Origin of the sequence: Sphingopyxis soli, assembly GCF_018682675.1 — a bacterium.
Taxonomy (GTDB): Bacteria; Pseudomonadota; Alphaproteobacteria; order Sphingomonadales; family Sphingomonadaceae; genus Sphingopyxis; species Sphingopyxis soli.
In genome coordinates this window covers 1-47,449 of sequence record NZ_JAFMTR010000089.1, presented here as the reverse complement: position 1 = coordinate 47,449, position 47,449 = coordinate 1, and the positions used below count along the sequence as shown (strand labels likewise).

Annotated in this window: 46 protein-coding genes and 1 riboswitch; of the genes, 20 read left to right on the top strand and 26 right to left on the bottom strand. The window is 67.6% G+C overall.

The genetic code is table 11. The features are described from left to right. Positions 1 to 59: 59 nt before the first annotated feature. Complete coding sequence (locus J1N50_RS13885; protein WP_215354513.1) at positions 60 to 1,472, bottom strand: methyltransferase family protein; 1,413 nt, start codon at positions 1,470 to 1,472, stop codon at positions 60 to 62. Between the two features lie 240 nt (positions 1,473 to 1,712). On the opposite strand from J1N50_RS13885, the gene J1N50_RS13880 reads away from it, so the two are divergent. Both J1N50_RS13880 and J1N50_RS13875 read left to right on the top strand, forming a co-directional pair. Continuing rightward, positions 1,713 to 2,924, top strand: a complete 1,212-nt coding sequence (locus tag J1N50_RS13880) for a M23 family metallopeptidase (RefSeq protein ID WP_246553512.1) — start codon at positions 1,713 to 1,715, stop codon at positions 2,922 to 2,924. A 1-nt stretch (position 2,925) separates the two neighbouring features. Next, on the top strand, positions 2,926 to 3,315 hold the full coding sequence (locus J1N50_RS13875; protein WP_058454983.1) for a bactofilin family protein: 390 nt from the start codon (positions 2,926 to 2,928) through the stop codon (positions 3,313 to 3,315). 243 nt (positions 3,316 to 3,558) lie between these two features. On the opposite strand, the gene J1N50_RS13870 is transcribed toward J1N50_RS13875, so the two are convergent. From J1N50_RS13870 to J1N50_RS13815, 12 genes are all read right to left on the bottom strand, one after another. Further along, a complete protein-coding gene (locus J1N50_RS13870; protein WP_215354493.1) occupies positions 3,559 to 4,353 on the bottom strand; it encodes an alpha/beta hydrolase in 795 nt (264 codons plus the stop codon). 134 nt (positions 4,354 to 4,487) lie between these two features. After that, a complete protein-coding gene (locus J1N50_RS13865; protein WP_215354490.1) occupies positions 4,488 to 4,952 on the bottom strand; it encodes an SRPBCC domain-containing protein in 465 nt (154 codons plus the stop codon). Positions 4,953 to 4,984: 32 nt separating this feature from the next. After that, complete coding sequence (locus tag J1N50_RS13860) at positions 4,985 to 5,638, bottom strand: glutathione S-transferase family protein (RefSeq protein ID WP_215354485.1); 654 nt, start codon at positions 5,636 to 5,638, stop codon at positions 4,985 to 4,987. Beyond that, positions 5,638 to 6,087 carry a hypothetical protein gene (locus J1N50_RS13855; protein ID WP_215354482.1) on the bottom strand — a complete coding sequence of 150 codons (450 nt, stop codon included), beginning with the start codon at positions 6,085 to 6,087 and terminating at the stop codon, positions 5,638 to 5,640. Before J1N50_RS13855 ends, J1N50_RS13860 begins: the two co-directional genes overlap by 1 nt. Further along, positions 6,074 to 6,574, bottom strand: a complete 501-nt coding sequence (locus tag J1N50_RS13850) for a VOC family protein (RefSeq protein ID WP_425516947.1) — start codon at positions 6,572 to 6,574, stop codon at positions 6,074 to 6,076. The genes J1N50_RS13855 and J1N50_RS13850 overlap by 14 nt, the downstream gene beginning before the upstream one ends. Further along, the gene (locus J1N50_RS13845; RefSeq protein WP_215354475.1) at positions 6,571 to 6,990 is read right to left on the bottom strand and encodes a VOC family protein; all 420 of its coding nucleotides are present in this window, start codon (positions 6,988 to 6,990) and stop codon (positions 6,571 to 6,573) included. Before J1N50_RS13845 ends, J1N50_RS13850 begins: the two co-directional genes overlap by 4 nt. 12 nt (positions 6,991 to 7,002) lie before the next feature. Next, the gene (locus J1N50_RS13840) at positions 7,003 to 7,797 is read right to left on the bottom strand and encodes a VOC family protein (RefSeq protein WP_215354472.1); all 795 of its coding nucleotides are present in this window, start codon (positions 7,795 to 7,797) and stop codon (positions 7,003 to 7,005) included. 31 nt (positions 7,798 to 7,828) lie between these two features. Beyond that, entirely contained in the window at positions 7,829 to 8,563 is a 735-nt protein-coding gene (locus J1N50_RS18110) for a DUF1428 domain-containing protein (RefSeq protein ID WP_215354470.1), read from the bottom strand. Positions 8,564 to 8,592: 29 nt separating this feature from the next. Then, complete coding sequence (locus J1N50_RS13830) at positions 8,593 to 9,267, bottom strand: glutathione S-transferase family protein (RefSeq protein WP_215354466.1); 675 nt, start codon at positions 9,265 to 9,267, stop codon at positions 8,593 to 8,595. Positions 9,268 to 9,269: 2 nt separating this feature from the next. Continuing rightward, positions 9,270 to 9,488 carry a DUF4287 domain-containing protein gene (locus tag J1N50_RS13825; RefSeq protein ID WP_215354463.1) on the bottom strand — a complete coding sequence of 73 codons (219 nt, stop codon included), beginning with the start codon at positions 9,486 to 9,488 and terminating at the stop codon, positions 9,270 to 9,272. A 13-nt stretch (positions 9,489 to 9,501) separates the two neighbouring features. After that, positions 9,502 to 9,942 (bottom strand): VOC family protein, encoded by a 441-nt coding sequence (locus tag J1N50_RS13820; RefSeq protein ID WP_215354459.1) that lies wholly within the window; start codon positions 9,940 to 9,942, stop codon positions 9,502 to 9,504. Positions 9,943 to 9,953: 11 nt separating this feature from the next. After that, entirely contained in the window at positions 9,954 to 10,589 is a 636-nt protein-coding gene (locus J1N50_RS13815; protein WP_215354457.1) for a TetR/AcrR family transcriptional regulator, read from the bottom strand. Positions 10,590 to 10,716: 127 nt separating this feature from the next. Between J1N50_RS13815 and J1N50_RS13810 the strand changes: the two genes are divergently transcribed. From J1N50_RS13810 to J1N50_RS13780, 7 genes are all read left to right on the top strand, one after another. Then, complete coding sequence (locus J1N50_RS13810; protein ID WP_215354454.1) at positions 10,717 to 12,225, top strand: YifB family Mg chelatase-like AAA ATPase; 1,509 nt, start codon at positions 10,717 to 10,719, stop codon at positions 12,223 to 12,225. 27 nt (positions 12,226 to 12,252) lie between these two features. Continuing rightward, complete coding sequence (locus tag J1N50_RS13805) at positions 12,253 to 12,465, top strand: hypothetical protein (protein ID WP_246553510.1); 213 nt, start codon at positions 12,253 to 12,255, stop codon at positions 12,463 to 12,465. 5 nt (positions 12,466 to 12,470) lie between these two features. Continuing rightward, on the top strand, positions 12,471 to 12,773 hold the full coding sequence (locus J1N50_RS13800) for a DUF1905 domain-containing protein (protein WP_215354448.1): 303 nt from the start codon (positions 12,471 to 12,473) through the stop codon (positions 12,771 to 12,773). A gap of 43 nt (positions 12,774 to 12,816) precedes the next feature. After that, a complete protein-coding gene (locus J1N50_RS13795; protein WP_246553508.1) occupies positions 12,817 to 14,577 on the top strand; it encodes a GGDEF domain-containing protein in 1,761 nt (586 codons plus the stop codon). A gap of 701 nt (positions 14,578 to 15,278) precedes the next feature. Continuing rightward, positions 15,279 to 15,887 carry a hypothetical protein gene (locus J1N50_RS13790; RefSeq protein WP_215354445.1) on the top strand — a complete coding sequence of 203 codons (609 nt, stop codon included), beginning with the start codon at positions 15,279 to 15,281 and terminating at the stop codon, positions 15,885 to 15,887. Further along, positions 15,835 to 16,422 carry an RNA polymerase sigma factor gene (locus J1N50_RS13785; RefSeq protein ID WP_343227888.1) on the top strand — a complete coding sequence of 196 codons (588 nt, stop codon included), beginning with the start codon at positions 15,835 to 15,837 and terminating at the stop codon, positions 16,420 to 16,422. Before J1N50_RS13790 ends, J1N50_RS13785 begins: the two co-directional genes overlap by 53 nt. Then, positions 16,419 to 16,742 (top strand): hypothetical protein, encoded by a 324-nt coding sequence (locus J1N50_RS13780; RefSeq protein ID WP_215354439.1) that lies wholly within the window; start codon positions 16,419 to 16,421, stop codon positions 16,740 to 16,742. Before J1N50_RS13785 ends, J1N50_RS13780 begins: the two co-directional genes overlap by 4 nt. Before the next feature lie 27 nt (positions 16,743 to 16,769). Here the strand turns inward: J1N50_RS13780 and J1N50_RS13775 are convergent, their stop codons facing one another. The 3 genes from J1N50_RS13775 to J1N50_RS13765 all read right to left on the bottom strand — a co-directional run bounded on the left by J1N50_RS13775 (position 16,770) and on the right by J1N50_RS13765 (position 19,772). Then, the gene (locus J1N50_RS13775; protein ID WP_246553507.1) at positions 16,770 to 17,522 is read right to left on the bottom strand and encodes a hypothetical protein; all 753 of its coding nucleotides are present in this window, start codon (positions 17,520 to 17,522) and stop codon (positions 16,770 to 16,772) included. Positions 17,523 to 17,536: 14 nt separating this feature from the next. Next, on the bottom strand, positions 17,537 to 18,748 hold the full coding sequence (locus J1N50_RS13770) for a toxic anion resistance protein (RefSeq protein WP_215354434.1): 1,212 nt from the start codon (positions 18,746 to 18,748) through the stop codon (positions 17,537 to 17,539). Positions 18,749 to 18,812: 64 nt separating this feature from the next. After that, a complete protein-coding gene (locus tag J1N50_RS13765) occupies positions 18,813 to 19,772 on the bottom strand; it encodes a bile acid:sodium symporter family protein (RefSeq protein ID WP_215354431.1) in 960 nt (319 codons plus the stop codon). Between the two features lie 136 nt (positions 19,773 to 19,908). Here J1N50_RS13765 and J1N50_RS13760 point away from each other — a divergent pair, with 136 nt between their 5' ends. Continuing rightward, on the top strand, positions 19,909 to 21,504 hold the full coding sequence (locus J1N50_RS13760; RefSeq protein ID WP_343827056.1) for a helicase HerA-like domain-containing protein: 1,596 nt from the start codon (positions 19,909 to 19,911) through the stop codon (positions 21,502 to 21,504). 7 nt (positions 21,505 to 21,511) lie between these two features. Further along, positions 21,512 to 21,958, top strand: coding sequence for a globin family protein (locus J1N50_RS13755; RefSeq protein WP_215354429.1), 447 nt, complete (start codon positions 21,512 to 21,514; stop codon positions 21,956 to 21,958). Between the two features lie 169 nt (positions 21,959 to 22,127). On the opposite strand, the gene J1N50_RS13750 is transcribed toward J1N50_RS13755, so the two are convergent. Continuing rightward, the gene (locus J1N50_RS13750) at positions 22,128 to 24,830 is read right to left on the bottom strand and encodes a M1 family metallopeptidase (protein WP_215354426.1); all 2,703 of its coding nucleotides are present in this window, start codon (positions 24,828 to 24,830) and stop codon (positions 22,128 to 22,130) included. A 122-nt stretch (positions 24,831 to 24,952) separates the two neighbouring features. Between J1N50_RS13750 and J1N50_RS13745 the strand changes: the two genes are divergently transcribed. Then, positions 24,953 to 26,239, top strand: coding sequence for a cytochrome P450 (locus tag J1N50_RS13745; RefSeq protein WP_215354423.1), 1,287 nt, complete (start codon positions 24,953 to 24,955; stop codon positions 26,237 to 26,239). A 36-nt stretch (positions 26,240 to 26,275) separates the two neighbouring features. Here the strand turns inward: J1N50_RS13745 and J1N50_RS13740 are convergent, their stop codons facing one another. The 5 genes from J1N50_RS13740 to J1N50_RS13720 form a co-directional block, all read right to left on the bottom strand. Continuing rightward, entirely contained in the window at positions 26,276 to 27,058 is a 783-nt protein-coding gene (locus J1N50_RS13740; protein ID WP_215354421.1) for an ABC transporter ATP-binding protein, read from the bottom strand. Further along, positions 27,052 to 28,038, bottom strand: a complete 987-nt coding sequence (locus tag J1N50_RS13735) for a FecCD family ABC transporter permease (RefSeq protein ID WP_215354419.1) — start codon at positions 28,036 to 28,038, stop codon at positions 27,052 to 27,054. The genes J1N50_RS13740 and J1N50_RS13735 overlap by 7 nt, the downstream gene beginning before the upstream one ends. Then, positions 28,035 to 28,892, bottom strand: a complete 858-nt coding sequence (locus J1N50_RS13730) for an ABC transporter substrate-binding protein (RefSeq protein WP_215354417.1) — start codon at positions 28,890 to 28,892, stop codon at positions 28,035 to 28,037. The genes J1N50_RS13735 and J1N50_RS13730 overlap by 4 nt, the downstream gene beginning before the upstream one ends. Before the next feature lie 118 nt (positions 28,893 to 29,010). Then, a complete protein-coding gene (locus tag J1N50_RS13725; RefSeq protein ID WP_246553505.1) occupies positions 29,011 to 30,933 on the bottom strand; it encodes a TonB-dependent receptor plug domain-containing protein in 1,923 nt (640 codons plus the stop codon). A gap of 177 nt (positions 30,934 to 31,110) precedes the next feature. Next, a riboswitch (cobalamin riboswitch) is annotated at positions 31,111 to 31,335 on the bottom strand. A gap of 56 nt (positions 31,336 to 31,391) precedes the next feature. Continuing rightward, entirely contained in the window at positions 31,392 to 32,030 is a 639-nt protein-coding gene (locus tag J1N50_RS13720) for a TetR/AcrR family transcriptional regulator (protein WP_246553503.1), read from the bottom strand. Positions 32,031 to 32,125: 95 nt separating this feature from the next. Between J1N50_RS13720 and J1N50_RS13715 the strand changes: the two genes are divergently transcribed. The 3 genes from J1N50_RS13715 to J1N50_RS13705 all read left to right on the top strand — a co-directional run bounded on the left by J1N50_RS13715 (position 32,126) and on the right by J1N50_RS13705 (position 36,355). Continuing rightward, positions 32,126 to 33,514, top strand: a complete 1,389-nt coding sequence (locus tag J1N50_RS13715) for an efflux transporter outer membrane subunit (RefSeq protein ID WP_343227887.1) — start codon at positions 32,126 to 32,128, stop codon at positions 33,512 to 33,514. A gap of 2 nt (positions 33,515 to 33,516) precedes the next feature. Then, on the top strand, positions 33,517 to 34,674 hold the full coding sequence (locus tag J1N50_RS13710) for an HlyD family efflux transporter periplasmic adaptor subunit (RefSeq protein WP_215354408.1): 1,158 nt from the start codon (positions 33,517 to 33,519) through the stop codon (positions 34,672 to 34,674). Between the two features lie 136 nt (positions 34,675 to 34,810). After that, the gene (locus J1N50_RS13705; protein ID WP_215354405.1) at positions 34,811 to 36,355 is read left to right on the top strand and encodes a DHA2 family efflux MFS transporter permease subunit; all 1,545 of its coding nucleotides are present in this window, start codon (positions 34,811 to 34,813) and stop codon (positions 36,353 to 36,355) included. A gap of 3 nt (positions 36,356 to 36,358) precedes the next feature. Here J1N50_RS13705 and J1N50_RS13700 read toward each other — a convergent pair whose 3' ends face one another. Beyond that, the gene (locus tag J1N50_RS13700; protein ID WP_215354402.1) at positions 36,359 to 36,781 is read right to left on the bottom strand and encodes a VOC family protein; all 423 of its coding nucleotides are present in this window, start codon (positions 36,779 to 36,781) and stop codon (positions 36,359 to 36,361) included. Between the two features lie 182 nt (positions 36,782 to 36,963). Between J1N50_RS13700 and J1N50_RS13695 the strand changes: the two genes are divergently transcribed. From J1N50_RS13695 to J1N50_RS13680, 4 genes are all read left to right on the top strand, one after another. After that, the gene (locus J1N50_RS13695; RefSeq protein ID WP_215354399.1) at positions 36,964 to 38,850 is read left to right on the top strand and encodes an ABC-F family ATP-binding cassette domain-containing protein; all 1,887 of its coding nucleotides are present in this window, start codon (positions 36,964 to 36,966) and stop codon (positions 38,848 to 38,850) included. Between the two features lie 87 nt (positions 38,851 to 38,937). Further along, positions 38,938 to 39,456, top strand: coding sequence for a hypothetical protein (locus J1N50_RS13690; protein WP_215354395.1), 519 nt, complete (start codon positions 38,938 to 38,940; stop codon positions 39,454 to 39,456). Between the two features lie 58 nt (positions 39,457 to 39,514). After that, the gene (hppD, locus tag J1N50_RS13685) at positions 39,515 to 40,603 is read left to right on the top strand and encodes a 4-hydroxyphenylpyruvate dioxygenase (RefSeq protein WP_215354502.1); all 1,089 of its coding nucleotides are present in this window, start codon (positions 39,515 to 39,517) and stop codon (positions 40,601 to 40,603) included. Further along, the gene (locus J1N50_RS13680) at positions 40,600 to 41,157 is read left to right on the top strand and encodes a VOC family protein (RefSeq protein ID WP_204994294.1); all 558 of its coding nucleotides are present in this window, start codon (positions 40,600 to 40,602) and stop codon (positions 41,155 to 41,157) included. Before hppD ends, J1N50_RS13680 begins: the two co-directional genes overlap by 4 nt. A gap of 130 nt (positions 41,158 to 41,287) precedes the next feature. Here the strand turns inward: J1N50_RS13680 and J1N50_RS13675 are convergent, their stop codons facing one another. The 3 genes from J1N50_RS13675 to J1N50_RS13665 form a co-directional block, all read right to left on the bottom strand. Then, positions 41,288 to 41,941 carry a YqaA family protein gene (locus J1N50_RS13675; protein ID WP_215354499.1) on the bottom strand — a complete coding sequence of 218 codons (654 nt, stop codon included), beginning with the start codon at positions 41,939 to 41,941 and terminating at the stop codon, positions 41,288 to 41,290. Positions 41,942 to 42,036: 95 nt separating this feature from the next. Next, entirely contained in the window at positions 42,037 to 43,629 is a 1,593-nt protein-coding gene (gene purH / locus J1N50_RS13670) for a bifunctional phosphoribosylaminoimidazolecarboxamide formyltransferase/IMP cyclohydrolase (protein ID WP_215354392.1), read from the bottom strand. A gap of 140 nt (positions 43,630 to 43,769) precedes the next feature. Beyond that, positions 43,770 to 44,798 (bottom strand): phytase, encoded by a 1,029-nt coding sequence (locus tag J1N50_RS13665; protein ID WP_215354389.1) that lies wholly within the window; start codon positions 44,796 to 44,798, stop codon positions 43,770 to 43,772. Positions 44,799 to 44,971: 173 nt separating this feature from the next. Between J1N50_RS13665 and J1N50_RS13660 the strand changes: the two genes are divergently transcribed. Beyond that, complete coding sequence (locus tag J1N50_RS13660; protein WP_215354387.1) at positions 44,972 to 47,320, top strand: TonB-dependent receptor plug domain-containing protein; 2,349 nt, start codon at positions 44,972 to 44,974, stop codon at positions 47,318 to 47,320. Positions 47,321 to 47,449 lie beyond the last annotated feature (129 nt).

Sequence of the window (47,449 nt, the reverse complement as noted above, 5' to 3'; positions counted from 1 at the left end):
GAATCACAAATCTGACCCAATGGGAATCCCTCTATGATTCAGATTTCATACTCGACGCTCTAGGCTACCGGCCCCACCTTGGGATCGGGCTCGAGCCGGATCAGGGGGCGGGCGCGGCCCGTCAGCTTTGCAAACAGCCGCGGCACCAGCGCGTTCGCCTGCGCCCAGTTCCAGTAGAGAGCATAGGCGGGATCGGCGAGGAGGTGCTTTTCCTCGGTCTTGGCGCGCCAGTAATAGACCGCGCTGACCAGCCCGAGCAGGACCGTGTTGCGCACCGCCTCGATCGGCCCGCCGGCGGTGACGAGGAAGGGGAGCGAGCCGACCCACCAGCTCAGATTCTTCGACACATAGGCGGGATGGCGCGTGAAGGCATAGGGCCCGTGGGTGATGACGCCGCGGTGCGTCAGGTTCGAAAAGCGGATGCCGAACGCCATCGTCGCCCAGGCATAGATGGCGACGAGTGCGAACAGCAGCGCCGCCCAGATCGCCATCAGCGTGTCGTGACCCTGCAGCCAATAGCCCCAGTCGGCGCCGTTGACCTGATAGTCGAGCGGGCCGCCGTTCATCAGGATGAAGGGGGGGTAGCAGACGAGCGCCGCGACCCAGCCCATGAAATAGGGGTTCGCCGTCCGGATGTGCGAATCGAGCGGCTTCATCGTCAATATATAGCCGACGGTCGCGATATGGACGTCGACGAGGTAGAGGATGTTGATCGCCCAGATACCGGTCATATAGGGGTTGGCGAGCACGTCGCTCCACCCGACGGTGACCAGCGCGGCGAAATTGCCCGGCACGATCGACAGCATGAAGGCGGTGAAAAAGCCCTTCACCGCCCAGGCGCGGAAATGATGCGCGATCGCGCGCCCGTCGACCGGCCGGCCGCCCCCCGATTTCCCGGGCGCGATCAGCCAGCGGCCGAACTGGTAACAACCGTCGCGCGGCTCGACCATGCGGCGGTCGAGCCAGAGCATGTACGGCACCGAGATCAGCAGCAGCCACGGCACGACGCGCTCGAGCAGATCCATCGAAAAGGCGTAGCTGCCCTCCCAATAATAGCGCATCGTCGCGTAGAATCCCGCGAGCAGCAGCCAGGTCGCCCATAGCCCCGCGAGCTTGGTCAGGCTGATGTCGAGCGTGTCGCGCCACGGGCGGCGCAGGTTCCAGTCGATCCCGGTCGAGGGATTGCGGTGCACCTTGTCGACGAACAGCGACCACAGCACCATCGGCACGCCGCAGGCGAGCACGCTGACGATCGCCGAATTGGGCCCGCTCATCGGCCCGCGGTTGCCCCAGTCGACGCCAAGGAAGGCGGCGATATCGGGGGCGTGGCGCGCGATGAGCAGATACCCCAAAAGGCCGGTCAGGCCCACGATCCCGACCCCCGCGCTGACCGCCGAGCGCGGGCGTCGGCTGCTCGCAGACGCCTGTTCCTGAAGGGCATTTGCGCTGGCGGGGGTCGGGATATGGGACATGTCGGTCACCCTCTTTCCCTACCCCGAAATGGTAAGCAAGCCGTCAATGTTAACAGGCGATTCGCAGGCCGAAATCCTTCCGGAATGGCACCATTGGCGCCCTTTGACACCGTTCACCGCGAGTCATGTTCGACTCGGCGCGACTCGCCCCGCAATGATTCGCAAGGGGGGTCGCGCGCTGGTAAGGCGCCCTCCAAGCGGGGCGGAGGGTTCCACAGAACAACAAGATGGGGTCGCCACTTGTCTTCGAAATCAACGGGCCTGCGCCATTGGCGACAGCGCGTCTCGGCGCTGTTCCAGGACCATGAAATCTTTATCCGCACGCACGGTCACGTGCGTTTCCTTCGCGTGAGCGCGGTCTGGCAAAAGCGCGTCGCGCTGATCGCCGGGATCGTCCTGCTTGCCTGGGCGGGCGTGACGCTCGCGGTCCTGGCCAACCAGATGCTGAGTTCGGGCGAGCGCGCCGAAGTCGCGGCGCAGAAGGCCGCGGCGGCCGCCGCCGAAGCCCGCATCGCCAAATATCGCGACCGCGTCGCCGAAACCGCCGCCGACCTCGAAGAGCGGCAGGACCAGCTCGACGAATGGTCGGAGACGCACTTCGGCGTCGAACCCGCGGCGGTGACGCCCGAAGCCGGCGCCGAGGCGAAGGCCGCGCCCGCAACGCTCGAGACCAGCGCACTCGAAACCGGCGCGATCGACCCGAACCTGCCCCCCGAGGCGCAGGCGCTCGCCCGCATCGAAAAGCGTCAGGAACGGTTCGCGGCGCGCCTGCTCGCGGCGGTGAACGAACGCGCGGCAAAGGCCGAGGTCGCGGTCGCAAAGCTCGGGCTCGATCCCAGGGCGCTCGTCCGCAACGCCGCGTCCGGCCGCGGCGGTCCCTTCATCCCCTATCGCGGCACGGGCAAGGCGAAGGCGTTCGGCGCCTCTTTCGCCGCGCTCGAGGGCGCCTTGTTCCGCATGGAGGTGCTCGAACGCACGCTCGTCGCGGTGCCGTCGGGCAAGCCCGCCGACGTGCTCATGCTCTCGTCGAGCTTCGGCTATCGCAGCGACCCCTTCACCGGCGCGGGCGCGATGCACGCCGGACTCGACTTTCCCGGGCCGCTCGGCACCCCGATCCTCGCCGCCGCCCCCGGCCGCGTCGTCTTCGTCGGGCAGAAGTCGGGATACGGCAATGTCGTCGAGGTCGATCACGGCCAGGGCATCCTGACCCGCTACGCCCACCTGTCGGGTTTCAACACCGCGGTGGGCGCGCAGGTCGCCGCCGGACAGCAGATCGCCAAGATGGGCTCGACCGGCCGCTCGACCGGCAGCCACCTGCATTTCGAAGTTCGTTTGAACGGGGTCGCGGTCAACCCGCGCCGCTTCCTGGAGGCTAAAGCCGATGTTCTTGAAGTCAAAGACGACGCCCGACAGCGAGTCGGCGCCCTCGCCACCAGCCGCACTGCCAGCTAAGATGGCGACCGGCGCGCGTCACACGACCTTTTCGGTCCTCGGATCGGACGTGGTCATCACCGGCAACGTCTCGGCCAGCGTCGACCTGCACGTCGACGGCAAGATCGACGGCGACCTGAAATGCGCCAACCTGGTGCAGGGCGAGGCGAGCGAGATCAAGGGCGCGGTGATCGCCGATACCGCGAAGATCGCCGGCCTGCTCGACGGGTCGATCGAGGCCAAAACGCTGATCGTCCACGCCACCGCGCGGATCACCGGCGACGTCACCTATGAAACGATCACGATCGAAAATGGCGGCAAGGTCGAGGGCAAGCTCTCGCACCGCCGCGCCGGCGCGGTGAAGTCGCCGCCGCCGCTCGAGGTGGTCGAGAACAAGTCGGTCGGCGCCTGACCGCGGAGCCATCCGGCCAGCGCCGGTCGCAGGCCTTGCCGGGCTTTTGCAAATGACGGTTTCGGGCCGGGGAGCGGACGCTACGTTATCGTCATCCTGAACTAGTTTCAGGATATATGGCCCGACGTTTCCCCGGGCACCGCGTCAAATTCGAGCCCCGTCCATGGATGCTGAAACACGTTCAGCATGACGATGGTATGAATGTCGTGGTTCGGCCGGTTGCTTCCTTTTCCCCGGCGATACTCAGTTCAGCGTGACGAAGCGCGCCATGTCGTCGCGCGTCAGATAGCGGACATCGTCGAACGGGGTGCTGTTGGTGAGCGCGTAGAAGGCGCGCGCCTTGGCATCGTCCATGCCCATCTCGCGGTAATAGCTCAGATATTCGGCATGGACTGGGTCGTTCGCGGGATAGTCGTTCGCTTCGCGGCCGCTGTCGTCGGCCCAGCTGTGAACGCCGAATTCGGCGTCGGGCGCGGCGCGGCGGGTGGCGCCGGCGAGCCAGAGTTCGACTGCCCCCGAGCGGACCGATCCGCCGGTGGGGACGATTGTCTCCAGCCCCGCGCGGCGGACGGCGCGCGCGAGGATCAGGTTCGCCTCCTCGTCGAGGCTGCCGGGGCAGTCGATCATTTCGAGACGCTTGAGGTGCGGATATGCGGCGAGCATCGCGGCGAACTGGCGCGGAGTCGCCGAGGTGACGTCGCCCGCCATGCGCACGGTGGTGTCGTCGACGACCGCGAAGGGGCCGAAATGCGCCCTGGCGCGACCCAGCGTCGCGACCGTGGCCGAGGGGGCGTAGCGGCGCGTGGCGCCAGTATCATTGTCGGCGCCGGACCCGGCCTCGACGGCGGCGGCCTCGTCGTCCGGAAACGCGGCCTGTTCGTCGATCGGGTCGTCGTCGAAGCCGCCATCGGCGGTCTCGTAGGTCCAGCTTACCGTCGTCGTGACGACGATCTGCTGCGCCTGCGCGGGGGCGAAGGCAAGGATCGCCGCGAGCGCGGCGACGATCAGGGTGCGGCAGAGAGCGGCCGGGGAAACCATGGCGCTGCTTTCGCGCGCGCGCGGCTTCCAAATGGCAAAGCAACAGAGTCAGCGCGGTGTTAACCGCATTGCGGGACGGGTGGCTTCCCATAGTCGCCATCCCGGCCTTGGCCGGGATGACCGAAGGCTTGGGTTCAGCCCGCCTCGCAAAGCGCCTTCAATTGCTCGGCCACCGCCCCCCAGCCGGGGATGAAGCCCATCTCTTCATGCTGTTTTTGCGCTTCGTCGGTCCAGTGGCGCGCCCAGCCGGTGAAGCGGGTGCCGCTGCCTTCGGGCGCGATTTCCCAGCCGCCGATCATGAAGGGGCCGGACGCGGCGAGGCGGCCGTCGGCGCCGCGCACCACCGCGTCGGTGGTCACGAAGCGCCGGCCCGGTACGACTTCGAGAAAAATGCCGTCGGTCGGCATCGTCTCGCCCTCGGGCCCGTGCATCGTCATCGCGCAGCGCCCGCCGCTCCGGAGGTCGATCTCGTCGAGCGTCACGGTCCACGGTTTCGGGCACCACCATTCGGCCATGCGTTCGGTCATGACCCGCCACACCGTGTCGGGCGCGGCGTCGATCAGCGTGGTCACGGACAGTTCGCGCGGGGAATCGGTCATTTTTCTCTCCATTGTCTTTCGTGGGGGGAAGGTTAGTCGCGGTCGGGCGCGCCGAGCGGGAAATAGGCGCGGTACGGCCGGGCTTCCTCGACGCAGCGCGACACCGTCGGATGTGCGAGGAGGCGGGCGCGGTAGGCGCGGAGATTTTCATATGTGTCGGGGATCCGATAGACCCAGTCGGCATAGAAGAGCGACGGTGCCGCGGCGCAATCGGCCATGGTAAAGCCATAGGGCGTCGCCCAGCCGCCGCCCGCGAGCTCGCTGTCGAGCCAGGCGTAGATGGTGTCGAGCCGCGCGTGGGTCTGTTCGACGATCACGGGCAGATGATTTTCGGGGCCGCGGATCGCGTCGTTCACCACCTCCTGCATCCGGTTCATCACCTGATTGTCGAAGATGCGGTCGAACAGCCGGACCTTGAGCGCCGCGTCGAAGTCCTGCGGGATCAGCCGCGGTTCGGGGGCGATATGGTCGAGATATTCGATGATGATCGACGATTCGAACCAGGGCGTCCCGTCGTGGACGAGCAGCGGGAATTGCCCGACCGGCCAGTGCGCCCTCAGCTCGGGCATATGATCGGGGAACGCCGGGTCGACCGAGCGATAGTCGAAGTCGAGCCCCTTTTCGTAGAGCGCGATCAGCGCCTTCCAGGTGTAGGAGGAAAAGGGGTGGCCGTAGAAAATCAGCATCAAACGGTATCCTTGCGGGTCAGCCAGGCGAGCGGCAGGCCGATGAAGACAATGTGCGGGAACAGCGCGACCAGTCCCTTGACGAGATCGGCCGGCGGAAAGGGTGCGCCGAAGCGGAGCGGGAGGACCAGTCCGTTCATCACCAGATAGAGGCCGAAGCCATAGAGTGTTCCGGTGAGCCACCACGGCTGGCGGAGGGCCGGGATGCGGCGTACCGCGAAAAACCAGCAGGCGACCATCGCACCCATGATGGCGTAATGCGTCGCAAGCCCCGCGAGCGCGCCGCCGAGCCCCCAGTCGCCCGCGCCGTCGCCGAACGGCCCCTTGGCGACGCCGCGCAGCATCCTGGCCGGATTGCTCCCCGCGAGCACGCTCCACACCATCGCATAGACGATGTCGAGCGTGCCGCAGAGCAACCAGGCGAAGAGGAACGGGCTACGCCGCCCCAACCTCTTCGCCCCGGATCGCGGCCTCGATCGTCGCTACGTCGATCTTCTTCATCGTCATCATCGCCTCGAACGCGCGCTTGGCGGCGGCCTGATCGCCGCTCGTCATCACATCGGTCAGCGCGCGCGGGGTGATCTGCCACGAGATGCCCCATTTATCCTTGCACCAGCCGCACATGCTTTCCTGTCCGCCATTGCCGACGATCGCGTTCCACAGCCGGTCGGTTGCTTCCTGCGTGTCGGTGTGCACCTGGAAGGAAAAGGCCTCGCTATGCTTGAAGGCCGAGCCGCCGTTGAGCCCGATGCAGGGAAAACCGAGCAGCGTGAAATCGACGGTCAGCGCGTCGCCCTGCTTGCCGCTGGGGTTGTCGCTCGGCGCGCGGTGGACGGCGCCGACTTTGGTGTCGGGGAAGGTCGCGGCATAGAAGTTCGCCGCTTCCTCGGCATCCTTGTCGTACCAGAGGCACAGCGTTGCTTTGTTCGACATCATTTCTCTCCTTTGATCGGGCCGCCGATCGACCAGAGATGGCCGAACGGATCCTTCACCTGCGCGTAACGGTCGCCCCAGAAGGCATCGTGCGGTTCGAGCGTCGACGACGCGCCCGCCTCCATCGCCCGTTTGAACCAGGCGTCGGTGTCGTCGACGTGCAGGTGCAGCGTCACTCCCGTCGGCGGGCTCATCGCATGGCCGCTATATTCGGGAAAATCGTCGTGCATCATCAGCGACGCGCCGTTGATCGTCAGATGCGCGTGCATCAGCCGCACGCCGTCCTCGGCGGGCATCCGCATATTCTCGGTCGCGCCGAACGCCCGTTTGTAGAAGTCGATCGCCTCGCCGCCGCGCTTGTCGGCGATCGCGATATGCGGGGTCAGGCCGGTGGTCGGGCCCTGATCGGGATTTGCCATTGCTTCTCTCCTCTATTTGCGCGGGCCGACAAGACCGAAGGCGGCACCCTGCGGGTCGATGCCGTTCATCGCATATTCGCCGCCCGGAATTTCCATCGGCCCGTTGGTGATCGTGCCGCCGTTCGCGGTCACCGCCGCCTGCGCGCGGTCGATGTCGTCGACGCCGATGTAATAGGTCCACATCGATGCGGGCATGCCGGGCATCAGCGGCATCACCGCGCCGATCCCGACATCGCCGCGCTGGATGAAGCGATAGGCGCCCATCTCGCCCATATCCATCGCGCCGTCCTGACCCCAGCCGAAGTGGCGGGTATAGAAGCCGATCGCGGCTTCGGGATCGCTGGTGGCGAGCTCGTTCCAGCGGACATGCTGTGCCTCGGTCACCGAAAAGACGTCGCTCTCCATGCCCTCCATGCCCTCGGGGGGCTTGGGGGCCATGACATAGAAGGGCGCGCCCTGCGGGTCGGTGACCATGGCGATGCGGCCGACCGGAAGGTCCGTCGCCGGCATCTGTACGCTGCCGCCGTCGGCCTTGATCGCGTCGAGCGCGGCGTCGACGTCGGCGACATGCAGATAGCCGATCCACAAGGGCCGAGCGCCGCCCGCGATCATATCGGCACCCAGCGCAAGCACGCCGCCCGCGTTGCCGCCGTCGCTGCGCCCGATCATGCGGTAATCCATATCGCCGGCGGCGGGGTCGCGCTCCGAGGCGATCGTCCAGCCGACGACCGCGCCATAAAAGCGCGCCGCGCCCGCCGGGTCGGGGGTCATCAGTTCGTACCAGATGAAGTTCGATGCGTCGGTCATGGGTTCTCTCCTTGGGGGTTGGGGCCGGGCATCAGGCCTCGACGATCGGCGCGAAGCCGCCATAGATCATGCGCTTGCCGTCGAAGGTCTGGTCGTTCGGGTCGTGCTTCATCCGGTCGTCGGCCATGATCCTGTCCCACGCCGCGACGCGGGCCTCGCGGCTCGGCCATTCGATCCAGCTGAAGACGACGGTTTCGCCGTCCTGCCGGTGCGCGGCGCGGCTGTAATCGGTAACCTTGCCGTCGGGGACGTCGTCGCCCCATGCCTCGACCACGCGCGTCGCGCCATAGTCGCGAAACACCTCGGAGGCTTTTTCGGCCATCGCGCGATAGGCCTCCTTGTTGCCGTCGGGGACAGGGACGACGAAGCCGTCGACATAGCCGGTGGCGCCCCCGATCGCTTCCTTGGCGCCGCGGTCGTCGACGATCGATTCAAAGCCGCCGATGATCATGCGCTTGCCGTCGAACGGCATCTCGCCGCCCATCGCCGCCATGCGCGGATCGCTCATCATCTTTGTCGTCGCGGCGTCGCGCGTCGCCCTGTCGGGATATTCGAACCAGCTGAAGACGACGGTCTCGTCGGGCTTGGCCTGCACCGCGCTCTTGAAGTCGTTGACCTTGCCGTCTGGGACATCGTCGCCCCAGCATTCGACCATCCGGCTGACGCCGAATTCGCGGAACAGCGGCGCGGCGTCGGCGGCGTGCTTCCGATACGCTTCCCTGTTGGCGGTCGGCACCGCGAGCACAAATCCTTCGACATAGGTCATCTTGTCTCTCCTGGGGCAAGGTGGGGGGATCAGGCGGCGGGTGGGCCCGCTTCGTCGTTGAAGGCGTCGAGCTGCGCGGCGAGCGCGCGCTGGAAGGCGGGGCGCGCGAGGCAGCGGTCGAGATAGGCCGCGACGCGCGGCTGTTCGGCAACCAGCCCGGCCTCGACCCCCTCGCGCAGCACGGTCGCCATCGCGATGTCGGCGACGGTGAATTCGCCGACGAGATAGGGCTTGTCGCCGATCGCGTCGTTCAGACGACCGAGGCGGCCCTGGATGAATTCGATCAGGCTCGGGCGGCGGAGCCGCGCCCATTCCTCGTCCTTCGCGAAAATGTCGACATTGCCGAGTTCGAACAGCATCGGCTCGACGCTGTTATAGGCGGCGAACAGCCAGGCGAGCGTGCTGGCGCGCGCCTGCGGGTCGCGCGGCATCAACCGCGCGTCCTTTTCGGCGAGGTGGAGCAGGATCGCGCCGCTTTCGAACAGGCGGATGCCGCCGTCGCTCAGCACCGGCACCTGCCCCCACGGCTGGAACAGGAAATGGTCGGCGGGGCGGTTGACCGCGCTGATCAGATGTTCGGCATAGTCGAGGCCGATCTCTTCGCACGCCCAGCGCGGGCGTAGGTCGCGGACGAAGCCGCGCGCGAAGTCGGGCACCCAGTCGAAGGCGGTGACTTCGAGCTTGCTGTCGGGGTTGACGGGCATGGTCAGCTCCTTTTCCCTTTGATGTAGGCGACGATCGACATCGCATGGCCGTGGCCGAGGTCGAAATCGCGCTTGAGCCAGTCGATGATCGCGGTCGCCTTGACCCCGGGGGCGAGGCCTTTCGCGTCGGCGAGGCCTTTTCCGATCGCGAGGGTTTTCAGATCGTCGGCCGACTTTCCGGTCTTCGCCGCGATATTGTCGAGATAGGCCTGGAAACTCATGCGGCGGCTCCCGTCAGGCGGCGACTTCGGGAACCGGCGCGTCGCCGTTCGCCACCGCGGGCTCCATCCAGAAGGGGCCCCAGACGTGACCGTCGGGGTCGAGAATGTCGCGGCCGTACATGAAGCCATGGTCCTGCACCGGATTGACATCGGCGGTGCCGCCGGCGGCGGCCGCCGCCTCGGCCATCGCATCGACCGCTTCGCGGCTGCCGAGCGCCAGCGCGAGCGACACCTCGCTCGACCCCGCCGGGGCGATCGGGCGGTCGGTGAAGCTCTTCCACTTGTCGTGGGTCAGGATCATCACGAAGATCGTGTCCGACCAGACCATTGCGGCGGCGGTGTCGTCGGTAAAGCGCGGCTCGTTGGTGAAGCCGAGCGCCTCGTAAAAGGCCTTCGACCTATCGAGGTCGGCGACGGGCAGGTTCACGAAGATCATTCTGGGGGAATCGGACATCGGCTCTCTCCTCAATCTCGCCCGAACAGCATCCGGACGTAACGCTTCAGATGGGTGACGGTCCCGCGCGCAATCGCCGGGTCGTTCGTGGTCTTCGCCAAGACGAAGGCGCCCTGCAGCACCGACTGGACATGCTGGGCAAGGCCGATCGCGGTGATGTCGTCGGGCACGCCATAGAGATCCATCGCAGCCTGGATGTCGGGGGCGAGCGCCTCGCAATAGGCGTTGATGCTCGCCTCGCACGCGGCGCGGATGCGGTCGCTCGTCGCATAGGCCTCCTGCACCATCGTGCCGACGAAGCAGGTATAATCCTCGGTCGGGCCGTCGAGCATCGCGAGCCGGAAATCGATATGGCCGAGCAGGCGGTCGAGCGGATCGCCCAAGCGGTTGTGCGGCGCGAGTTCGAACATCGGCCGCGCGCGTTCGGTCCAACCCTCGGCCGCGGCGACACCCAGTGCTTCCTTCGATTCGAAATGGTGGAAGAAGGCGCCCTTGGTGACGCCCGCGACGGCGCAAATCTCGTCGACGCTGGTCGCGGCATAGCCCTGCTTGCGGACCGTCGCGTGCGCGGCGGCGATCAGCGCGGCGCGCGCGCTGCCCCGCGGGGCGCGGGTCTTGCTGGCGGTGGGGGTCCGGGTCGTGGTCATGCGACTCGACATACCGACCAGTTGGTATGTTGTCAAACGGCGATCGGGGAATTGCGCCAAGGCGGCGATAAATTGACTCGACCTTCCCGCGGCTTGGCCTAAGAAGGCGCGGGAACAAAGGGGGATCATGGTCGCAATCGTCTCAACCGTCGCCTACCTCGGCATCGATGCGCGCGGGGTCGAGGTGCAGTGCCAGATCACGCCGGGAATGCCGCGCTTCGTCGTCGTCGGCCTGCCCGACAAGGCGGTCGGCGAGAGCCGCGAGCGTGTGCGCGCGGCGATCGCCGCGATCGGCCTGTCGCTGCCGCCGAAGGTGATCACGGTGAACCTGTCGCCTGCCGACCTGCCCAAGGAAGGCTCGCATTACGACCTGCCGATCGCGCTCGCGCTCTTGGGCGCAATGGGGGTGATCGATGCCGAGACGCTGGCGGGTTATGTCGTCGTCGGCGAGCTCGGGCTCGACGGACGGGTGGCGGCGTCGCCGGGCGTGCTGCTCGCCGCCATTCACGCAGGCAGCGTCGAGCGCGGGCTGATCTGCCCCGCCGCGCAGGGGCCCGAGGCGGCGTGGGCCGGAAGCGTCGAGGTGCTGGGGGCGCCCGACCTCCTGTCGCTGCTCGCGCATTTCAAGGGGCAGGCGATCCTGTCGCCGCCGGTGCCCGGCGAGGTCGAGGCGCCGGCGCGCGCCGCGGACCTGGCCCAGGTCAAGGGGCAGGAGACGGCGAAGCGCGCGCTCGAGATCGCGGCGGCGGGCGCGCATAATCTGCTGTTCAGCGGTCCGCCCGGATCGGGCAAGTCGCTGATGGCCGCGTGCATGCCGGGCATATTGCCCGAGCTGACCCCCGCCGAAGCGCTCGAAGTGTCGATGATCGCGTCGGTCGCGGGCAGTCTCGAGGGCGGGCGGCTGGTGCGCGCGCGGCCGTTTCGCGCGCCGCACCATTCGGCGTCGATGCCGGCGCTCGTCGGCGGGGGGCTTCGCGTGCGGCCGGGCGAGGTCAGCCTCGCGCATCTCGGCGTGCTGTTCCTCGACGAACTGCCCGAATTCCAGCGCGGCGTCCTCGACAGTCTGCGCCAGCCGCTCGAAACGGGCGAGGTCAGCGTGGCGCGCGCCAACGCGCATGTGACCTTTCCGGCGCGCGTGCAGCTGGTGGCGGCGATGAACCCGTGCCGCTGCGGCCACCTCGGCGACCCCGCGCTCGCGTGCAGCCGCGCGCCGCGCTGCGCTGCCGACTATCAGGCGAAGCTGTCGGGGCCGCTGCTCGACCGCATCGACCTGCATGTCGAGGTCGAGGCGGTGCGCGCCGCCGACCTGGTCCTGCCGCCGCCCGCCGAGGGGAGCGCCGAGGTCGCGGCGCGCGTCGCGGCGGCGCGCGATATCCAGACCGCGCGCTATGCCGACCACAAGGCGCGGACCAATGCCGAGATCGACGGCGACCTGCTCGAAGCCGTCGCGACGCCCGACGAGCCCGGCCGCCAATTGCTCGCGCAGGCGGCGGAAGCGATGCGCTTGTCTGCGCGGGGCTATACGCGCATCCTGCGCGTCGCGCGGACGATCGCCGACCTGGCGGGCGCCGACGCCATCGGCCGCATCCATATCGCCGAAGCGCTGAGCTATCGGCGACAGGCACCACGAAACTGACGAACTTGGAAGCGAAGGTGACGAATGATGATCGGACCAAAACCTGACTCCAGCCCGGCTGTCCAAACGGAATCGTGCCAGCAATTCCTGCTCGGCCTGTTCGATTTGCACGATCATGGCGAACTCGCGGGATTCTCGCCCGAGCTATTGGCGCGACTTGACGAGGTGCGGCTGCTGTTCGTCGATGAATTTGAACGACGCTTCCCCGGCTATGGAACGGGACGCGCCGTTTGGCGCTGATGGCGATGGACGACGATATCGAATTCGAGGCCGAGGTGATCGAGTGGCGCGGGCCCGCGCCTCATCTGTTCGCGGTCGTGCCCGACGCGCATGTCGCCGACATCCGCTATGCCGCGCTCACCGAAAGCTATGGCTGGGGCGTCGTGCCGGTGGTCGCGCGGGTCGGGTCGACCGAATTCACCACTGCGCTGTTCCCGCGCGACGGCGGCTATCTGGTGCCGGTCAAGGTCGCGGTGCAGCGCGCCGAAGCGATCGGTCGCGGCGACCGGATCGCGGTCCGGCTGCGCATCGGGCGGCCACGCGGCTGACGCCGGTAAAGATTTTCGAAGATTTTCATGCAATAGGAGGCACATGACTGCGGGGGGCAATCTGTGGACGATGCTGCGCGGCCGCCTTTTGCCGGGGCTGGCGATGCTTGTCTGCGCCCTGCTGGCGGTGCCGTCGCACGCCGAAACGCTCAAAGTGGGTGCCCCGCTATGCCACGCGCAAAGCCCGCTTGGCCTGCCCGATGCCGGTCTTGGCTCGCTGGCCTTTTCCTGCGCCGGGTCGCCTGCCGGCTACCATAAGGCGAGCCTCTGGCTGCGCGCCGCGCCGGAGCGCGGGCGGCGCTGGCGCAGCGACGTCGCGCTGATGATCCACCAGTCGCGCTTCGACCGGCTGGCGGTCGCCTTCACCTATGCCGACGGGCAGACCCGTTGGCAGCAGGTACGGCAGGGCGACTATGGCTCGCGCTGGCGGGCGGGCGGGCAGATCGTGTTCGAGGCGCCCGAGCGGACGGTGCCGCTGACCGCGGTGACGATGCGCTTCGACCGGCTGGCGAGCGTCGATCTGCTCCGCGCGCGCCTGATCCCGAAAGGCGACGCGGTGGTCCAGTCGACCGGGATGGCGATCGCGATCGGCGCGGCGCTGACCCTGCTGCTCGTCAGCGGGATCTACAGCCTGTCGCTCGCGGTCGCGGTGCGGCGCTCCTATCTTGCGTGGCAGGCCGGCTGGTCGGCGACGATGCTGTTGTGGGGTGCGGTCTGGTCGCAGGCGCATCTCGGCCTGCTGCCGTGGCTCGCCGGCACCGCGTCGGCCAAGATCGGAACCTTTCTCGCCTGCCTCGCGATCGCCGTCGCCACCGCCAGCGCCGTGCTCGCCATCGACGCGCGGCTCGTGGCGCGGCGCCTGCGTCTGGCGGCGCTCGCGCTCGGCGGGTTCGTCGGCGTCGTCGGCGTGCCGCTGGCGCTGATCCGCAGCGAAAATCTGGCGCGATGGGGCGATCTGCTGGGGCTGGTCATCCTGGCCGATCTCGCCGCGGTCGCCGCCTGCCTTGGCCTCGCCTGGCGGCGCGGTTCGGTCGAGGCGCGCGATTTTCTGGCCGCCTGGTGCCTGCCGATGGCGGTGCTCGCCTTCATCCACATCGTCGACGTCGACGACAGCCTGTGGGGCGGCGGGTCGAAGGTCATGGTCCTGCTCGCCGCGACCTGGCAGGCGCTGTGGCTGTCGGCGTCGGCGACGCGGCGGCTGGCGCAGCTGCGGATCGAGCGCGACCGCGCGCGCGCGGCGGAGGCCTTTGCGCAGCAGCTTGCGCGCCGCGATCCGCTGACGGGCCTGCTCAACCGCCGCGGCTTCGTCGAGAGCGTGACCCCGCTGCTCGCCCGCGCGCACGCCGACGATCTGGTGGCCGCGCTGCTGGTTGTCGACATCGACCGGTTCAAGTCGATCAACGACGTCCATGGCCACGATGCGGGCGACGCCGTGCTGTGCGAGGTCGCGCGCCGAATCGAACGCTGGGAAGGACCGATGTGCTCGGTCGCGCGCCTCGGCGGCGAGGAGTTCGGCCTGCTGACCGTGGGCATGGAAGGGATGGTGCTGGCGCGCTTCGCCGAGAGCGTGCGCCGCGGCATCGCCGCCTGCGATCATAGCGTCCTGATCGGCGAGGGGAGTGTCACCGCGAGCGTCGGCGTCGCCGAAGTGCGCCCCGCGGGCGATTTCCAACAGCTCTACCGGCTCGCCGACGAGGCGCTGTACGACGCCAAGCGCGGCGGGCGCGACTGCGTCGTCATCCAGCGCTGTTTCAACGACCCGCCCGGCGACGCCCCGGGCCGCGAGGCTGCGTTTTCGAGCTGAGGCGCGGATCGTGCCGAGCGCGCCGAAACGCTGCGTCGGGGCCGTCTTGTCGATCCGGGGTGGCGCGACGGGTTTCGGGCATGGCTCCCCTTGGCGTCGGTCAGGATCGGATGACCGGACGCGACCGGTTGCGGCGGTTAATCTCCCCTCCCGCTTGCGGGAGGGGTCGGGGGTGGGCCAGCGCCGTTGCGATCAGCCCACCCCGCTGCGGCTAGCCAGCAAGCTGGCAAGCCTCGCTGCCCCTCCCGCAAGCAGGAGGGGGAATCAGCTCTCTCCTCCAACGGCAGCTCCCCACCCCATTTCGGACGTTCGGGAGGTTACGCGACGACGCGCCGGTTTGTACGGCAACGGCCATATCCATCTCCCGCAACCAAAATTCGGACCGCTTTCGCGATGCGGTGGCGGGCTCCTTCGCGGCGGGGCCGGTGCACCTATTGCGGGGTGGTGCGCCGGAAGCGGGGCTTGGCCGTCCCGTTGCGTCCCGATCCCGCCATCCGGCCCGAATAGTCGTGGCGCAAAAAATATCGCCCGGCCTGCATCCGATTGGCGCCGCGACGCCGTCCAGTCGATGATCGGCGCGATGCCGGTCCTGGCGGCGGCTCCGCGCGGGCTCGGCTTGCGTTCCCCGGCGCAGCCGTCCCGCCTTGCCGGGAGCCGCCGCCTGTGGTTTCACACGCCCCCGGGCGTGAAGGAGAGAGAATATGAGCTATTTGCTTGCCGCCGCTGCCGCCACGGCCGCCGCGGTGCCCGCCGCGCCGGCGCCCGCCGCAAGCGTTACCGTGCCGGTCGCGCCGGGCGAGGTGATCAGCGCCGCCGACGTCGCCGCCTATATCGATCCGCGCGATATCGCGTCGTTCATGCCGCCGCCGCCGCCGACCACCGAGCTGGTTGCGGTAAGCGACAGCTTCTTCAACCTGCTCGAGAATATCACGATGGTGGCGCTGTTCGTGATCGGCTTTTTCCTGCTCGCGCGGCTGCTCCACGCGTGGATGCTGCACCGCTCGATCCGCCGCGCGCTCGAGGCGAAGTCCGACGCGGCGCTGCCGATGATCGACAAGCTCAACAAACCCTACGAGCAGCTTGGCATCGGGTTCGGCAAGTCGGGCGACGCGCCCGGCGACGACCGCAACGGGCTGGTGCTGCTGGCGATCGGGCTCGCGATGGCGGGCTTCGGACTGATCCAGGGGCATGAGCAGCTGATCCGCCTGTCGGCGGGCGCCGCGCTGTTTCCCGCCTTCGTCGGCGCCGCGCTGCTCTATCGCCGCCGCCTCGCACGCGCAGCGGCCGCCGAGGAGCGCGGCGCTGCGTGACGATGAAGGCGCCGCGGATGCCGATTGGGCCCTCAACCAGCGCGTTGCCGGGGGAGATCGCGCCGCTTTCCAGCTCCTCGTGCTGCGGCACGAGGGGCGGTTGCGCGCCTTCCTGTCGCGCGTCGCGGGGAGCGATGCCGACGACCTGGCGCAGGAGGCGTTCGTGCGCGCCTGGACCCGCGCGCGCGACTATCGGGGGCAGGGCAGCTATGCCGCGTGGGTCATGGGGATCGGCTGGCGGCTGTTCCTCGACCAGCGGCGCACGGCGCGGCGGCGCGAGGGGCTGGCGGCCGGCGAAGATGTCCCGACGTCGAGCGACCCGCGGCCGGCAAGCGACGCCGCGCTCGACGCCGAACGCCTGCTCGCCGGCCTGTCGCCGCAGGAGCGCGCCGCGCTCACCCTGTGCTTCGGCCACGGCTGCTCGCACGGCGAGGCGGCGGAAATCATGGGGGTGCCGCTCGGTACGCTCAAATCGCTGGTCTTGCGCGGGCGCGCAAAGGCGCAGAAGATGATCGGCGAAGGAGGCCCATCATGACGCAGTCCGACGAGGCTATCGACGCGATGCTGGGCGCAGCGTTGGCGCCGCCCGCGCGGCCGGGTGACCGCGCGTTTCTGGTCCGCGTCGAGCGCCGGATCGATGCCGAGGCGGCGCTGGCGCGCGCCGAGCGCCGCTTCTGGAAGAGCTTTGCTTTCGAAGCTCTGGCGATCGGCGCGTTGCTCGCGGCGCTGTGGCTGCTGTCGTCGTCGGACCTGCTCGCGCCGCTCGCGGGGCCCGCGCACTGGGGCCTTGCCCCTCCACTGCTGCTCGTCCTCGCACTGTGGTTCGCGGGGACGCAGCGGCTGCGGCGGCTTTAAGGACGAACGGGAGCGGCGCCTGGCAAGCTAGGGCCGGTCCGCCACCGGCTTATCCTCGCCCTCGATGCCCTGATATTTGAGCTGGAGATCCTGATATTTGAGCTGGAGATAGCGTTCGCGCGTCGCGAGCTTGTCGAGTTCGCCCGCGGCGAGACTGCGCGCGGCGTCGCCGATTTCGCGTTCGAGCATCGTGAGCCCGCCGACGAGCGTTTCGTCGGGGGTGCGCCCGGCATGGGCTTCCTTGCGGAGGCCCGCGGGAATGCGCTGATAGCCCGCGACGAGTTCGGGCAGGTCTTCGCCGACGAGCTTGCGGATGTTCGCCGCCGCCGGGCTCGACGCGTCGAGCGTCTGGAGCTGCGGCGCGAGCAGGTCGAGCTGGACGCCGATGCCGTCGACGAGCTGGCGCGCCGGCGCGGGGAGGGCGGGGCGCTGGGCCTCGAGCCAGATCTCGGTGCGGCCGGCGAGTTGCTTGAGGTCGGTCTTCGGCAGATCCTGCTGGCGCGGCTCGGGGAAGGGCGGCCATTTGCCGAACAGCACCGCGACGCCGATCAGCAGCACGAACAGCGCGAGCAGGCCAGTGAAGCCCAAAGGCTGGACCAGCGCGCCGAACAGCGCCGCGCCGATCAGGACGATGCCGCCCGCGACGAGGACGCGGCCGAGCTTTCTGTAGAGATGCTGGCGGCGCAGCGCCACGCTCTTGGTGCCGATCGGTCGGCGCCGCTCGCGCGACCGTTCGATCGCGGAGGCCGCCGAAAGCCGGACCTGATCGACTTCGCTCATCGACATGATTTGCCTCAGCCTTCGAGCGCGGCGAGCGGGCTGCCCTCGCCGCCGACGCTCGCCTGCGCCTGCGATGCACCCTCGGCGCGCGCGATATAGCCTTTCGACTTGGCGACCTCGCCTTCGAGCGTGGTCACGGTCGTCTTCATCGTGTCGAGCGCCTTGACCTTGAAGGTGTCGATCGCGTCCATCGTGTCGTAGATATTCTGGAAGGCGCGCTGCAGCGTTTCCATCGGGATGGTGCTCGATGCCGCCTGCTCGTGGATGCGCGCGGTGTTGTCCTTCAGCATCTTCGACGTGCCGTCGATGATGTTCGCGGTCGTAGTGTTGAGCGCGGTGATCTGTTCGAGGACGAGCTTCTGGTTCGTCATCGCCTGCGCGACGGTGATCGCGGTCTTGAGCGCGCCGACGGTGGTGGTGGAGGCGCGGTCGACGCCCTTCACCAGCTCGACATTGTTCTTCTTGACCAGATCGAGCGCGAGATAGCCCTGCACCGTCACCGCCATCTGCGTCAGCAGATCCTGCGTGCGCTGGCGGGCGTAGAAAAGGGCGTTTTCGCGGATAATCTTCGCCTTGGCGGGATCGCTGCCGTCGAGCTCGGTCGCCTTCGCCTCCAGCCGCTCGTCGAGCGTCCTCGAGATGTGGATCATCTGCTCGAGCTTGCCCATCGATTCCCACATCTTGCGGCGCTCGACGTCGATTGCGGCATTGTCCATCAAGAGCTCGTCCTTGCCGTTCGACAAGGCGGTCAGGATGCCGCCGATATGCGTCTGCGCGCTGCGGTATTGCGCGAAATAATTGTTGATCTTGCTGCCGAAAATCTTGTCGAGGAAGCCGCGTTTGCTGAGCAGCTTGCCGTTCGCCGAGGGATCGAGCCGTTCGACCGTGGTGCGGAGCTCGATGAGGCTCTGGCCGATGTCGGTGTCGCGGTCCATCGCGCGGATCGGGCGGTCGAGGAAGCGGTTGCTGTGGCTCGCCGCCTCCAGCATCTCCTTGCGGCCCATATTGGTGATCTGGTCGACGCGCTTGCCGAATTCGGGCGAATTCTCGTCCTGCGCGACAAGGTCGTCGATGAAGCTGTCGACGCGCTCCTCGAGCTTCGATTTCTGTTCGCCCGACAGCGGGACCAGGCCCGCAGCCTTTTCGGGCGCCACGGCGGGGACGGGTTCGGGCGGCGTCAGCGTCAGTGTTTCGGGTGCGGTGGCCGTCACGGTCTCTTCGCTCATTCCTGTTCCTTCCAACCCCTATGCCGCCAGACTATATGGCACGCAGTCCTGTATTATTCAAGCACTACACCTCTTGGCGCCGCGCGAGTATGGGCGCGATCCACGCCGAGAGGATCAGCTGCGCCATATGATAGACGAGGATCGGGACCAGCACCATGCCGGCGGTCGCGGGCGGGAACAGCGTCGCGGCGAGCGGCGCGCCGACCGCGATGCTCTTTTGCGCGCCCGAGAATAGCAGGGTGATGCGGTCGGCGCGGGCGAGATTCAGCAGGCCGCCGAGCGCCCACGCGCCGCCAAAGGACAGCGCGAGCAGCACGGCGACGGCCGCAAAGACGATCCCGATCTCGCGCCCGTCGAGCAGGCCCCATATGCCCGCGACGACCGCCGCCGAGAAGGCGACATAGACCGCGATGGCGATCGCGGTGCGGTCCATGACAGTCGCGAGGCCGCGGTTCGCCAGCACCCACGGGCGCAGCCAGCGCTGGACGAGCTGCCCGGCAACGAAGGGAAGCAGCAGGATCGCGACGATGCGCAGCACCGCTTGCCCGTGAATCTCGCCCTCTGCTCCCGCGAGCGCGGCGAAAAGCAGCGGCGAGGCGGCGACGCCGGTGAGGTTGAGCAGCGCGGCGGCGACGACGCTGGCGGCGACATTGCCGCCGGCGAGGCTGCTCGCGGCAGTCGCCGACTGGACGGTCGAGGGCAGGATGCCGAGGAAGAGGAAGCCCAGCGCGAGGGTGGCGGGCAGGACGGGCGCGGTCGCCGCCTGCGCGGCGAGGCCGAGCAGCGCCATGACGCCGAAGCAGAAGGCGAGCGCGCTGCCCTGCAGCTTCCAGTTGCGGATGCCGTGGAGTACTTCGTCGCGCGGCAGGCGGACGCCATTCAGGAAAAACAGGAAGACGATCGCGGCGGTCGACAGCCCCTGCGCCACAGGCACCGCGGCGCCGCGCACCGGCAGCAGGCTGGCGAGCAGGATTGTCGCGAGCAGCACGGGGACGAAGCGGTCGGGGAAGAGGCGCGAAAGCATCGGGGCCAGCGATGGCGCGATGCGGCGGGGTTGGCAAGGCTTCTGGCGCGCGCGCCTCGCGCGCGGCTTTGCCGATTGCCTGACCTTGTCCTCCGCACTAGACCGTTGATCGGGTGCCCGAATGGAGGAATGCAGAGTGAGCGACGGCAGCGAAGCGACCGAAATCTACATCGGCCTAGGCGGCGGCGGAGCGCCCGACGGGCCGCGCCAGTCGCTGGTGCTGAAGCGGGCGAACCGCCACGGGCTGATCGCGGGCGCGACCGGAACCGGCAAGACGGTGACCCTGCAGGGCCTGGCCGAGGGCTTTTCGGCGGTCGGCGTGCCGGTGTTCGTCGCCGACGTGAAGGGCGACCTTGCCGGCATGGCGATGGCGGGCAGCCCGACATCGAAGATGCACGAGATTTTCGCCGCGCGCGCCGCCGAGATCGGCGACAGCGATTGGGCCTATCACGACAATCCGGTGATCTTCTGGGATCTGTTCGGCGAGCAGGGGCATCCCATTCGCACGACGATTTCGGAAATGGGACCGTTGCTGCTTGCGCGGCTGATGGGGCTCAACGAGGTGCAGGAAGGCGTGCTCGCGATCGCCTTCCGCGTGGCCGACGAGCAGAATCTGCTGCTGCTCGATCTGGGCGATCTGCAGGCGATGCTCGCCTGGTGCGCCGAGAATGCCGACGAGCTGACGACCAAATATGGCAATGTGTCGAAGGCCACGGTCGGCACGATCCAGCGCCAGCTGCTGACGCTGGAGAGCCAGGGCGGCGACCATTTCTTCGGCGAGCCCGCGCTCGACATCCAGGACATGATCCGCACCGACGAGAACGGTCGCGGCTACCTGAATATCCTCGCCGCCGACAAGCTGATGGCGAGCCCGAAGCTCTATGCGACCTTCCTGCTCTGGCTGCTGTCCGAAATGTTCGAGACGCTTCCCGAGGTCGGCGACCCCGACAAGCCAAAGCTCGTCTTCTTCTTCGACGAGGCGCATCTGCTGTTCGACGACGCGCCGCCCGCGCTGACCGAGAAGATCGAGCAGGTCGTCCGCCTGATCCGTTCGAAGGGCGTCGGGGTCTATTTCGTTACGCAGAACCCGATCGACGTGCCCGAGGATGTTGCGGCGCAGCTTGGCAACCGCGTCCAGCACGCGCTGCGCGCCTTCACCCCGCGCGACCAGAAAGCGGTGAAGGCCGCCGCCGACACCTTCCGCCCCAATCCGAAAGTCGATGTCGCGCGCGAGATCACCGAGCTGAAGGTCGGCGAGGCGCTCGTCTCGCTGCTGATGGCCGACGGGGCGCCCTCGCCGGTCGAGCGCACGCTGATCAAGCCGCCCTGCTCGCGCGCCGGCCCGCTCGACGCCAGGGAGCGCGCGATCATCCAGTCGATCTCCCCGGTCGCGGGCAAATATGACACGGCGGTCGACCGCGAAAGCGCCGAGGAATTGCTTGCCGCCAAGGCCGAGCAGGCGCAGGCGGCGGCGGTCGAGGCGAAAGCGCAGGCCGAGGCCGAAAAGCAGGCCGCGATCGCCGCGAAGGAAGAGGCGAAGCGCAAGGCCGCCGAGGAGCGGGTGCGGCTGCAACAGGAAAAGGCGGCGGCGCGCGAGGCTGCCAAGCCGTCGATGGCCGACAAGATGATCCAGTCGGCGGCGCGGTCGGCGGCGACGAGCCTCGGCCGACAGGTCGCGGGCAAGTTCGGCGGCCAGCTGATGCGCGGGATTTTGGGTAGCCTTTTCAAATGAGCCACCGATGATACCGGCGGACGCGGCGGCGATGGAGGCGAGCCTGATCGCCGCCGCTGGCGCGGATATCCGCCTGCCGCTGTTCGAGCGCTTCTTCGCGGCCTTTCCCGAACGGCGGGCGAGCTTCATCTCGGTCGATGCCGCGTCGCGGCGAATGACCGACGAGACGCTCGACATGATGCTGGGCCTTGCGAAGGGCGAGGGCTGGGTCTGGCCGCTGGTGACCGAACTGGTGTTCACCCACCGCAGCTATGGCGCGTTGCCGATCGCCGAATATGACGCCTTCATCGATATGACGGTCGATGAACTGGGCAAGGCCGCCGGCACGGAATGGACGGTTGAGGCCAAGTCGGCATGGCAGCGCCACGCCGATGCGCTTAAAGCGATGATCCGCAAGGCGCGCAAGGAGTGGAAGAGCGCGATGCCCGCCGGAGCGCCGCAGCTCGCCGAATGACATCCTTGTCATCCCCGCGCAGGCGGTGACCCCGCTTTCCTATCGTCTTCTTGCCTTCTCTTCGCGCCTTTGCGCGAGTCCTGAATAGTCTCACGCAAAGGCGCAAAGGCACGAAGAGGGAAATAGCGGGTTTTCTGCCTGCGCGGGAAGGACGAGCATAGATGGCTGGCTACTTCGACTTCAGCCAGGCGGCGATTTCGCCCTTGATGCGCGGGCGGCTGGCGCTGCGTTCCTTGAGGCTGGCGATCGTCTTGTCATAGGGTTTGCGGGCGTCGGCGGGTAGCGGCGCCGCAATCGCTTCGAGCTTCGCGATCATCGTCGGGTCGTTCGACCAGGCGGCCAGCCCGGCGACGAAGCGCGCGCGCGACGCCGCGTCGATCAGCCCGTCGACCGCGGTGCGGTTCGCCTGCGCGAAATCGACCGCCAGCTCGGGGTGGGTGCGCGCGACCGTGCTGATGATTGCGGCGCTGACCGTCTTGCCCGGCTCGTCGGTGAGCGCGAGCGCCAGCGCGCGCTTCGCGAGCGCCGGATCCTTGGCGCTGCCGAGCCTGGTGTAGAAGGCGCTGCGTTCGACCGCCGATTTCGACGCCTTTGCCATCGCGCGCAGCTTGTCCCATTCGGTCGCGCTGGCGTTGGCGGCGACGATGCCGATCCAGCGCGACTTCAGCGGCCCGTCGAGCGCGGCGGGATCGCGGTCGAGCCATGCGAAGCGGCGCCGCGCCTCCGCCAGCACCGCCGGGTCGCCCATCGCGCCGAGCGAATCGAGCAGGTCGGAGCGCAGGATCGCGTCGAGCGCGGGCTCGCCGGGACGCGGGTCGAAGCCGAGGCGCGCCATCGCGGGCGACAGCGCGGCGCTGGCGCGCGCGGCGATCTGTCCCCGCAGCGCGGGCTGGTCGTCGAAATAGTCGTAGAGGATTTCGTAGCGGCCGGCGGCTTCGCCGAGCACCTTCTGGTTGGCGTCCTTCGGCGTCGCCGCGAGCAGGCCGAGCGCGGCGCCCATCGGCTGATAACCGGCATTGGCGAGCGCGAAATTGTCGCCGAGCAGCCCGAGCTGGTCGATCGGGGCGAGCGATGCGAACCGGCCGCGCAAGGCGGCGAGCGCGGCGGGCGAATAAAGGGTGCGATAATAGCCCGCCTGCCCGGCGTTGATCAGCACCGGACCGCAGCCGGGAAGGGTCAGCGTGCCGGCGCCGCCCGACACCACCTGCCGCGCGATCGCGCCCTCGCCCGCCTGCGCGAGCACGGGCACCTGCCAGCGGCGGCCCTGCGCCTCGATACTGTCCTTGCGGTCGCGCGAAAATTCGCCCTGCGTCAGCGCGACGGTGGTGTTGCCGCCCGCGCAGCTTACCGCGCCGACGCGGAGCAGCGGGATGCCCGGCTGGCCGGTGAAGTCGTGCGCGATCGCCGTCAGACCCTTCGCGCCTGCGGCTTCGACCGCGTTCCACAGGTCGTCGGTGCGCGTGTTCGCATATTTATGTTTCGCCATGTAGGCGCGGAGGCCATCGCGCCAGACGTCCTCGCCCGCATAGGATTCGAGCATCGTGATGACGGCTTCGCCCTTTTGATAGGTGATCGCGTCGAAAGCCTGGTTGGTATCCTCGACGGTGCGGATCGTCTGGACGATCGGGTGCGTGGTCGCGAAGGCGTCGAGCCCCATCGCGCGCTCGCGGCCGCCGACACGGTCGAGCAGCGGCTGCCAGTCGGGATGGAAATGATCGGTCGACTTGGTTTCCATCCAGCTCGCGAAGCCCTCGTTGAGCCAGAGGTCGTCCCACCACGCCATCGTCACGAGGTCGCCGAACCATTGGTGCGCGACCTCGTGCGATTGCGTGGTGTAGATTTCCTGCCGCGTCGCGTCGCTGGTGATCTTCGGATCGTCGAGCAGGATGCGTTCGAAGGTGAAGATCGCGCCCCAATTTTCCATCGCGCCGAAGAATTGCGACTGGCCGGGCCCCGCGACATTGTCGAGCTTGGGCAGCGGATAGGGTTGGCCGAAATAGTCGCTGTAGTAAGTGAGCAGCGGGCCGAGGCTGTCGAGCGCGAAGCGCGCCTGCTCCCCCGATCCCTTTGGCGAGACGATGCCGACCTCGGCGCCGCTTTCGCTCTTCGCCGCGAGCCGTTCGAACTGGCCCGTTGCGAAAAAGAGCAGGTAGGACGACATTTTGGGCGAGGTCCGGAACACGACCTTTTTCCGCCCGCCCTGGGCCGGGGTTTCGCTCGCCACCGGCATGTTGCTGACCGCGAGGTCGCCCTCGGGCACGGTCACCGCGAGGTCGAAGGTCGCCTTGTAGCTCGGCTCGTCGAAACTGGGGACGAAGCGGCGCGCGTCCGGCGCCTCGAACTGGGTGAAGAGCCCGCGCACCTCCTTGCCCGTCGTCTTGTCGGGATAGTCGAGCGCGAAGAGCCCGTTTGCCTGCGTGTTGATGACGCCGGTATAGGCGGTGGTCAGGCGATAGCGGCCGGGCGCGAGCGGCGCGGGGGCGGTGAAGGTCGCGGTCTGCGCCGCGGCATCGGTCGCGACGGTCAGCGGAACCGCCTTGCCGTCGGCGCCGGTGAGCGTCGCGCCGGCGAATTTGAGGTCGAGCGCGTTGAGCGTCAGCGTCGCCGACGCTTCATAGAGCTCGATGTCGATCGCGGCCTCGCCGGCGAAGGTCAGCGCCTGCGCATCGGGGGTCACGCTGATCGCATAGTGCAGCGGGCGCGCGATTCGGGGCAGCTGGCTGGGGACGCCGGCGTCGAGCGGGGCGCCGGTGAAGGCGGGCGCGGCGGCGACCGGCGCGGCGGGGGCGATCCCCGGCTGCGCGGCGCAGGCGGCAAGGCTGAGCGACGAGGCGGCGGCGACGAGAAGATGGCGAGTCGGATATTTTTTCATGATGCGATCCCCGATATGGTTTGGGCGCGCCTAAGCCCACGCCCCGATTTGCGCAAAGACAAGTTTCGGCGGATTCGCGACAAGGCTCGACAGACGACAGGAGTTGGGGCAGCTTCGGTTGCATGACAAAACCTATATTGCCTGGAGAGGTATCCGCCGCGGTCGTCAACCCCGTTGCCTATGGCGATTGGGAACCGCTTCACGAGCAGCTCGCCTGGGCGCGCGCCAACGCGCCGCTCGCGGTGGCCGAAAACCCCGATCACGATCCCTTCTGGCTGGTCACGCGGCACGCCGACATCATGGCGATCAGCCGCGATCCGCAGCGCTTTGCGAACGGCATCCGCCCGACCGTGCTCACCAACCGCGACGGCGAAGCCCTGGCGCGCGCCGCGACGCCGAACAATGACGGCCACCTCATTCGCTCGCTGGTGCAGATGGACGCGCCCGACCATATGAAATACCGTCTGCTGACGCAGAGCTGGTTCATGCCGAAGAATCTGAAGATCGTCGAAGATCGCATCCGCCTCATCGCGCGCGAGACGGTCGACCGGATGCTGGAGGCGGGCGGCGAGACCGATTTCGCGCGCGACGTCGCGGCGCATTATCCGCTGCGCGTCATCATGGACATCCTCGGCGTTCCGCCCGAGGACGAGCCGCGGATGCTGATGCTGACGCAGCAATTGTTCGGCTCGACCGATCCGGAACTCAACCGCAACAAGGTCGAGATCACCAGCGCCGAGCAGGCGATCGCGATGCTCCACTATGTCATCGCCGACTTCGAGACCTATTTCCGCGAACTCACCGCCGACCGCCGGACGAATCCGCGCGAGGATATCGCGACGGTGATCGCCAACGCGATGGTCGGCGGCGAGCAGATCCCCGACCGCGAGCTTGCGGGCTATTATATGATCATCGCGACCGCCGGGCACGACACGACCAGCGCCTCGACCGCGGGGGCGATCATGGAGCTGGCGAAAAACCCGGCGCTGTTCGAGCGCTTTCGCGATGCCGGGACCGACAAGGCGGGGCTGATCGAGGAGGCGATCCGCTGGACGACCCCGGTGCAGCATTTCATGCGCAGCGCGCGCGAGGACGTCGAGATCGGCGGGCAGACGATCCGCGAAGGCGACTGGCTGATGCTGAACTATGTCTCGGGCAATCGCGACGAGGCGGTTTTCGCCGATCCCTTCGCCTTCGACCCCGATCGCGACAAGAACCAGCAGATCGCCTTCGGCTTCGGCGCGCATGTGTGTCTGGGCCAGCATCTCGCGCGGATGGAAATGCGGATCATGATGGAAGAGCTGTTGCCGCGGCTGAAAAGGCTGGAACTGGCGGGCGAGCCGGCGCGGGTCGAATCGGTGTTCGTCGGCGGGCTGAAGCGGCTGCCGATCCGGTTCGAGGCGGCGTAGACAGAGCGTCGGCGGGTAGTTCAGCGCGGTTGGCGGTTAATCGGGTGGTTGCGCGCGGCCGAAGGTGGTGACGGTCGGCCAGTCGCCGCCGGTCTCGATCCGTGCGTCGATGCCATAGACCGCGCGCAGCAGGTCGGGCGTCAGCACGTCGCGTGGCGTGCCGTCGGCCACGATCGTGCCCCGGTCGATGACAAGCAGCCGGTCGCAGTAGCGCGCCGCCATGGTGAGATCGTGGAGCACTGCGATCACCAGCTTGCCCGTGTCGGCCTCGGCGCGGAGCAATTCCATCACATCGATCTGGTGGCCGGGGTCGAGGCTGGCGAGCGGCTCGTCGGCGATCAGCGCGGGCGCCTCGACCGCGAGCGCGCGCGCGAACAGTGTCCGCGCGCGCTCGCCACCCGAAAGCTCGGTTGCGATACGGTCCCTGAGATCGAGCACATCGGCGCGCGCCATCGCGCGTTCGATCGCGGCGGCGTCGCCATCGGCGATCCGCGACATCGGCGCGAGGTGCGGCAGGCGGCCGAGGCCGACGAGCCGCTCGACGGTGAGCGGCCAGTGCAGGGTCTGGCCCTGCGGCAGATAGGCGATGCGGCGCGCGAGCCCGGCGCGCGGCAGCGCCGCCACATCGTCGCCGTCGATCCGCACGGCGCCAGTCGCGGGGACAAGCGCGAGCATCGCGCGCGCCAGCGTCGACTTGCCCGCGCCATTGGGGCCGACGACGCCGGTCAGCGTGCCCGCGGCGAACGCGGCGCTGATGTCGCGGACGACGCGGCGGCGGCCGAGCGCGACGCCGACCCGGTCGAGGGTGAGCGTCACCATATCCGCTTCTCCCGCATCAGGTGGACAAGGAATATCGGGACGCCGAGGAAGGCGGTGACGACGCCGAGTTTCAGTTCGTTCGTCGTCGGGACGATCCGCACCCCGATGTCGGCGAGAACCAGCAGCGCCGCGCCGCCGATTGCCGAGGGCAGCAGGGTCGCCGAGGGGCTGCGGTCGGTGAGCGGTCGGATCAGGTGCGGGACGATCAGCCCGACGAAGCCGATCGCGCCCGCCACCGCGACGGCGCCGCCGACCCCGATCGCGGTGCCGACAAGCAGGCGGAGGCGAAGGCGGCGGATATCGACGCCGAGCGCCTGCGCGGCATCCTCGCCCAGCGTCAGCGCGTCGAGCGCGCGGCTGTTCCAGAGCAGCATCGCCGCGCCGATCGCGACGCACGGCAGCGCGATCCGGACATGCTCGAACGACCGGTTTTCGAGGCTGCCGAGCAGCCAGGTCATGATCTCCATCGCCGCGAAGGGGTTGGGCGACAGGTTGAGCGCAAGGCTGGTTCCGGCGACGGCGAGCGTGCCGACCGCGAGCCCGGCGAGGATCAGCGTCAATGGACTTTCCGAACGTCCGGCGAGCGCGAAGAGTAGGGCGAGCGAGAGCAGCGCACCGCCGATCGCGAGCAGCGGCAGCACGGCGGGGTGGATTTGCGCGAAACCGAAATAGAGCGCGGCGACCCCGCCGAGCGCGGCGGCGTTCGAGGTGCCGAGCACCGAGGGCTCGGCAAGCGGGTTGCGCAGATAGCCCTGCAGCGCGGCGCCCGCGAGGCCGAGGATTGCGCCGACGGCCAAGGCCAGCGCCGTGCGCGGCAGGCGCAGCTCGAAGAGGATCGTGGTCGCGATCGGATCGCCATGGCCCGATGCGGCGGCAAGCAACCGGCCGACCGACAGGTCGACGGGGCCGAACAGCAGCGAGGCGATCGCGGCGGCGAGCGTCAGCGCGGCGAGCAGCGCGAGGAGCAGCGAGCGGCTCATCGGGCGCCCCGGTCGATCGCGGCGATCTGCGCGACGATCGCGCGCGCGGCGCTCGCATAGCCGGGACTGCCGCACACGGTCCAAGCCTCCGGAATGCTGATGCGCGGAATGTGCTTCAGCGCGGGATGGTGGAGCATTTCGCTGCCCTGGTCGGTGACGGTGTCGGTCGCGCTTTCGACGATCAGGAAATCGGGCTGCGCGGCGACCATCTCCTCGAGGCTGAGCTGCGACAGCGGCGGCTTGCCGAGCTTTCGGGCGAGGTTGACGAGACCGGTGCGGCCTATCAGCTCGTCGACCAATGTCCCCGTCCCGGTCATATAGCCGCGCCGCTGGTAATAGGCCGCGACGCGGCCGCGCCCGGGCTTCGGCAGGTCCGCGAGCTCGGCCTGCATCCGCGCGACGAGCGCTTCGCCGCGGCCGACGTGGCCGACCGCCTTGGCGGTCTGCCGGATCGAGGCGTAGATCTGGTCCAGCGTGGTCGCGTTGTCGACATCGAGCAGAGGGTAGGTCCGGCGCGGGAGCGCGGCGAGCGCGGCGCTGCGGCTCGCGGGCATCCCGACGACAAGGTCGGGATCGATCGCGAGGATCTGCTCGGCCGAATTGCCGAGCAGCGGCAGGCCGCGCGCCGTGATGGCGGCACCCGACATTTCGGGATCGATCGCGTTGCGCGTCAACCCCGCGATCTGGCGCCGGTCGGCGAGCGCGAGGACGAGCTGGTCGGTGCAGAGGTTGATCGAGACGATGCGGTCGGGTGCGGCCGGCGCCTCGGGCGCGCTCGCAGGCGCTGCCGCCCAGAGCGCGCCCGCGCCGGTCGCCGCCAACAGCGCGCCGAGGGCGAGGCGGGTACGCCTCAAACCTCGATCCCCGCTTGCGTGCGAACGGTCGGTTTGCGGAACGGACGCTTCGCCGGCGCCGCTTGGGGGACGAGCCTGCGGCGGAGGTCAACGCCTGCGGGGCGTTGCGGCTTCATCGTCAGAAGCTCAACCGCACGCCGCCATAGGCAGCGCGTCCGGAGCCGACGAAGCTGAACACCTCCTCATAATCCTCGCCCAGCAGATTCTCGACGCGCCCGAAGATCGAGATCGCGCCGCTGACCTTGTAATCGAGGCCGAGGTTGACGAGGACATACTCCTTCAGCGCGACGGTGACCGGAATATAGCTCGGGTCGATATAGGCGCTGTCGGTGGTGCGGCCGTTGTAGCGCAGCGTCAGCGTCCCGGCGAGGCGCCGGTCGGTGCTGGTCACGGTGGTGTTGAAGCTCGCGACATGCTTCGGGCGGCGGATTTCGGCGACGCCATTCTCGCGCGATTTCAGCCATGTATAGGCGAGATCGAAGCGGAGCTGGGGGATCGGCTGCGCCGTCGCGAAGGCTTCGATGCCGTGCTGCTTGCTGACGGTCGCGCGGTTCGAGGGGGTCGCGACGAAATTCGGCGGCGGATAATCGGTGAAGATCTCGTCCGTCAGCTTCGAATCGAACCAGGTGATGCCGAGCGTCGCCCAATTGTCGGCGCCGAAGCTCTGTTCGATCCCGGCCTCCCAGCCCTTCGACTTTTCGGGCTTGAGGTCGGGGTTGCCGATGTAGATGCCGTCGATGAAGCCGTAGAGTTCGTAATAGCCGGGGTTCTTGATCCCGGTGCCATAGGCGGCGCGGACGCGGGTGCCGGTCGGCAGGCGATAGCTGCCCTGCACGCGCCAGGTGGTCGCATTGGCAAAACGGTTATTGTCGTCGTGGCGCACCGAGGCGCCGAGCGAGAAGGCGTCGCCGATCAGCTCATATTGGCCGACGATGCCGAGATTGTCGGTGTGGCGCTTGCCCTGAAAGGCGAAGGGGCTGAGGCTGCGGAAATTCTCCCGCTCCACGTCGACCGCGGCGGTCAGCCGGTGGGTCAGCGCGGCGGTCCCGAGCGACAGGCTGGAGGTGAAGCTGCCTTTATAGCGCTGGCCCTTGTTGCCATAATCGAGCCCGAAGCTGGTATAGCTCTTGCGCGTCGCGTCGGCGAACTGGCCCGAAAGCGTGCTCACCCAGCGGCCGTCGAGTGCGCTGAACTGCGCAGAGAGCAGGCCGTAGAAGGCCTCGTTCCGGTAATGCACGCCGGGGCTGTCGACCGTATAGCCGAAGAACGGGCTCGTCGGATCGAACTCGCTGTTGTTGGTATCGGCATCGGTATAGCTGTAGCGGAGCACGCCGGTCAGCTTGAAGGCCTCGCCCGGAGTCCAGCCCAGCTTCGCGGTCGCGCCGACGCTGTCCGATCCGACGTCGCGGGTGCCGCCGCGCGCGGTCGCATAGCCGTCGGTGCCGTAGTAGGAGCCCGACAGCGCATAGTCGAAATCGCCCGATGCGCCCGCGGCGCGCGCGCCGCCGCTGATCGTGCCGAAGCTGCCGCCCTCGATGCGCGCGGCATAGCCCGGCGCCTCGCGGCCCGACAGGGTGATATAGTTGATCACGCCGCCGATCGCGTCGGAGCCGTAAAGCGACGATTGCTGGCCGCGCAGCACCTCGATCCGTGCCGCGGGGTCGGCGATCAGCGTACCGAAATCAAACTCGCCCTGAAAGGGATCGGCCGCCTCGATGCCGTCGATGAGGACGAGGACGTGATTGGCCTCGGTGCCGCGGATGCGGATCTGCGTCTGGCCCCCGACCGCGCCGATGCGGTTCACGGCAACACCCGGGACGTCGCGCAGCACGTCGGAGACGATGCGCGTCTGGCGCGCCTCGAGCGTATCGGGCGCGATGACGGTAACCGACGCGCCGAGCTTGTCGGCTTCGACCCCCTCGCCCGATCGCGACGCTGAAACGATGATTTCCTCGCCCGGCCGGTCGGCGATGTCGCCGGCTTCGGCAAGGGCAGGCGTCGCCGCCAGGGTAAGCACGGAAATGGAAAGGCTCTTCAACATGGGAATCCCCCGTACGCCAGCAACGAAGGCGGGGCCTGCCGGGCACGTCCTGCGACCGGCCGGCGCAGGGAGCGGGGTGGCGTAAAGGGCCCACGCATCCTGCACCGCGGCGGACCCGCCGCCTGGTCGTCGCTCGACGGAATATCCCGTGCCCCGGTCTTTCCCTGGACCAAAGGCATTGAGCGACCCACGCCGGCAGGTCTCCTGGCTCGCGGGTCATCGCTTGATGCACGCCTTCCCGGGCTGGGCCCAGTGGCTGCCCCGGACGGCTCCGGGGCGGTGCATCGCGCTCACCGCTTACAGTTGCAGGGACAGCCTCGGCTTCGAAGGGTGGCGCGCGCCATCCTTCCTACCGCGTTCCCTATTAAGCCCCTTTCGGGGCACCGGCGCGATCATGCGAGGCCAAGACCCCGCGCCGCCGCCCATAGCGCGATGGCATATTTTGGCAATCGGCTTTCTTATTCGGGTGCGGGCGGGCACCAGGCGCGGCAGAAATGCTCGACCGCCAGATCGACTTCCTCGGCGAGACGGTCGATATCTCCGGCCTCGCGCATGCCAAGCAGGGCGAACTGGTAGACGCCCGACTGGCAGAGGCCCGAGAAATGCTGCACCGCTCGCATCGGGTCGCCCATCCTTATCTCTCCGCGCACCATCTTTTCGGCGACCCATTCGGCCGCGCGCGCTTTCCCGCGCCGGGGGCCGCGATCGTAGAAGGTCTCGGCAAGATGCGGGAAACGATCGGCCTCACCGACGACGAGACGGTAAAGCGACAGTAGCGGCGGCGACGTCAGCTTGGTCATCAGCACATTGCCGAAATTGCGCAGCACTTCGGGCACGGGGCGGTCGACGGGCAAGTCGATCGAAAGCACCTGTCCGTAATGGTGGACGATATCGTCGACGATCGCTGCGAACAGATCCTCTTTCGAGGGGAAATAGCTCCACAGCGTGGTCTTTGACCCGCCGACCTTGCTCGCGATCGACGACATTGTCGTGCCGGCATAGCCGTTGGCGAAAAAGGCTTCGCGGGCGGCGTCGATAAACGCCTTGCGGCGCTGCGCTACAGCATCGTCGGCGGGTGCCGTACCATCTGGTATCATTTCGATTGACAACTTAGTCTCCGGGGTTCATTGGCGCATGATACCAGCTAGTATCACTGGATGCCATGAAAAATAGGATTCTCCCCTCTGCCCTTGTGTTGAGCCTGCTTGCGGGCTGCGCCAGCGTTCCCGATCTCGGTCCCAGACCGGCCCCGGCTGCGGCCGAGTCGCTCCAATCGTCAGCGACTTTTGCCGATGCGCGCGGCGCCTGGCCGGTCGAGGGCTGGTGGCAGGCTCTTGGCGATCCGCAGCTCGATGCGCTGATTGCCGAAGGGCTGAAGGGCTCGCCCGATATCGCGACCGCCGCCGCGCGCGTCCGCGCCGCCGAAGCCATGGCGCAGCAGGCGGGGGCGGCATTGCTTCCGCGCGTCGCGGTCGAGGGCAGCGCGGGCGGCGTCCAGCAGAGCAAGAATAACGGCATCCCGCCGCAGTTCGTGCCCGACGGCATTCAGGACACCGGCCATGTCGCCGCGACCTTCGGTTTCGATCTCGACCTGTGGGGCAAGAATCGCGCGGCGCTCGCCGCCGCGACCTCGGAGGCCGAGGCCGCACGCGTCGACCAGGCGCAGGCGCGGTTGATGCTGACGACGGGCATTGCCTCGGCCTATGCCGACCTTGCAGGCTATTACCGGGCGCTCGATGTCGCTGAGGAAGCGGTTCGCGTGCGCAGCGCGAGCGCCGATGTATCGGCCAAGCGCACGCTGGCGGGAATCGAGAACCAGTCGGCCGAGCGGCAGGCCGAAAGCCGCGCCGCGGCGGCCCGCGGCGATATCGCGGCGCTCGACGAGGCGATCGCGACGACGCGCAACCGGCTCGCCGCGCTCGTCGGCGCGGGCCCCGACCGCGGCCGCGCGATCGCGCGGCCGACGCTTGCTTCGCCCGACATCGACCTGCCGCCGCAGGCGGGCATCGATCTTGTCGGACGCCGGCCCGATATCGTCGCGGCGCGGCTGCGCGCCGAGGCGGCGGCGAAGCGGATCGACGTCGCGAGGGCCGATTTCTACCCGAATATCAATCTCTCGGCGCTCGTCGGGTTCCAGTCGCTCGGCCTGTCGAAGCTGTTCGACAAGGGATCGGATTATGGCAATGGCGGCGTCGCGATCAGCCTGCCGATCTTCGACGGCGGGCGCCTCGCGGGCCGCTATCGCGGCGCCCGCGCCGAATTCGACGCGGCCGTGGCGAATTACGACCGGACACTGATCGCGGCGCTGCGCGACGTTGCCGATATCGCCCAGAGCCGCGCCGCAACCGAGCGGCAATTGGGCGACCGGCGCGCAGCCTTGAAGGCGGCGACCGACGCGGCGCAGCTTGCGGGCCTCCGCTATCGCGCGGGCCTGTCGACCCAGCTGCCGCAACTCACCGCCGAAGACAGCATGACCCAGCTCGCGCGGCAGGTCGCCGACCTCGAAGCGCGCAGGCTCTCCCTCGATATCGCCCTGATCCGTGCGCTCGGCGGCGGTTACCAGACAAACGCAGGAGAATGACGATGGCCGACGATACGGCTGCGCCGACCCCCGAAACCCCCGAAGAAAGCGCCGAAGCGACGGCCGCGCGCACCGCCAAGCGCGCGCGCCTGCTCCGTATCCTTGCGATCGCCATCGTGTCGATCGCGGCGATCTGGGGCATCTGGTATTTCCTGACGCAGGCAGGGCGCGTGTCGACCGACAACGCCTATGTCGGCGCCGATTCGGCGACGGTCACCGCGCTCGTCGCGGGCCCGGTCAAGGACGTCCGCGTCAGCGGCACGCAGGTGGTGAAGAAGGGCGACATCCTCGTCATCCTCGACGATGCCGACCAGCGGATCGCGGTCGCCGATGCCGAGGCCGCGCTGCGCCAGGCGCGCCAGCGCTATGGCCAGGCGAGCGCGACCGCCGATGCGGCGCGTTCGCGCGTCGCGGCGCGCGCCGCCGATATCGCGCAGGCACGGGCGCGGCTTCGCGACGCCGACGCGGCGGTGGCCAAGGCGCGCGCCGAACTGGCGCGGCGCGAGAGCATCGCGGGCACCGGCGCGGTCTCTGCCGAGGAACTGACGACGGCGCGCACTGCGCTCGCCTCGGCAATCGCTGCGCGCGATCTGGCGGCGGCGGGAATTTCCTCGGCCGAAGCAACACGCGGTTCGGCGAGCGGCGACCTCGGCGCCGCCGAAGCGGTGGTGCGCGGCACGACGATCGACACCGCCCCCGACGTCGCCGCTGCGCAGGCGCGGCTGGAAAAGGCCAAGCTCGACCTCGCGCGCACCGTGATCCGCGCGCCGGTCGACGGCGTCGTCACCAACAAGCAGGTGCAGGTGGGCCAGCGGATCGCCGCGGGCGCGCCGATCATGGTGATCGTCCCCGTCGCGACCGCCTATGTCGACGCGAATTTCAAGGAAAGCCAGTTCAGGCGCATCCGTATCGGCCAGCCGGTCGAGCTCACCTCGGACTATTATGGCGGCGATGTCGTCTATCGCGGCAAGGTGATCGGCATCGCGGGCGGCACCGGCGCCGCCTTCGCGCTGATCCCGGCGCAGAACGCGACCGGCAACTGGGTCAAGGTGGTGCAGCGCCTGCCGGTGCGCATCGCGATCGACCCCCGCGACCTCAAGGCCCATCCGCTGCGCGTCGGCTTGTCGATGGAAGCGACGATCGACACGCGGGGGAACTGAGCGATGGGCGCTCATTCAATCTCGTCCTTGCGAGCGAAGCGAAGCAATCCAGAGCGCTGTAGAGCCACCCTTCGATTGCTGCGTCGCCTTCGGCTCCTCGCAATGACGAACCTTTTTTACGAAATGGCGGTCTGACGTGGCAACGGCTGCCGCCATCTCTCTGTCGGCCGAGCCGCAACCGCTGACCGGGGTCAAGCTGATCGCCGCGGCCTTCGCGCTCGCGCTCGCGAATTTCGTCGTCGTGCTCGACACGACGATCGCCAATGTGTCGGTGCCGCATATCGCGGGCGGGCTCGCGGTGTCGCCGACGCAGGGAACCTGGGCGATCACCAGCTATGCGGTCGCCGACGCGATCAGTGTGCCGCTCACCGGCTGGCTCGCTTCGCGTTTCGGCACCGTGCGCTGGTTCATCATCTCGATCATCGGCTTCGGCATTTTCTCCTTCCTCTGCGGCATTGCGCGCACGCTCGACGCGCTGATCCTGTTCCGCGTTCTGCAAGGCCTGTCGGGCGGGCCGCTGATGCCGCTGTCGCAGATATTGCTGCTGCGCATCTTCCCGAAGGAAAAGGCGGGCGTGGGGCTCGCGATCTGGGCGATGACGACAACCACGGCGCCGATCCTGGGCCCGATCCTGGGCGGGCTGATCTCCGATAACTGGAGCTGGCCGTGGATTTTCTTCATCAACCTGCCCGTCGTCGCACTCTGCGCCTTCGGGGTCGGGACGATGCTCGGCCGCTTCGAAACGAAGCGGGTGAAGGCGCGGATCGACGTCGTCGGGCTGATCCTGCTCGTCCTGTCGGTCGGCGCCTTCCAGATCATGCTCGACACGGGGCGCGAGCATGACTGGTTCGGGTCGACGTGGATCGTGGCGCTCGCGATCATCGCCGCGATCAGCTTTGCCGCGTTCGTGATCTGGGAGCTGACCGACGCCAATCCGGTCGTCGACCTGCGCGTGTTCCGCTTTCGCGGGTTCAGTTTCGCGACGCTCGCCATCTCGCTGGGGTTCGGCGCCTTCTTCTCGCAGGTCGTGCTGACGCCTTTGTGGCTGCAGCAGGTGGTCGGCTATACCGCGACCGACACCGGCTATGTTGTCGCGTGGCTCGGCTGTTTCGCGGTGCTGCTGTCGCCGGTCGCCGCCGGATTGATCGGCAAGGTCGACATTCGCCTGACGGTCAGTCTCGGCATCCTGTGGATGGCGGCGATGTCGGTTCTGCGTGCGAGCTGGAACGCCGACGTCGGCTATTGGACCCTGGCGCTGCCGCATGTCCTGCAAGGGATGGGCATGCCCTTCTTCTTCGTCGGGCTGACCGCGCTCGCGCTGAGCTCGGTGCCCGCCAATGTCCAGACCTCGGCCGCCGGGCTGATGAGCTTCCTGCGCACGCTGAGCGGTGCGATCGGCACCGCGATCGCCACCACCGCGTGGGACGACGCGAGCCGGGTATCGCGATCCGAACTCGTCTCGGCGCTCAACGATCCCGAAGCGGCGGTCGCGTCGATGCAGGCAGGCGGACTGACGCTCGAACAGGCGCGCGGCGTCCTGGACCGGCTGGTCGAAGGGCAGGCGGCGACGCTGGGCGTTCTCCACCTGTTTCTGGCGGCGGGCGTGGTGTTCGTGATCGCGGCAATTTCGGTATGGCTCGCGCCGCGGCCCAAGCAGATATCGATGGGCGGCGGGCACTAGCCGCTATCTGGCGAACAACTGTCCAACGTCGGCGAAGGCCTTGAATTCCAGCGCATTGCCCGCGGGATCGAGGAAGAACATCGTCGATTGTTCGCCCGGCTGGCCGGCAAAGCGCGTGTGCGGTTCGATGACGAAGGCGACGTCATGCGCCCGCAACCGGTCGGCGAGCGCCTGCCAGTCGGCGGGCGGCAGCACGACGCCGAAATGCGGCACCGGGACATTGTGGCCATCGACCGGATTGTGCGCCGCGACCGCCGCGCGCCGTTCGACGCGGTGCGCGACGATCTGGTGGCCATAGAGGTTGAAGTCGATCCAGTCAGCGGCGCTGCGCCCCTCGGGGCAGCCCATCACCGTGCCGTAGAAATGCCGCGCCGCGGCGAGATCGTCGACCGGGAAGGCGATGTGGAAGGGGGCGATGTCGGCCATCGTCCGTCTTTGCCGCACCCCCTCGGGAAATGCCAGCCCGGGACTTGGGGGACGGCGCCGAACATGCTACGGGCGCATCGCTTTTATCAGCGCCATCCCGGCGAAGGCCGGGATCTCACCGGATCGCGACCAGGATAGGGCGAGATCCCGGCCTTCGCCGGGATGACGAATGGGTTAGGTATATGCTGACGATCAACGGCCTCACCGTGCGCCTCGGCGGGCGCACCATCCTCGACCGCGCGAGCGCGAGCCTGCCGCCGAAGAGCCGCGTCGGGCTGATCGGCCGCAACGGCGCGGGCAAGTCGACCTTGATGAAGGTGATGATCGGCCAGCTCGAGGCCGACGAGGGCGGCATCGAAATGCCGCGCCGCACGCGCGTCGGTTATATCGCGCAGGAAGCGCCGAGCGGGACGGCGACGCCGTTCGAGACGGTGCTGGCGGCGGACACCGAACGCGCCGAACTGCTGGCGGCGTCGGAAACCGAGCAGGACCCGGGCAAGCTTTCCGACATCCACGAGCGGCTGATCGCGATCGACGCCTATACCGCCCCGGCGCGCGCGGCGCGCATCCTGATCGGGCTCGGCTTCGACGAGGCGATGCAGGGACAGCCGCTCGACAGCTTTTCGGGCGGCTGGAAGATGCGCGTCGCGCTCGCCGCCTTGCTCTTCTCGAACCCCGACCTGCTGCTGCTCGACGAGCCGTCGAACCACCTCGACCTCGAAGCGACGATGTGGCTCGAGAGTTTCTTGCGCGCCTATCCGGGCCAGCTCGTCGTGATCAGCCACGAGCGCGACCTGCTCAACAATGTTGTCGACCATATCCTGCACCTCGAAGGCGGCAAGGTGACGCTCTACGCCGGCGGCTATGACGCGTTCGAGCGCCAGCGCGCCGAGCGCGCGGCGCAGCTTGCGGCGGCGAAGGCAGCGCAGGACGCGCAGCGCGCGAAGCTGCAGGACTATGTCGCGCGCAACAGCGCGCGCGCCTCGACGGCCAAACAGGCGCAGTCGCGGGCGAAACAGCTTGCGCGGATGCAGCCGATCGCCGCGATCGCCGAAGACCCGAGCCTCGTGTTCGATTTTCCGAGCCCCGGCGACGAACTGAAGCCGCCGCTGATCACGCTCGACCTTGCGAGCGTCGGTTATGCGCCCGGCGAACCCGTGCTTTCGCGCCTTAACCTCCGCATCGATCCCGACGACCGGATTGCGCTGCTCGGCCGCAACGGCAACGGCAAGACGACGCTCGCGCGCCTGCTTGCCGCGCAATTGAAGCCCGAGGATGGCGCGATGGCCTTTGCCGGCAAGATGCGCGTCGGCTATTTCACGCAATATCAGGTCGAGGAACTCGACGGCAGCGACACGCCGCTCGGCCATATGACGCGCGTGATGGCGGGCAAGACGCCGGGTGCCGTGCGCGCGCAATTGGGGCGCTTCGGCTTCACCGGCAACAAGGCGACGACCGAAGTGGGCAAGCTGTCGGGCGGCGAGCGTGCGCGGCTCGCGCTCGCGCTGATCACGCGCGAGGCGCCGCACCTCCTGATCCTCGACGAACCGACCAACCACCTCGACGTCGACGCGCGCGAGGCGCTGGTGCAGGCGCTGAACGGCTTCGACGGCGCGGTGCTGATCGTCAGCCACGACCGCCATATGCTCGAACTCAGCGCCGACCGGCTGGTGCTCGTCGACAGCGGCACCGCGCGCGATTTCGACGGCAGCATGGACGATTATGTCGCCTTCATCCTCGGCAAGAGCGCCGCGAACGACGACGGGAAAGCCGCCCCCGCCAAGGCAAAAGATGCGAAATCGGCCCGGCAGGAAGCCGCGAAGGCGCGCGAGGCGCAGGCGGCGCTGCGCAAGACCGCGAAGGACCATGAAGCGCGCGCCGCGAAGCTCGCGCAGCAGATCAGCGCGATCGACCGCGCGATGTTCGACCCAGCAAGCGCCGAACCCGCGCTCGCCAAGCTGACGATGGGCGACCTGTCGCAGCGCCGCGGCAAGCTCGCGGCCGAGTTGGAAGGCGTCGAGGCGGCGTGGATGGAAGCGCTCGAGGCGATCGAGACGGCGGCGGCCTGATCGGATCCTTTGGGGGATTGCTCCGGATCGCGGGACGGACGACGATGACGATCCGTTCCGGGATCGAATCATGGAGGAAGAGCCCCGATGTTTCTTGCGACCCTGTTGCTGGCCGCCAATCCCGTCGCCAAGATTCCGCCCCCGGTGACGACTGCGCCGCGGCCGATCACCTGCAGCGACGATTGCATCTCGCCGGTCGAGGCCGTGACCTATGCCTCCTATCTGGCGCCGAAAGCCGGGATCGCCGGCACCTTCCGGATGGAAGTGAAAGCGGTTGGCGAGCAGAAGGGTATCTACTACCTCAATTCCGAAACCGATTATCGCGACCGCAACTGCCTTACCATCGCAATCCCCGCAGCGGTGATGGCAGAGCTCGCCGAAGGCGAGGGGCTGGCGGCGGCGGAGAAACGCTTCAAGGGCCGGACAATCATGGTGCGTGGCGTCGCGCAGCGGGTGAAGATCGCCTTTTTCGATGACAGTGGAAAGCCGACCGACAAATATTATTACCAGGTCCAGATACGTATCGGGCAGGCCGCCCAGCTCGGCCCGCGTGTGAGGCAGCGAGGTGGCTTCACCTATGATGGGCCGGCATCGGCCCAGCCTTGACTTGCCGGGGCGATATGGCGATAATAGTTTCAATTGAAACTAGATGGGATTGATTGCCATGGCCGACCTGTTCGAAAACCCGCTGGGCCTCGATGGCTTCGAGTTCGTCGAATTCTCGGCGCCCGATAAGGGCATTCTCGAGCCCGTTTTCGAACGCATGGGCTTCACGCTGATCGCGCGCCACCGCTCCAAGGATGTCCAGCTGTGGCGGCAGGGCGGGATCAACCTGATCGCCAATTACGAACCCAGATCGCCCGCCGCCTATTTCGCCGCCGAGCACGGCCCGTCGGCGTGCGGCATGGGCTGGCGCGTGCGCGATGCGGCGAAAGCCTATGCCGAGGCGATCGAACGCGGGGCCGAGCCGGTCGAGACGACGCCCGGTCCGATGGAGCTTCGCCTGCCTGCAATCCGCGGCATCGGCGGCTCGATCATCTACCTCATCGACCGGTATGGCGACGACCTCAGCATTTACGACATTGATTTCGTCTATGAGGAGGGGGTCGATCGTCATCCCGAAGGCGCCGGGCTGAAGGTGATCGATCACCTGACCCACAATGTCTATGGCGGCCGCATGGCGCATTGGGCCGCCTTCTACGAGCGCATCGCGGGCTTCCGCGAAATCCGCTATTTCGACATCAAGGGCGAATATACCGGCCTGACATCGAAGGCGATGACCGCGCCCGACGGCAAGATCCGCATCCCGCTCAACGAAGAGGGCGCGGGCGGCGGCGGCCAGATCGAGGAATATCTGCGCGCCTATAATGGCGAGGGCATCCAGCACATCGCCTTTGCCTGCGACGATCTTTACGCGGCGTGGGACAAGCTCAAGGCGCTTGGCAATCCGTTCGCGCCCGCACCGCCGGCGACCTATTACGAGATGCTCGCCGACCGCCTGCCGGGCCATGGCGAGCCGGTCGAGGAACTCCAGTCGCGCGGCATCCTGCTCGACGGATCGACCCAGGACGGCGACCCGCGCCTGCTGCTCCAGATCTTCGGCCAGACCGTCATCGGCCCGGTCTTCTTCGAATTCATCCAGCGCAAGAAGGACGAGGGTTTCGGCGAGGGCAATTTCACTGCGCTGTTCAAATCGATGGAAATGGACCAGATCCGTCGCGGCGCGCTCAACGTCGAGGAACCCGCCGAATGACGAGTCCGACCAAAAGCCCGATCAAACTGGGCGGGGTCCACCACGCCGCCTATCGCTGCAAGGACGCGAAGGAGACGGTCGAGTGGTACGAGGCCATGCTCGGCATGACCTATACCACCGCCTTTGCCGAGGATCATGTGCCGTCGACGGGCGAATATGACCCGTACATGCACGTCTTCCTCGACGCGGGTAACGGCAACATCCTGGCTTTCTTCGAGCTGCCGAACCAGCCCGACATGGGGCGCGACGAGAATACGCCGAAGTGGGTCCAGCATCTGGCGTTCAAGGTCGGCAGCTATGACGAGCTGGTCGCCGCGAAGGAACATCTGACCGCGAACGGCATCGACGTGCTGGGGCCGACGCATCACGGCATCTTCAAGTCGATCTATTTCTTCGACCCCAACGGGCACCGGGTGGAACTGGCGTGCGACATCGGCACCGACGAACAATATGCCGAGCTGAAGCGCGTCGCGCCGCTGATGCTCGAGGAATGGAGCCAGACCAAGAAGGCTCCGCGCCACGCGGATTGGCTGCACGCGGCGGCGAACGAATAGATAATCGCGGTAAAATGCAGTGTGCCCCCGCGACGGCGGGAGCCCATCTCCTGCCGGTTCTGATTGGCATCGTCCGGTGATGGGTCCCCGCCTTCGCGGGGACACGCACGGCAGCAACCGATGGGCGGTCTTACTTCCGGTCGAGCCCGATGCTTTCCAGCGTCGCGCCGCTGCATTTGTCGACCTTTTGCTCGCCCTTGTCGCCCGACAGCGCGCCGATCGCGACGAAGCCCGCGACCACGGCGACGAGGAAGGCGCCGGTGACCCAGATCAGATATTTGTCGATGAACGCCTTGATCGGCGCCCCGAACAGCCGGAACAGGATTCCGACGAGCATGAACGAAAAAGCCCGGCTGGCGAGGCTCGCCCACAGGAAGGTCCAGAAATTCATGTGGATGAAGCCGGCGGTGATCGTCAGCAGCTTGAACGGGATCGGCGTCGCGCCCTTGATCAGGATGATCTCGGCGCCGAATTCGCGCAGGTAGCAGGCGGCCGACGGAAAGGCGTCGGTGAGCCCGAGTACGCCGAGCAGCCACAGCCCGACGCTCTCGTAGAGGAAATAGCCGATCGAATAGCCGAGCATCCCGCCCGCGACCGACGCGAGCGTGCAGATGATCGCGTAGCGCACCGCCCTTTTGGGGTTCGCGAGGCACATCAGCCCGAGCAGCGGATGTGGCGGGATCGGGAAGAAGCTGGCCTCGACGAACGAGACCAGCGCCAGCCAGAACTCGGCGTGCGGATGCGCCGATTTCTCCATCGTCCAGGTGTAGAGCCGCTGGATGATCGACGGCTTGCGGACGATTTCGGTCATGCTGATCCTCTGGCGCGACAATTGCGCTGCAGCGTCTATGCCGCCGACATTGGGCTAAGTCGAGACGATCAGTGCCGGAAATGCCGCATCCCGGTGAACACCATCGCGAGCCCGGCTTCGTTTGCTGCCGCGATCACCTCGTCGTCGCGGATCGAACCGCCCGGCTGGATCACGCAGGTCGCGCCCGCCTCGACCGCGGCGAGCAGCCCGTCGGCGAACGGGAAGAAGGCGTCGCTCGCAACCGCGCTGCCGACGGTGCGCGGCACGGCCCACCCGTGCGATTCGGCGGCTTCGCGCGCTTTGACCGCCGCGATACGTGCGCTGTCGCGGCGGTTCATCTGGCCTGCGCCGATGCCCGCGGTCGCGCCGCCCTTGGCATAGACGATCGCGTTCGACTTCACATGCTTGGCGACCGTCCAGGCGAAGAGCGCGTCGGTGAGCTCCTCTTCGGTCGGCGCGCGGTCGGTGACGACCTTGAGGTCGGCGGGGGTGATGCGGCCATTGTCGCGGCTCTGCGCGAGCCAGCCGCCGGCGATCGTCTTGAGCATCAGCCCGCCGCGCGCCGGATCGGGCAGCTCGCCGGTCAGCAGCAGGCGGAGATTCTTCTTCTTCGCGAACACTGCGCGGGCATCGGCGTCGGCGTCGGGGGCGCAGACGACTTCGGTGAAGATGCCGCTGATCAGCTCGGCGGTGGCGCCGTCGAGCGGCCGGTTGACCGCGATGATGCCGCCGAACGCCGAGACGTCGTCGCACTTGAGCGCCGCGTCATAGGCCTCGGCGATCGTCACGGCGGTCGCGACGCCGCAAGGGTTGGCGTGCTTGACGATGACGCAGGTCGGATCGGCGTCGCGGAATTCGGCGACGAGTTCGAGCGCGGCGTCGGCATCGTTGATATTATTGTAGCTGAGCTCCTTGCCCTGCACCTGCTCGGCCTGCGCGATGCCGCGCGCGGCGGGGCCGGTGGGCAGGTAGAGCGCGGCTTTCTGGTGCGGATTCTCGCCATAGCGCAGTTCGGTCGCGAGCTTCGCGGTGAGCGGCAGCGTGTCGGGGAAGAATTTGCCCTGATCGGCGAAAGCGAACCATTGCGCGATCATGCTGTCATAGGTTGCCGTGTGCGCGAAAGCGGTCGCGGCGAGGCGCTTGCGCAGGGCGAGGGTGGTCGCGCCGCCATTGGCGTCCATCTCGGCGATCACCGCGGCATAATCCTGGGGCTCGGCGACGATGCCGACGAAGGCGTGGTTCTTCGCCGACGAGCGCACCATCGCGGGGCCGCCGATGTCGATATTCTCGATAATCGTGTCGCGGTCGGCACCGCTCATTACCGTCTGGAGGAAGGGGTAGAGGTTGACGACGACCAGATCGATCGCGCCGATGCCATGCTCTTCCATCGACGCGACATGCGCAGCATCGTCGCGCACCGCAAGGATGCCGCCATGGACCGTCGGGTGCAGCGTCTTGACGCGGCCGTCCATCATCTCGGGAAAGCCGGTGAGGTCGGAGACGTCGCGCACGTCATGCCCCGCTTCGCGCAGCGCCTTTGCGGTGCCGCCGGTCGACACCAGCTCGACGCCATGGCGGACGAGCGCGGCGGCAAGCTCGGCGAGCCCCGCCTTGTCGCTGACGGAAAGAAGCGCGCGGCGGACGGGAATCAGGTCGGTCATGGGAAGGGCGGCCTTTGCAGGGATGGGAAAGACGCGGACCCCCTAGGCGCGTGCGCCCCCTATCGCAAGCCATGTCGCCCCTTAAAAGCATCGTTCACCCGCCTTCGCGGGGACACGACCAGCTTTCCCTCGGCGTCGGATCAGAGCCCCAGCGCCGCCGCGATCTGGTCCCAGCGCACCAGCTTGAAATTCTGCGCCTTGGGGGCGTTGTCACCGTCCTGCGCCAGGAAGATGCCGTCGGGATAGGCAGGGCCGAAATTGCCCGCGACGGCCTCGATCCCGTCGGTCTCGCTCGTCGCGCCGAACGTGCCCGCCGCGACCGCAAAGCGGCCGACATAATCCATCGAAGGCAGCTTGAAGACCGCATAGGCATTATCGCCCTGTGATGAGGCGAGCAGGTAGCGCTGGCCCTTGTGGTCGATCGTCGCGAGGCCTTCGACGTCGGCGACGAGGCGCTGGTTGTCGACCGGCGCGACGAGGCGCGCAGTGGCGGTGGTGCCGCTTTGCACGAGTTGCCAGATGCCGGCGTCTTCCTCGCCCACATAAAGCGTGTCGCCGTCGAAGACGCAGCCTTCGGACTGGGTCGGGATCTTGTACTCCCACTGGACCGCAAAGGTCGGCGTCCCCTCGACGGTCAGCGTGCCGACGCGCACCGTGCCGTCCTTGACGATCAGTGCGGCGGTGATCGGCGCTCCGGGGGCGGTCTTCTTGAGGCAGAGGCCATAGGCCTCGCCCGCGCCCGCCGCGGCGCGGCCGAGCGAGACGATCGCTGGCGTGTCGGCGTCGAGGCGGAACAGCGCGAGATGCGCATTCACCCCGTCGTTGCGGTCGCTTGCGACGATGATGTTGCCTGCGACGTCGACATTGTTGACGCGCCCCGCCTGCGTAAAGGCGATGCCCTTGCCCGTCAGGTCATAGACGTGAAGTCCGGCCTTCTTGTCGGTCGCGACGATCAGCGCGCGGTTCGGGTTCGCAGGATCGATCCAGATCGCCGGATCGTCGGCCGCATCTGCCTTGCCGGTTCCGACCGGCGCGGTCTCGCCGTTCGCGGCGACCTGCACCGGCGGCAGTCCGGATATGGCGGGCTTTGCCCCGCCCGCTGCGCAGCCCGCGAGGGCAAGGCCGAGTGCGGCGATGCCGCAGAGGCGTGATGTACCGATCCGGATCATGGCGAATTCCCCTGTCGCTGACTGTCGGTCGCGCCCCGTTCCAGTAAAGTCGCGGCGCGTCAATCCCACAATATTTCCGTCACTTAAGCGTCATCGAACCGTCATGTCTGTCGCCGCAAACTGTCACACCCCGCCCCTAGACGCCCGGCAACGCAAACAAGGGGGCCCCATTCATGATTCGACCTTTCCGCCTACATTCCGCCGCAACGCTCGCCATTGTCGCCGCGCTTGCCGCCAGTCCCGCCGCCGCGCAGGATGCGGCGCCGGTCCAGAATGAGGATGGCACGATCACGACGTCGCAGGAAATCGTCGTTCTCGGCGGCATCGGCTATCGCAACCGCAGCGAGAACGAAGCCGAACCGGTCGTTTCCTACGACAGCGAATATTTCCAGCGCTTCGAGCCGCTGACCGCGGGCGACGCGTTGAAGCGGGTGCCGTCGGTGACCTTCCTCTCCGACGTCATCGAAAGCGACGGAGCGCGGCTGCGCGGCCTGCCGCCGGGCTACACCCAGATCCTGATCAACGGCGAGAAGGTGCCGGGGTCGAACGCCGACCGCAGCTTCTTCCTCGACCGCATCCCCGCCGAGCTGATCGACCGCGTCGAGATCGTCCGCTCCTCGTCGGCGCGCCGCACCGGCGATGCGGTCGCCGGTACGCTCAACATCAAGCTGCGCGACGGTTACGAGCTCGACGGCGGCTATATCCGGGCGGGCGGGCTGCTGTTCGACGACAATGAACTCGAACCCAGCCTCGGCGGTGTGGTCGGCGGCGCGCTCGGCCCCGGCCGCTTCCTGCTCGGCGGCAATTTCCAGGGCCGCCACAACCCGAAGAAAAAGCTGTCGCTGCGCTATGGCGATTCGCCCGAGAACAACCCCGATTACGCGACCGACGATTTCGACAACCGCGAAGACCAGCGCGATACGCGCGAGGGCAAGGATTATTCGTTCAACGCGACCTATGACATCAAGGGCGATAGCACCGATTTCTCGGTGAACGGCTTCTATGTCCACACCGACCGTACCGAGGACGAGCGCAGTTTCGAATATGATGATCCGACCGCCGTCAACGGCCCGGTCCGGGCGACGCCGCCGGGCAATCTGACCGTCGACAACGCCAATGTCGCGAAGATCAATCAGGACAATTACAGCGTCAACGGCAAGCTCGCGCATCGCTGGTCGGCGGGCGAGACGAGCCTGAAGGTCGGTTACGCCTATTTCGACGAGGATCGCTTCGAGACCGAATATGAGGTCGAGTTCGATCGCGCGCTGCCGCGCTTTACCGGCGACCAGACGCGCACCGGCATCACCGACAAGGAGTTTTCGGTGCGGCTGGAGCATGAGGTCGAGCTGGGCGACACCGCGAGGCTGGTTTTCGGCGGTTTCTGGCAGGACAAGGACCGCGACACGTCGATCACCGAGGCGCCGCGCGACCGCTACAATCTGACCGCCGCCGATCGTCAGGGCTATGACCAGTTCGCGCGCAACCCGACCGAGTTCGTCCGCACCTTCGGCGCCTTCGTGCCCGCGGTGGGCGGCGTGAACATGATCGAGGAAAAGCGCCTCGACGGCTTCGTCCTTGTCGAAGGCGACATGCCGGGCGTGAAGTGGGAGGCCGGGGTTCGCTACGAGACGACCGACCTCACCATCGACGACCTGACCGTGCCGGCGGCGCTGCAGCGCTTCACCAACGACTATGACAAGCTGCTTCCCTCGGCATCGGTCAAGATCGACGTCGGCGCGCGCGGCCGCATCACCGCATCGGCGGCGCGGACGAGTCGCCGGCCCGAGTTCAACTATCTTTCGCCCGCGACGCTCGAGGCCGAGCTGGGCGACAACGACCTTGTCGGCAATCCGCTGCTCGATCCCGAAACCTCATGGGGTTTCGATGTCGGATACGAACAGCGCCTCGGCCGCTCGGGCATCGCCGGGATCAACGTCTTCTACCGCAAGGTGAACGACCTGATCGAGCTCACCAACACCGGCGAAGAGGGCTCGGAAGGGCCGGGCACCTTTGTCTATCAGCCGCAGAACATCGGCGACGGCAAGGTCTATGGCGTCGAATTCGACCTGTCGACCGACCTCGGGTTCGTCGGCCTGCCCGACACCGGAATCTTCGGCAACGTCTCGTGGCTCGACAGCAAGATCACCGACGAATTCGGCAAGCGCCGCTTCAACGGCCAGAGCAAATATGTCTATAACTTCGGCCTGATCCAGGACATCAGGTCGATCGGCGCAGCATTCGGCGCGACCTATCGCAAGCAAGGCCGGGCCTTCGACCGCACCGTCGGCGAGGAGGTGTTCACCACCTATGGCGCCGACCTTGAAATCTTCGTCGAGAAGCGTTTCGGGAAGAGCTTCACGATTCGCGCGGTCGGGCAGAATCTGTTGAACGGTGCGAAGCGCGAACGCTTCAACAAATTCACGACGGTCGAGGATCAGATCGATCGCAACTTCGACGAATATGAACTGGAGCGCGAGAAGGCCGGGCCGGTGTTCCAGCTGATGGCGCGCTACGCTTTCTAGTAGGTCGGGCGGCCGGGGCTCTGTTGCGGGGCGCCGGCTGCGGGATTCAGACGGGCTGCGTGCCGGTGTTGGGGTGGATTCCAGCCTTTCAATTCTCGTCATGCTGGCTGCGGCGATGGCCTCGCTGTT

Bases quoted from the DNA above. Each gene is read 5' to 3' on its own strand.
- J1N50_RS13695 (WP_215354399.1), top strand. From the start codon at position 36,964: ATGCTGACGATCAACGGCCTCACCGTGCGCCTCGGCGGGCGCACCATC.
- J1N50_RS13710 (WP_215354408.1), top strand. From the start codon at position 33,517: ATGGCCGACGATACGGCTGCGCCGACCCCCGAAACCCCCGAAGAAAGC.
- J1N50_RS13770 (WP_215354434.1), bottom strand. From the start codon at position 18,748: ATGAGCGAAGAGACCGTGACGGCCACCGCACCCGAAACACTGACGCTG.
- J1N50_RS13820 (WP_215354459.1), bottom strand. From the start codon at position 9,942: ATGTCCGATTCCCCCAGAATGATCTTCGTGAACCTGCCCGTCGCCGAC.
- J1N50_RS13740 (WP_215354421.1), bottom strand. From the start codon at position 27,058: ATGGTGACGCTCACCCTCGACCGGGTCGGCGTCGCGCTCGGCCGCCGC.
- J1N50_RS13885 (WP_215354513.1), bottom strand. From the start codon at position 1,472: ATGTCCCATATCCCGACCCCCGCCAGCGCAAATGCCCTTCAGGAACAG.
- J1N50_RS13725 (WP_246553505.1), bottom strand. From the start codon at position 30,933: ATGTTGAAGAGCCTTTCCATTTCCGTGCTTACCCTGGCGGCGACGCCT.
- J1N50_RS13800 (WP_215354448.1), top strand. From the start codon at position 12,471: ATGGACGACGATATCGAATTCGAGGCCGAGGTGATCGAGTGGCGCGGG.
- J1N50_RS13845 (WP_215354475.1), bottom strand. From the start codon at position 6,990: ATGGCAAATCCCGATCAGGGCCCGACCACCGGCCTGACCCCGCATATC.
- J1N50_RS13680 (WP_204994294.1), top strand. From the start codon at position 40,600: ATGACGAGTCCGACCAAAAGCCCGATCAAACTGGGCGGGGTCCACCAC.
- J1N50_RS13840 (WP_215354472.1), bottom strand. From the start codon at position 7,797: ATGACCGACGCATCGAACTTCATCTGGTACGAACTGATGACCCCCGAC.
- J1N50_RS13665 (WP_215354389.1), bottom strand. From the start codon at position 44,798: ATGATCCGGATCGGTACATCACGCCTCTGCGGCATCGCCGCACTCGGC.
- J1N50_RS13875 (WP_058454983.1), top strand. From the start codon at position 2,926: ATGGCGACCGGCGCGCGTCACACGACCTTTTCGGTCCTCGGATCGGAC.
- J1N50_RS13815 (WP_215354457.1), bottom strand. From the start codon at position 10,589: ATGACCACGACCCGGACCCCCACCGCCAGCAAGACCCGCGCCCCGCGG.
- J1N50_RS13700 (WP_215354402.1), bottom strand. From the start codon at position 36,781: ATGGCCGACATCGCCCCCTTCCACATCGCCTTCCCGGTCGACGATCTC.
- J1N50_RS18110 (WP_215354470.1), bottom strand. From the start codon at position 8,563: ATGACCTATGTCGAAGGATTTGTGCTCGCGGTGCCGACCGCCAACAGG.
- J1N50_RS13805 (WP_246553510.1), top strand. From the start codon at position 12,253: ATGATCGGACCAAAACCTGACTCCAGCCCGGCTGTCCAAACGGAATCG.
- J1N50_RS13720 (WP_246553503.1), bottom strand. From the start codon at position 32,030: ATGATACCAGATGGTACGGCACCCGCCGACGATGCTGTAGCGCAGCGC.
- J1N50_RS13750 (WP_215354426.1), bottom strand. From the start codon at position 24,830: ATGAAAAAATATCCGACTCGCCATCTTCTCGTCGCCGCCGCCTCGTCG.
- J1N50_RS13870 (WP_215354493.1), bottom strand. From the start codon at position 4,353: ATGGTTTCCCCGGCCGCTCTCTGCCGCACCCTGATCGTCGCCGCGCTC.
- J1N50_RS13735 (WP_215354419.1), bottom strand. From the start codon at position 28,038: ATGAGCCGCTCGCTGCTCCTCGCGCTGCTCGCCGCGCTGACGCTCGCC.
- J1N50_RS13690 (WP_215354395.1), top strand. From the start codon at position 38,938: ATGTTTCTTGCGACCCTGTTGCTGGCCGCCAATCCCGTCGCCAAGATT.
- J1N50_RS13850 (WP_425516947.1), bottom strand. From the start codon at position 6,574: ATGATGTCGAACAAAGCAACGCTGTGCCTCTGGTACGACAAGGATGCC.
- hppD (WP_215354502.1), top strand. From the start codon at position 39,515: ATGGCCGACCTGTTCGAAAACCCGCTGGGCCTCGATGGCTTCGAGTTC.
- J1N50_RS13765 (WP_215354431.1), bottom strand. From the start codon at position 19,772: ATGCTTTCGCGCCTCTTCCCCGACCGCTTCGTCCCCGTGCTGCTCGCG.
- J1N50_RS13780 (WP_215354439.1), top strand. From the start codon at position 16,419: ATGACGCAGTCCGACGAGGCTATCGACGCGATGCTGGGCGCAGCGTTG.
- J1N50_RS13745 (WP_215354423.1), top strand. From the start codon at position 24,953: ATGACAAAACCTATATTGCCTGGAGAGGTATCCGCCGCGGTCGTCAAC.
- J1N50_RS13865 (WP_215354490.1), bottom strand. From the start codon at position 4,952: ATGACCGATTCCCCGCGCGAACTGTCCGTGACCACGCTGATCGACGCC.
- J1N50_RS13790 (WP_215354445.1), top strand. From the start codon at position 15,279: ATGAGCTATTTGCTTGCCGCCGCTGCCGCCACGGCCGCCGCGGTGCCC.
- J1N50_RS13775 (WP_246553507.1), bottom strand. From the start codon at position 17,522: ATGAGCGAAGTCGATCAGGTCCGGCTTTCGGCGGCCTCCGCGATCGAA.
- J1N50_RS13860 (WP_215354485.1), bottom strand. From the start codon at position 5,638: ATGCTGATTTTCTACGGCCACCCCTTTTCCTCCTACACCTGGAAGGCG.
- purH (WP_215354392.1), bottom strand. From the start codon at position 43,629: ATGACCGACCTGATTCCCGTCCGCCGCGCGCTTCTTTCCGTCAGCGAC.
- J1N50_RS13825 (WP_215354463.1), bottom strand. From the start codon at position 9,488: ATGAGTTTCCAGGCCTATCTCGACAATATCGCGGCGAAGACCGGAAAG.
- J1N50_RS13810 (WP_215354454.1), top strand. From the start codon at position 10,717: ATGGTCGCAATCGTCTCAACCGTCGCCTACCTCGGCATCGATGCGCGC.
- J1N50_RS13660 (WP_215354387.1), top strand. From the start codon at position 44,972: ATGATTCGACCTTTCCGCCTACATTCCGCCGCAACGCTCGCCATTGTC.
- J1N50_RS13755 (WP_215354429.1), top strand. From the start codon at position 21,512: ATGATACCGGCGGACGCGGCGGCGATGGAGGCGAGCCTGATCGCCGCC.
- J1N50_RS13830 (WP_215354466.1), bottom strand. From the start codon at position 9,267: ATGCCCGTCAACCCCGACAGCAAGCTCGAAGTCACCGCCTTCGACTGG.
- J1N50_RS13795 (WP_246553508.1), top strand. From the start codon at position 12,817: ATGACTGCGGGGGGCAATCTGTGGACGATGCTGCGCGGCCGCCTTTTG.